At 60.5% G+C, this 55,804-nt stretch carries 55 protein-coding genes and 1 pseudogene (2 of these 56 only partly in view); 27 read left to right on the top strand and 29 right to left on the bottom strand.

The genetic code is table 11. From position 1 onward, the window contains the following. The 3 genes from J5M56_RS03595 to J5M56_RS03585 all read left to right on the top strand — a co-directional run. Positions 1-229, top strand: the 3' portion of a protein-coding gene (locus J5M56_RS03595; RefSeq protein WP_207869762.1) for a cupin. The gene continues 125 nt to the left of window position 1, outside the view; the window shows 229 of its 354 coding nt (coding positions 126-354); its start codon lies beyond the left edge, outside the window; its stop codon occupies positions 227-229. A gap of 212 nt (positions 230-441) precedes the next feature. Continuing rightward, entirely contained in the window at positions 442-2,859 is a 2,418-nt protein-coding gene (locus J5M56_RS03590) for a glucose/quinate/shikimate family membrane-bound PQQ-dependent dehydrogenase (RefSeq protein ID WP_186477821.1), read from the top strand. 128 nt (positions 2,860-2,987) lie between these two features. After that, positions 2,988-4,259 carry a carbohydrate porin gene (locus J5M56_RS03585; protein WP_207869760.1) on the top strand — a complete coding sequence of 424 codons (1,272 nt, stop codon included), beginning with the start codon at positions 2,988-2,990 and terminating at the stop codon, positions 4,257-4,259. Between the two features lie 33 nt (positions 4,260-4,292). Here J5M56_RS03585 and argE read toward each other — a convergent pair whose 3' ends face one another. Next, positions 4,293-5,453 (bottom strand): acetylornithine deacetylase, encoded by a 1,161-nt coding sequence (gene argE / locus J5M56_RS03580; protein WP_207869758.1) that lies wholly within the window; start codon positions 5,451-5,453, stop codon positions 4,293-4,295. Continuing rightward, entirely contained in the window at positions 5,446-6,123 is a 678-nt protein-coding gene (locus J5M56_RS03575; RefSeq protein WP_186477824.1) for a DUF1028 domain-containing protein, read from the bottom strand. Before J5M56_RS03575 ends, argE begins: the two co-directional genes overlap by 8 nt. Before the next feature lie 290 nt (positions 6,124-6,413). On the opposite strand from J5M56_RS03575, the gene J5M56_RS03570 reads away from it, so the two are divergent. After that, a complete protein-coding gene (locus J5M56_RS03570) occupies positions 6,414-7,730 on the top strand; it encodes an NAD(P)/FAD-dependent oxidoreductase (protein WP_207869756.1) in 1,317 nt (438 codons plus the stop codon). Continuing rightward, positions 7,730-8,146, top strand: coding sequence for a RidA family protein (locus tag J5M56_RS03565; protein WP_060477109.1), 417 nt, complete (start codon positions 7,730-7,732; stop codon positions 8,144-8,146). Before J5M56_RS03570 ends, J5M56_RS03565 begins: the two co-directional genes overlap by 1 nt. A gap of 60 nt (positions 8,147-8,206) precedes the next feature. Here the strand turns inward: J5M56_RS03565 and J5M56_RS03560 are convergent, their stop codons facing one another. Continuing rightward, the gene (locus tag J5M56_RS03560; RefSeq protein ID WP_060477108.1) at positions 8,207-9,112 is read right to left on the bottom strand and encodes a LysR family transcriptional regulator; all 906 of its coding nucleotides are present in this window, start codon (positions 9,110-9,112) and stop codon (positions 8,207-8,209) included. A 222-nt stretch (positions 9,113-9,334) separates the two neighbouring features. Here J5M56_RS03560 and J5M56_RS03555 point away from each other — a divergent pair, with 222 nt between their 5' ends. Next, complete coding sequence (locus tag J5M56_RS03555; protein ID WP_186477827.1) at positions 9,335-9,721, top strand: VOC family protein; 387 nt, start codon at positions 9,335-9,337, stop codon at positions 9,719-9,721. 76 nt (positions 9,722-9,797) lie between these two features. Next, entirely contained in the window at positions 9,798-10,367 is a 570-nt protein-coding gene (locus J5M56_RS03550) for a hypothetical protein (RefSeq protein WP_207869754.1), read from the top strand. 55 nt (positions 10,368-10,422) lie between these two features. Here the strand turns inward: J5M56_RS03550 and J5M56_RS03545 are convergent, their stop codons facing one another. The 4 genes from J5M56_RS03545 to J5M56_RS03530 all read right to left on the bottom strand — a co-directional run bounded on the left by J5M56_RS03545 (position 10,423) and on the right by J5M56_RS03530 (position 16,292). Then, entirely contained in the window at positions 10,423-12,096 is a 1,674-nt protein-coding gene (locus J5M56_RS03545; protein ID WP_060477105.1) for an MFS transporter, read from the bottom strand. 187 nt (positions 12,097-12,283) lie between these two features. Then, positions 12,284-12,706, bottom strand: a complete 423-nt coding sequence (locus J5M56_RS03540; RefSeq protein ID WP_186477829.1) for a VOC family protein — start codon at positions 12,704-12,706, stop codon at positions 12,284-12,286. A 75-nt stretch (positions 12,707-12,781) separates the two neighbouring features. Further along, entirely contained in the window at positions 12,782-13,708 is a 927-nt protein-coding gene (locus J5M56_RS03535) for an alpha/beta hydrolase (RefSeq protein WP_207869752.1), read from the bottom strand. A gap of 127 nt (positions 13,709-13,835) precedes the next feature. Continuing rightward, entirely contained in the window at positions 13,836-16,292 is a 2,457-nt protein-coding gene (locus tag J5M56_RS03530; RefSeq protein ID WP_207869750.1) for a UvrD-helicase domain-containing protein, read from the bottom strand. Between the two features lie 174 nt (positions 16,293-16,466). Here J5M56_RS03530 and J5M56_RS03525 point away from each other — a divergent pair, with 174 nt between their 5' ends. Beyond that, entirely contained in the window at positions 16,467-17,165 is a 699-nt protein-coding gene (locus J5M56_RS03525) for a pirin family protein (RefSeq protein WP_186477832.1), read from the top strand. 36 nt (positions 17,166-17,201) lie between these two features. On the opposite strand, the gene pgm is transcribed toward J5M56_RS03525, so the two are convergent. From pgm to J5M56_RS03495, 6 genes are all read right to left on the bottom strand, one after another. Further along, positions 17,202-18,839 (bottom strand): phosphoglucomutase (alpha-D-glucose-1,6-bisphosphate-dependent), encoded by a 1,638-nt coding sequence (gene pgm / locus J5M56_RS03520; protein ID WP_207869748.1) that lies wholly within the window; start codon positions 18,837-18,839, stop codon positions 17,202-17,204. Between the two features lie 85 nt (positions 18,840-18,924). Next, positions 18,925-21,186: an ATP-dependent DNA helicase gene (locus tag J5M56_RS03515; RefSeq protein ID WP_207869746.1), complete on the bottom strand. Its 2,262-nt coding sequence runs from the start codon at positions 21,184-21,186 to the stop codon at positions 18,925-18,927. Beyond that, complete coding sequence (locus tag J5M56_RS03510; RefSeq protein WP_207869744.1) at positions 21,183-22,832, bottom strand: VRR-NUC domain-containing protein; 1,650 nt, start codon at positions 22,830-22,832, stop codon at positions 21,183-21,185. Before J5M56_RS03510 ends, J5M56_RS03515 begins: the two co-directional genes overlap by 4 nt. Positions 22,833-22,918: 86 nt before the next feature. Next, positions 22,919-24,232, bottom strand: coding sequence for a PLP-dependent aminotransferase family protein (locus J5M56_RS03505; protein ID WP_186477836.1), 1,314 nt, complete (start codon positions 24,230-24,232; stop codon positions 22,919-22,921). Further along, complete coding sequence (locus tag J5M56_RS03500) at positions 24,222-25,595, bottom strand: hypothetical protein (RefSeq protein ID WP_207869742.1); 1,374 nt, start codon at positions 25,593-25,595, stop codon at positions 24,222-24,224. Before J5M56_RS03500 ends, J5M56_RS03505 begins: the two co-directional genes overlap by 11 nt. A gap of 459 nt (positions 25,596-26,054) precedes the next feature. Beyond that, on the bottom strand, positions 26,055-27,077 hold the full coding sequence (locus J5M56_RS03495) for a zinc-dependent alcohol dehydrogenase family protein (RefSeq protein WP_060477095.1): 1,023 nt from the start codon (positions 27,075-27,077) through the stop codon (positions 26,055-26,057). Positions 27,078-27,283: 206 nt separating this feature from the next. Here J5M56_RS03495 and J5M56_RS03490 point away from each other — a divergent pair, with 206 nt between their 5' ends. Beyond that, positions 27,284-28,198, top strand: coding sequence for a LysR family transcriptional regulator (locus J5M56_RS03490; RefSeq protein WP_060477094.1), 915 nt, complete (start codon positions 27,284-27,286; stop codon positions 28,196-28,198). A 196-nt stretch (positions 28,199-28,394) separates the two neighbouring features. Here the strand turns inward: J5M56_RS03490 and J5M56_RS03485 are convergent, their stop codons facing one another. Next, positions 28,395-29,108 (bottom strand): aspartate/glutamate racemase family protein, encoded by a 714-nt coding sequence (locus J5M56_RS03485; protein WP_207869740.1) that lies wholly within the window; start codon positions 29,106-29,108, stop codon positions 28,395-28,397. A 77-nt stretch (positions 29,109-29,185) separates the two neighbouring features. Between J5M56_RS03485 and J5M56_RS03480 the strand changes: the two genes are divergently transcribed. Further along, complete coding sequence (locus J5M56_RS03480; protein WP_207869738.1) at positions 29,186-29,968, top strand: helix-turn-helix domain-containing protein; 783 nt, start codon at positions 29,186-29,188, stop codon at positions 29,966-29,968. A 183-nt stretch (positions 29,969-30,151) separates the two neighbouring features. Here the strand turns inward: J5M56_RS03480 and J5M56_RS03475 are convergent, their stop codons facing one another. Then, the gene (locus J5M56_RS03475) at positions 30,152-30,535 is read right to left on the bottom strand and encodes a DUF6508 domain-containing protein (protein WP_207869736.1); all 384 of its coding nucleotides are present in this window, start codon (positions 30,533-30,535) and stop codon (positions 30,152-30,154) included. A 248-nt stretch (positions 30,536-30,783) separates the two neighbouring features. Here J5M56_RS03475 and J5M56_RS03470 point away from each other — a divergent pair, with 248 nt between their 5' ends. Together J5M56_RS03470 and J5M56_RS03465 are read left to right on the top strand one after the other, a co-directional pair. Continuing rightward, positions 30,784-31,416: a TetR/AcrR family transcriptional regulator gene (locus J5M56_RS03470; RefSeq protein ID WP_207869735.1), complete on the top strand. Its 633-nt coding sequence runs from the start codon at positions 30,784-30,786 to the stop codon at positions 31,414-31,416. Between the two features lie 47 nt (positions 31,417-31,463). Next, positions 31,464-32,447 (top strand): MDR family oxidoreductase, encoded by a 984-nt coding sequence (locus tag J5M56_RS03465; protein ID WP_207869733.1) that lies wholly within the window; start codon positions 31,464-31,466, stop codon positions 32,445-32,447. A 55-nt stretch (positions 32,448-32,502) separates the two neighbouring features. Here J5M56_RS03465 and J5M56_RS03460 read toward each other — a convergent pair whose 3' ends face one another. The 4 genes from J5M56_RS03460 to J5M56_RS03445 all read right to left on the bottom strand — a co-directional run bounded on the left by J5M56_RS03460 (position 32,503) and on the right by J5M56_RS03445 (position 35,529). Continuing rightward, a complete protein-coding gene (locus tag J5M56_RS03460) occupies positions 32,503-32,748 on the bottom strand; it encodes a hypothetical protein (protein ID WP_060477089.1) in 246 nt (81 codons plus the stop codon). 183 nt (positions 32,749-32,931) lie between these two features. After that, positions 32,932-33,162, bottom strand: coding sequence for a metallothionein (locus J5M56_RS03455; RefSeq protein ID WP_060477088.1), 231 nt, complete (start codon positions 33,160-33,162; stop codon positions 32,932-32,934). A gap of 142 nt (positions 33,163-33,304) precedes the next feature. Further along, positions 33,305-34,255, bottom strand: coding sequence for a class I SAM-dependent methyltransferase (locus tag J5M56_RS03450; protein WP_207869731.1), 951 nt, complete (start codon positions 34,253-34,255; stop codon positions 33,305-33,307). After that, on the bottom strand, positions 34,255-35,529 hold the full coding sequence (locus tag J5M56_RS03445; protein ID WP_243430512.1) for an iron-containing redox enzyme family protein: 1,275 nt from the start codon (positions 35,527-35,529) through the stop codon (positions 34,255-34,257). Before J5M56_RS03445 ends, J5M56_RS03450 begins: the two co-directional genes overlap by 1 nt. Positions 35,530-35,796: 267 nt before the next feature. Here J5M56_RS03445 and J5M56_RS03440 point away from each other — a divergent pair, with 267 nt between their 5' ends. Beyond that, complete coding sequence (locus J5M56_RS03440; protein WP_186477845.1) at positions 35,797-36,297, top strand: DUF4142 domain-containing protein; 501 nt, start codon at positions 35,797-35,799, stop codon at positions 36,295-36,297. A 36-nt stretch (positions 36,298-36,333) separates the two neighbouring features. On the opposite strand, the gene J5M56_RS03435 is transcribed toward J5M56_RS03440, so the two are convergent. Together J5M56_RS03435 and J5M56_RS03430 are read right to left on the bottom strand one after the other, a co-directional pair. After that, on the bottom strand, positions 36,334-36,852 hold the full coding sequence (locus J5M56_RS03435; protein WP_186477846.1) for an MgtC/SapB family protein: 519 nt from the start codon (positions 36,850-36,852) through the stop codon (positions 36,334-36,336). Positions 36,853-37,005: 153 nt separating this feature from the next. Beyond that, positions 37,006-37,893 (bottom strand): MerR family transcriptional regulator, encoded by an 888-nt coding sequence (locus J5M56_RS03430; RefSeq protein ID WP_186477847.1) that lies wholly within the window; start codon positions 37,891-37,893, stop codon positions 37,006-37,008. A 154-nt stretch (positions 37,894-38,047) separates the two neighbouring features. Here J5M56_RS03430 and J5M56_RS03425 point away from each other — a divergent pair, with 154 nt between their 5' ends. The 7 genes from J5M56_RS03425 (at position 38,048) to J5M56_RS03395 (ending at position 43,553) form a co-directional block, all read left to right on the top strand. Then, positions 38,048-38,494, top strand: coding sequence for a PAS domain S-box protein (locus tag J5M56_RS03425; protein ID WP_186477848.1), 447 nt, complete (start codon positions 38,048-38,050; stop codon positions 38,492-38,494). Positions 38,495-38,596: 102 nt separating this feature from the next. After that, positions 38,597-39,019 carry a nuclear transport factor 2 family protein gene (locus J5M56_RS03420; RefSeq protein ID WP_207869727.1) on the top strand — a complete coding sequence of 141 codons (423 nt, stop codon included), beginning with the start codon at positions 38,597-38,599 and terminating at the stop codon, positions 39,017-39,019. Next, the gene (locus J5M56_RS03415) at positions 39,016-39,768 is read left to right on the top strand and encodes an SDR family NAD(P)-dependent oxidoreductase (RefSeq protein ID WP_207869725.1); all 753 of its coding nucleotides are present in this window, start codon (positions 39,016-39,018) and stop codon (positions 39,766-39,768) included. Before J5M56_RS03420 ends, J5M56_RS03415 begins: the two co-directional genes overlap by 4 nt. A 6-nt stretch (positions 39,769-39,774) precedes the next feature. Next, a complete protein-coding gene (locus tag J5M56_RS03410) occupies positions 39,775-41,022 on the top strand; it encodes an FAD-dependent oxidoreductase (protein WP_207869723.1) in 1,248 nt (415 codons plus the stop codon). After that, entirely contained in the window at positions 41,019-41,828 is an 810-nt protein-coding gene (locus tag J5M56_RS03405; protein WP_207869721.1) for a DUF1365 domain-containing protein, read from the top strand. Before J5M56_RS03410 ends, J5M56_RS03405 begins: the two co-directional genes overlap by 4 nt. Then, positions 41,803-43,065, top strand: coding sequence for a cyclopropane-fatty-acyl-phospholipid synthase family protein (locus J5M56_RS03400; RefSeq protein WP_207869719.1), 1,263 nt, complete (start codon positions 41,803-41,805; stop codon positions 43,063-43,065). Before J5M56_RS03405 ends, J5M56_RS03400 begins: the two co-directional genes overlap by 26 nt. Further along, complete coding sequence (locus tag J5M56_RS03395; RefSeq protein ID WP_207869717.1) at positions 43,062-43,553, top strand: DUF2878 domain-containing protein; 492 nt, start codon at positions 43,062-43,064, stop codon at positions 43,551-43,553. The genes J5M56_RS03400 and J5M56_RS03395 overlap by 4 nt, the downstream gene beginning before the upstream one ends. Here the strand turns inward: J5M56_RS03395 and J5M56_RS03390 are convergent. Genes J5M56_RS03390 through J5M56_RS03370 form a run of 5 tightly spaced genes read right to left on the bottom strand, consistent with a single transcriptional unit; the run spans position 43,518 to position 46,582 of the window. Next, on the bottom strand, positions 43,518-43,673 hold the full coding sequence (locus J5M56_RS03390; RefSeq protein ID WP_081016598.1) for a DUF2256 domain-containing protein: 156 nt from the start codon (positions 43,671-43,673) through the stop codon (positions 43,518-43,520). The genes J5M56_RS03395 and J5M56_RS03390 overlap by 36 nt on opposite strands. Further along, positions 43,670-45,196 (bottom strand): cryptochrome/photolyase family protein, encoded by a 1,527-nt coding sequence (locus J5M56_RS03385; RefSeq protein WP_207870139.1) that lies wholly within the window; start codon positions 45,194-45,196, stop codon positions 43,670-43,672. The genes J5M56_RS03390 and J5M56_RS03385 overlap by 4 nt, the downstream gene beginning before the upstream one ends. Positions 45,197-45,204: 8 nt before the next feature. Further along, entirely contained in the window at positions 45,205-45,510 is a 306-nt protein-coding gene (locus J5M56_RS03380; RefSeq protein ID WP_186477855.1) for a DUF6482 family protein, read from the bottom strand. Continuing rightward, a complete protein-coding gene (locus tag J5M56_RS03375) occupies positions 45,507-46,043 on the bottom strand; it encodes a DUF3833 domain-containing protein (RefSeq protein WP_207869715.1) in 537 nt (178 codons plus the stop codon). The genes J5M56_RS03380 and J5M56_RS03375 overlap by 4 nt, the downstream gene beginning before the upstream one ends. A gap of 2 nt (positions 46,044-46,045) precedes the next feature. Further along, entirely contained in the window at positions 46,046-46,582 is a 537-nt protein-coding gene (locus J5M56_RS03370; RefSeq protein WP_186477857.1) for a chalcone isomerase family protein, read from the bottom strand. Between the two features lie 223 nt (positions 46,583-46,805). Here J5M56_RS03370 and J5M56_RS03365 point away from each other — a divergent pair, with 223 nt between their 5' ends. From J5M56_RS03365 to J5M56_RS03340, 6 genes are all read left to right on the top strand, one after another. Then, on the top strand, positions 46,806-47,393 hold the full coding sequence (locus J5M56_RS03365) for a GNAT family N-acetyltransferase (protein WP_207869713.1): 588 nt from the start codon (positions 46,806-46,808) through the stop codon (positions 47,391-47,393). A 2-nt stretch (positions 47,394-47,395) separates the two neighbouring features. Continuing rightward, positions 47,396-47,755, top strand: coding sequence for a cupin domain-containing protein (locus tag J5M56_RS03360; protein ID WP_207869711.1), 360 nt, complete (start codon positions 47,396-47,398; stop codon positions 47,753-47,755). Positions 47,756-48,025: 270 nt separating this feature from the next. Then, on the top strand, positions 48,026-49,435 hold the full coding sequence (locus J5M56_RS03355) for a circularly permuted type 2 ATP-grasp protein (protein ID WP_060477071.1): 1,410 nt from the start codon (positions 48,026-48,028) through the stop codon (positions 49,433-49,435). Positions 49,436-49,438: 3 nt separating this feature from the next. Continuing rightward, positions 49,439-50,389: an alpha-E domain-containing protein gene (locus J5M56_RS03350; protein ID WP_060477070.1), complete on the top strand. Its 951-nt coding sequence runs from the start codon at positions 49,439-49,441 to the stop codon at positions 50,387-50,389. Then, on the top strand, positions 50,386-51,165 hold the full coding sequence (locus tag J5M56_RS03345) for a transglutaminase family protein (RefSeq protein WP_207869709.1): 780 nt from the start codon (positions 50,386-50,388) through the stop codon (positions 51,163-51,165). The genes J5M56_RS03350 and J5M56_RS03345 overlap by 4 nt, the downstream gene beginning before the upstream one ends. A gap of 42 nt (positions 51,166-51,207) precedes the next feature. After that, positions 51,208-51,930, top strand: a complete 723-nt coding sequence (locus J5M56_RS03340) for a proteasome-type protease (protein ID WP_060477068.1) — start codon at positions 51,208-51,210, stop codon at positions 51,928-51,930. A 97-nt stretch (positions 51,931-52,027) separates the two neighbouring features. Here J5M56_RS03340 and J5M56_RS03335 read toward each other — a convergent pair whose 3' ends face one another. Then, positions 52,028-53,053 carry a methionine synthase gene (locus J5M56_RS03335; protein WP_207869708.1) on the bottom strand — a complete coding sequence of 342 codons (1,026 nt, stop codon included), beginning with the start codon at positions 53,051-53,053 and terminating at the stop codon, positions 52,028-52,030. Positions 53,054-53,078: 25 nt separating this feature from the next. Beyond that, positions 53,079-54,065 (bottom strand): annotated as a pseudogene (locus J5M56_RS03330) (DUF1852 domain-containing protein). A gap of 187 nt (positions 54,066-54,252) precedes the next feature. Here J5M56_RS03330 and J5M56_RS03325 point away from each other — a divergent pair. Then, positions 54,253-55,386: an aminotransferase class V-fold PLP-dependent enzyme gene (locus tag J5M56_RS03325; RefSeq protein WP_186477862.1), complete on the top strand. Its 1,134-nt coding sequence runs from the start codon at positions 54,253-54,255 to the stop codon at positions 55,384-55,386. Between the two features lie 116 nt (positions 55,387-55,502). Here J5M56_RS03325 and J5M56_RS03320 read toward each other — a convergent pair whose 3' ends face one another. Next, positions 55,503-55,804 carry the end of an MFS transporter gene (locus J5M56_RS03320; RefSeq protein WP_207869706.1) on the bottom strand. Its footprint extends 1,111 nt past the window's final position, so the window shows 302 of its 1,413 coding nt (coding positions 1,112-1,413); its start codon lies beyond the right edge, outside the window; it ends in the stop codon at positions 55,503-55,505.

The raw sequence follows: 55,804 nt of genomic DNA, 5'->3' as shown, positions 1-55,804 counted from the left end.
CCCTGCAGGCTTCTGGTATGACCAGGCCGAGGGCGAATGGATTCTACTGCTGACCGGCAGTGCCGGATTGCGTCTAGAGCATGAGGACTATACCCGCTTGCTGGTACCCGGCGACTGTCTGGACATCCCAGCCCACTGCCGGCATCGCGTGGAATGGACAGCGCCAGGGCAACACACTGTGTGGCTTGCGGTGTTTCACGGGATCGACCGCCCATGGCCTAGCCTCTGAACAAGCGAGTGAGAGTACTTCAGGCCACTCGGTTATTTTTAATTGGGATCAAGCGCGCCATTCGGCGGATTTTCGCGACTGATCTAGGCTTTTAGATACATCTGAGCCCGTTAGGCCCTGCGACAATCAGCCTCATAAAATTATGTACCAACTTGTTAATTAGCAAGCTAAGGGCTTAAACTGCGCGCATTCCACCTGCTGAGATCCCTGGCATGAACGAAACATCGCGCGCCTCTGGCGCCTCGAAAATCATCCTGGCCGGCTTGGGCGTGATCGTCGCCCTGCTTGGCCTGCTCCTGGCTGCGGGCGGCGTCAAGCTCGCAGGCTTGGGCGGCTCCTGGTACTTCCTGATTGGCGGCTTGGCCATGGCCATTGCCGGTATTCTGATCGCCCGCCGCAAAGTTGCCGGCGCCTGGCTGTATGCGGCATTTGTGCTAGGTACTGCAATCTGGGCACTGATCGACGCGGGCCTGGTTTTCTGGCCGCTGTTCTCGCGCCTGTTCATGTTCGCCGTGATCGGCCTGGTTGTGGCGTTGGTGTACCCGATGCTGGCCCGCGCCAACGGCGTCGGCGCGGGCCGTGGAGCCTATGGCATCGCTGGGGTGCTGGCAGTCGTGCTGGCAATTGCGGTGGGCAATATGTTCGTCGCCCACCCAAGCGTGGCTCCAACCGGTAAGGGCCCTGGCGTGACGCCAGTTGAAGCCGGCAAAGAGCAGAAGGACTGGGCTCACTACGGCAATACCGAAGGCGGCAGCCGCTTCGCCGCGCTTGACCAGATCAACCGTGACAACGTCAATAAGCTCAAGGTGGCCTGGACCTACCATACCGGTGATGTCGCCATCAGTGACGGCAACGGCGCCGAAGACCAGCTGACCCCGCTGCAGATCGGCAATAAAGTGTTCATCTGCACGCCGCACAACAACCTGATCGCCCTCGACGCCGACACTGGCAAAGAGCTCTGGAAGAACGCGATCAACGCCCAGTCCAAGGTGTGGCAGCGTTGCCGTGGCATGGCTTATTTCGATGCCACCGCCGCGATCGCCCAGCCGACGCAGCCCAATAGTTCGCCGATCGAAGGGGGCAGTGTCCCGGCCGGTGCCAACTGCCAACGTCGCCTGCTGACCAATACTATCGATGGCCGCCTGATTGCCGTGGACGCCGACAACGGCCAGTTCTGCCAGGGCTTCGGCAACAATGGCCAGGTTGACCTCAAGGCCGGCCTGGGTGATGTACCGGACTCGTACTACCAGCTGTCTTCCGCACCGCTGATGGCCGGCACCACTGTGGTGGTTGGCGGCCGGGTTGCCGATAACGTCCAGACCGATATGCCAGGCGGCGTAATTCGTGGCTTCGACGTGATCACCGGGCAAATGCGTTGGGCCTTCGACCCGGGCAACCCACAAGATCGTAAAGCGCCAGAAGGCGACAGCACTTATGTGCGCAGCACGCCGAACAGCTGGGCCCCGATGTCCTACGACCCGGCCATGAACACGGTGTTCCTGCCCATGGGCTCCTCGTCCACCGACATTTATGGCGTTGAGCGCAGCAAGCTGGACCACACCTATGGCGCATCCGTACTGGCCCTGGACGCGACCACGGGCAACCAGAAGTGGGTATTCCAGACCGTTCACAACGACCTGTGGGACTTCGACCTGCCGATGCAACCGAGCCTGATCGACTTCACCAAGGACGACGGCCAGTCCGTGCCTGCAGTGGTGATCGGCACCAAGGCTGGGCAGATCTACGTATTGGATCGTGCCACCGGCAAACCGCTGACCCAAGTCGACGAAGTACCGGTCAAGCCAAGCAACATTCCTAACGAACCCTACTCCCCAACCCAGCCCAAGTCGGTAGGCATGCCGCAAATCGGCGCGCAGACGCTCACCGAATCGGATATGTGGGGCGCTACGCCGTACGACCAACTGCTGTGCCGCATCGACTTCAAGAAGATGCGCTACGACGGCCTGTACACCGCGCCGGGGACTGACCTGTCGCTGAGCTTCCCAGGTTCGCTAGGTGGCATGAACTGGGGCAGCATCTCCACTGACCCGGTGCATGGCTTCATCTTCGTCAATGACATGCGCCTTGGCCTGTGGATCCAGATGATCCCATCGCAAAACAAGGGCGGCGCAGCATCCGGTGGTGAAGCGCTGAACACCGGCATGGGCGCCGTACCGCTCAAGGGCACCCCTTACGCGGTCAACAAAAACCGCTTCCTGTCGATTGCTGGCATTCCTTGCCAGGCGCCGCCATTCGGCACCCTCACCGCTATCGACATGAAGTCGCGTCAGATCGCCTGGCAGGTACCGGTCGGTACCGTGGAAGACACAGGTCCGCTGGGCATCCGCATGCACCTGCCGATCAAGATCGGCCTGCCGACCCTTGGCGGCACCCTGTCGACCCAAGGTGGCCTGGTGTTCATCGCCGGCACTCAGGACTTCTACCTGCGTGCCTACGACAGCAGCAACGGCAAGGAAATCTGGAAAGCCCGCCTGCCTGTTGGCAGCCAGGGCGGCCCGATGACCTACGTTTCGCCGAAAACCGGCAAGCAGTACGTGGTAGTCACCGCTGGCGGTGCGCGCCAATCGACTGATCGTGGCGACTATGTGATTTCTTACGCGCTGCCGTAAGACCCAGTCGCAATGTTCGCGGGTGAGCCCGCTCCCACAGGAACGTCACTGCCCCAAGTTGATGAGGCAGTCCTGAGGGGGGCGGGTTCATCTGCGAATGGCTTTCAAGAACAGCAAGAGACACAGCAATGCCATCCGCAATTCGTATCACCACTCCTGCCCTGCTGCTGGCCTTGGCCAGCACGCCTGCCCTGGCTGACGGCAACCTGCTCCAGCGTAGCACCCTGACCGGAGACTGGGGCGGCCTGCGCCATCAGCTCGAAGAAGATGGCGTCAAGATCACTGGCGATTACAGTGGCGAAACCGCCTACAACGCCCACGGTGGCCTGCACCGTTCGGCGCGGTATTCGCAAAACATCAAACTGGGTGCTCAGTTCGACCTGTCGAAACTGTACGGCCTGGACAACGGCGGCAAAATCCAGCTGACCATCAACGACCGTCGCGGCAACAGCGCCTCCGAGGATCTGGTCGGTAACCGCCTGCCCATTCAGGAAAACTACGGTGGGCTTTACACCCGCCTGACCGAGCTGAGCTACGAACGCACCCTGTTCACGCCGGCCCTCAATATCAAACTCGGCTACATGGCCATGGGCAATGACCTCGGCGGCCTGGACAGCGGCATCCTGTGCAATTTCATGAACGCTGGCTTCTGCGGCCACCCGCTGAACATGTCCGGCGGCAGCGGTTGGGCCAACTACCCCAACGCACACTTGGGTGCGCGAGTGAAATACGACTTTTCGCCGTCCTGGCAACTTCGCGTGGCGGCGTTCAACGTCGACCCGCAAAGCAACGGCAACTCCAGCCGCGCCTGGCACCTGGGGCCCAAGCACACCACTGGCACAGTAGTGCCGGTGGAGCTGGTGTACAAGCTGCAAGGTCAACTGCCGGGCGAGTACAAGCTCGGTTACTACTACGACAGCTCCAACGTCAAACGCATCGACAGTGACAAGGAAGTGGCGGGTCGTGGCGGGCATTACCTGCTGATCGACCAGGCGGTCTGGAATGACGCAGGCTCCCCTGGCCGTAGCCTGCACGCCTTTGGTCAATACTCAGCAGCAAGCGAAGCTGCTTCGCCCTTCACCAAGTGGTATGGCGCAGGCGTTGTGTTGTACAAGCCGTTCGAAGGCCGCCCCCGCGATACCGTGGCATTGGGCTATGGCCGCGCCGTGCCGAACCCGCGCAGCCGCCAAGTGCTCGAAGACGCCGCATTCAATGCCGGGCAACCGTTCCCCAACATCGACAATGCCGAGCAACTGATCGAGCTGAGCTACGGCTACCAGGCAACGCCCTGGCTGAATCTGCGCCCTGATGTGCAATACATCATTGAGCCCGGCGCGTTTTCCGGGAAGGACATCGACAACGCGCTGGTGTTCGGGCTTCAGGTAAAGGCGTCATTCTGAACCACAGGGGCTGCCGGGCAGCCCCGTTGCGCCTTAGCGCTGGCGCAGGTAATCCGCCAGTCTCAGCAGCATGGCGTCACAGCCCTGCAACTGCTCGACGCTGATGAATTCGTCGGGTTTGTGCCCTTGGTCCATGCTGCCCGGCCCACATACCACGGTCGCAACACCGGCCTGGTCGAACAAGCCGCCCTCAGTGCCGAAGGCAACGGTGCCAAAGTCCTGCGAGCCACTGAGCAACGCCAGCAAACGCGCGGCTTCACTGTCAGGGGGCGTGGCCAAGCCAGGGTAGGCGCTTAGCGGTTGCAAGCGGATGGCGCTGGCAGCGCTGATGCTGCGCATGCGCGGCAGCAGCTCGGCCTCGGCATAGGTCTGCAACTGGTCGGCCACCGCCTGTGCCTCGTACCCTGGCAAGGCCCGTACCTCGAAGTCGAATGCACAGGCTTGCGGCACGATGTTCAGCGCCGTGCCCCCTTTGATCACCCCAGTCTGCACAGTAGAAAAAGGCGGGTCGAAACGTGTGTCGTGGTGCGCAGGCAACGCCAAGGCATCGCCGATTTCGCCCAATTTGCCGATCAGTTTGGCGGCATACTCGATGGCATTGACCCCTAAAGGTGCGTAAGCCGAGTGGCACGCTGCGCCCTGGACCTCACAACGCATTGCCAGCTTGCCCTTATGGCCCAGCACAGGCTTGAGTTCGGTAGGCTCACCGATCAGGCACAGGCGTGGCTTGTGCGGGCGCTTTTGCAGCGCGTCGAGCATCGAACGCACGCCCAGGCAGCCGACCTCTTCGTCATAGGAGAACGCCAGGTGAACAGGCATGCGCAGTGGTTGCGCAACAAAAGCCGGCACCGCAGCCAGTACCGAAGCGATGAACCCCTTCATATCAGCCGTACCACGGCCATACAGGCGCCCGTCGCGCTCGGTCAGCGCAAATGGCGGCAGCGTCCAAGCCTGCCCGTCCACCGGCACTACATCGGTGTGACCGGACAGCACAACGCCACCCTGGTCCTGAGGGCCGATGGTGGCAAAGAGGTTCGCCTTGGTGCGCTCAGGGTTATGGAACAACTCGCACACCACTCCATACCCAGCCAGGTAGTCGCGGATGAACTCAATCAGCTCAAGGTTGGAGTCGCGGCTGACAGTGGCAAAGCCCACCAACCGCTCCAGCAAGGCACGGCTGCTGAGCTCATTCATCGCCTGGCACCCCGTAACTTGGGGCTGTCGTCGGGTTCAGCGCGCGGGTAACGTAATCCTGCATTTGCGGCCGATACGCCTGCCACAGGCCATCGAGCGCGCCTATCGGGTCCTGCTCGGCCCAGTCCACACGCAGGTCTACCAGCGGCCAGGTCAACTCACCGGCGATCTTAAGTGCCGCCGAGTGTACGGGGCCCGCTTCACCACCGGCGGCCATCGCTGCATGCATGGCCGCCAGCAGTCGGTCTGCCAAGTGCCCGCCGGCCTGCTCGAAGGCCTGAACCATGGCCTCAATCACTTCGGGCGAAGACAGCAGATTACCCGCCGCTGCGCATTGCTCGCCCGCAACGGCGTTGTGCACACCCAACGCTTGCTTACCCGTGAACAAGGCCACTTGCCCATGACTGTCGATGACCGTGACCTGACGATACTCGCCCCAGCCATTGGCACTTAGTACCCGGTCAAGCGCGGCCGCAGGCGCCAACTGCCCTTGCTCCATGGCGTCGAGGATCTGCGGGCCCAACGCAGGCAATGTGATGTTCTGGGTGGACACCGCACCTACACCTGCGCGCACCCACGGGCAACGGGCACCCACAGCGATACTCGACGAGCTGATGGCGATACCGACCTGGCCGGTCTCCTGGCAACGACCGATGATGGAAAAGGTCATGGTTAAGCTCCTGTTGTTCTGTGCAATGCCAGCATTCTGGGCAGAACCATAAGGCATACGAAACCAACATTTTCCTGCGCCTTGAACAGGAAAAAACTAAGGGCCACAAAGCGGCTGCGAACCACTTGAAACCAACGCCAACGCCATGCAAATCAGGGTCTTCGCCGTTTTATCGGCAAGTCCCAGCTAAATACTATTTTCGCGATTTTTCCGGCATCCCTAGTCTGGCCCCAGGCAACGGCGGTCCTCCAAACCGACCTGACAAAAACCGCCTGACAAAGGGCTCGGACATGACACTGAACAACATCGAAATCGACACGCTCGTGGTAGGCGCCGGCCAGGCCGGCGTAGCAATGAGCGAACACCTGAGCAAGCTCGGTGTGCCGCACTTGGTGCTGGAACGCAACCGTATCGCTCAAGCGTGGCGCACAGGCCGTTGGGATTCACTGGTGGCCAACGGCCCAGTCTGGCACGACCGCTTCCCAGGGCTGGAATTCAACCTTGATGCTGACGCCTTCGCCGGCAAGGACCAGGTTGCCGACTACTTCGAACAGTACGTACGTAAGTACAACCTTCCGGTTCGTACCGGCATCGAAGTGAAGAAGGTGGTTCGCAACGCTGACCGCCCCGGTTTCACCATCGAAACCAGCGAAGGCGTGATCCGCGCCAACCGGGTGGTTGCCGCGACCGGCCCATTCCAGAAACCTGTAATTCCGGCCATCGCGCCGAAAAACGCCAACCTGCACCAGATCCACTCGGCTGCCTATTACAACCCTGAGCAGTTGCCCGAGGGCGGCGTGCTGGTCGTCGGCGCCGGGTCCTCCGGTGTGCAGATCGCAGAAGAGCTGATGCGTGCAGGGCGCAAGGTGTACTTGTCGGTAGGCGCCCACGACCGCCCACCCCGTGCCTACCGCAACCGCGATTTCTGCTGGTGGCTGGGGGTGTTGGGCGAGTGGGACGCTGAAATCGCCAAGCCAGGCCGCGAGCACGTGACCATCGCCGTCAGCGGCGCACGCGGCGGACACACCGTGGACTTTCGCGCTCTCGCTCACCAGGGCATGACCTTGGTTGGCCTGACCCAGTCATTCGAGAACGGCGTGGCACGCTTTCAGGACAACCTTGTCGAGAACATCAACCGCGGTGATGAAAATTACCTGGCCCTGCTGGATGCGGCCGACGCCTATGTAGAGCGTAACGGCCTGGACCTGCCAGAGGAGCCTGAGGCACGCAAGCGCCTCGCCGACCCGGCATGCATGGTCGACCCGCTGCAGCAACTGGACCTGGCCCAGGCTGGCGTCACCAGCATCATCTGGGCGACCGGCTATGGCGTGGACTTCAGCTGGTTGCAGGTCGACACCTTCGACGCCAATGGCAAACCCCAGCACCAGCGCGGCGTAGCCCGCGAGCCTGGCGTGTACTTCCTGGGCCTGCCTTGGCTGTCGCGGCGTGGCTCTTCGTTCATTTGGGGGGTGTGGCACGACGCCAAGCATGTCGCCGGCCACATCGCCACCCAACGCACCTACCTGGCTTACCGTGACCGCGACCAGCGCCAAGCGGATGAGCAAGACAACTCCATCAGCAACGTCAGCACCATCGGAGCCCACTGATGCCTACCCATACTCGCATCCGCATGTTCAACACCAAACAAACCTATCCCAACCAGACCCTGGACAACGACCTGTGCCAGGCCGTGCGGGCTGGTAATACCATTTATGTGCGCGGCCAGGTCGGGACCGACTTCGAAGGTAAACTGGTGGGCCTGGGCGACCCTCGGGCACAGGCCGAACAGGCGATGAAGAACGTCAAACAGTTGCTGGAAGAAGCTGGCTCGGACCTTTCCCACATCGTCAAAACCACTACCTACATCACCGACCCGCGCTTTCGCGAGCCGGTGTACAAGGAAGTCGGCAAATGGCTGAAGGGCGTGTTCCCAATCTCCACCGGGCTGGTGGTAGCCGGCCTGGCCCAGGCCGAATGGCTGATGGAAATCGATGTGATCGCGGTGCTCCCGGATCAACAGTGATCCGGCACCAGCCGTAGGGGCGCATAGCGCCCCACTCGCGGCTTTAGCCGCGAAGCTTGGTCAGAACCTGGCCAGTTCTTCGCGGCAGAATTCGACGAACAGCTGCGCCGGCTTGGTCAATTGCACCCGCTTCAAGTGCGCAGCAGCCAACCCTGACAAGGCCACAGGCTCGGCGATGTCGATCATCGCCAGTTTCTGCCCGTCATAAGTGCACTCGGAGTGTGGTCGTGTGACCAGCAACGAGAATCCAAAGCCCTGCCCCACCATCCCGCGCACCATTTCGATCGACGGCGAACTGAAAACGATGTTCGGCGTCAGCCCCATCTCGTTGAACAAGCTGACGAAGTAGGTCCGGCTTGGCGCCACATCCAGCAAGATCATCGGCTCCGGGCACAGATCGCGCAGCGACACTTGCGTCTGGCCAGCGAAACGGTGCTTCTCAGGCAGCAACACGTACGGCTTTTGCGGCGGCATCAAAGGTTCGGCTTCGATGGTGCCGTCCAGATCATGATCATAAAGAAACGCCAGATCGAACGTCCCTGCGGTCAGGCCCTGGATCAGGTCTTGCTGTTCACCGTCGCGCAGGCGTATGTCCACGCCAGGATAGCGCTCGCGGAATCCTGCGATCAGCCGCGGCAGATACAGTGGCGCCACGGTTTCGAAGCAGCCGATGTCGATCTGCCCGGCTACGGTGTCGTTGTCGGCAAGGGCGTTCTGCTCGAACTCGTGGGCCATTTGCAACAACGACTTGGTCTTGGCGTAAAAACGCTTGCCACTGGGGGTCAGCGAAACGCCCTGGGCATGGTGGCGAATGAACAACTGCACACCGAAGCTTTCTTCCAGGCTCTTGATTGCCGTCGAGATCGACGGCTGGGCGATGTAAAGCTGGCGCGAGGCCTCGGCGACGCTGCCGGCCTCCACGGTGGTGACGAAGTATTTGAGTTGTCGCAGGGTGTAGGAAGCCACAGGCACCTCGTTGACGCCATCGACAGGCGCCTAGGAATTTATTGTCACTTTACCTTGCGGTTTGAATCAGTGGGCCGAGAAGCACCAAGGATTTGCCTATGGCTTGAGCATAATTTGGTGCTGCATGGGCCCACTCGCTTACCAGCAACAACACGCCCTACTGGTGAATTGAGCAGGACCGTCTTTACTGACGATTAACGACCCGCAGTTAGGTATGTGCCTATGAAGATCGTTGTCACCAGCATTCTCGTTGACGACCAGGCCAAAGCTCTGGCTTTCTACCATTACGTTCTCGGTTTCGAACCCAAGCAAGACGTACCCATGGGCCAGCATCGCTGGCTGACGCTGACCTCCCCCAACGACCCCAACGGCGTCGAGCTGCTATTGGAGCCCGATGCACACCCCGCTGCGAAGACCTACAAGCAGGCACTGAAGCAGGACGGCATCGCTGCCACCTCCTTCAGCGTGCGCGATATCCAGGCCGAATACACACGGCTGTGCAAGGCCGGCGTGGCCTTCACTCAGCCGCCCACCGACCTCGGCCCGGTCATCGTCGCAGTGTTCGACGACACCTGTGGCAACCTGATTCAGATCGCCCAGAAACATTGAGTGCCAGCCAATGGCAGCCGACGCTGCCATTGGCTACATTGCAGCTGTGTCCCGTGCGCCACAATAAGGAAAACAGATGCGCCACGAATTCAGCGAAGTGCTCAACGACCTTGTGGATTACTTCTTGCTCGGCGATATCCAACTGCTCGAACGTTTCAAGCGCGAACATCAGCTTCGCGATGACCTGGCCCACGAATTCACCCACAACGACAGCGGCGACAAGGCAGTTGCCGAGGGCGTAGTGATACCGCTGGCGGGCGTCGACAACCTGCCTTACCACATTCTGTTCACCCTCGATAATGCGACACCTGCCCTGCTCGCGCCCGGCAGCCGCCTCAAGCACCGGCGCAACGGTTATGTGCTCCAGGTGCAGAACCGCGCCGTCATGCTCTACACGTGGCGCATTCTGCAGCACTTCACGCCCAAGACCCTGGGTGACCTGATGGCCCGCTACCAGGTGCCGGGGCGGCCGATCATCGAGCTGGACAATGGCTGGTATGACATAGAGGTGCTTGCGGGCGCGATCGTGCGCGACGGCTTGTACGAACCGGCTTTCGAGTTCGTCATGAACAAACGCCCAGGGCGGGCTCAAGCCAAGGACGTGGATACTGGATACGCATTCGGTTTGCGAGGCTACTTCGATTGAACAGGCTTGCCCAGCAGGCCTCATCGCCGGTCAATGACGATGAGGCCTGCCGCGCTCAGCTGATATCCCGGTCCTTGGTTTCTGGCAAGAAGAAGATCCCCAGCACGGCGGTCATCACCGCAATCACGATGGGGTACCACAACCCGTAGTAGATATCACCCGTCGCTGCCACCATAGCGAATGCCACTGTCGGCAGAAAACCGCCGAACCAGCCATTGCCAATATGGTAAGGCAGGGACATCGAGGTGTAGCGAATGCGTGCAGGGAACAACTCCACCAGCCAGGCGGCGATGGGGCCATAGACCATGGTCACGTAGATCACCAGCAGGGTGAGCAACAACAGCACCATCGGATAGTGGATTTTCGCTGGGTCGGCTTTCTCCGGGTAACCTGCCTCTTTCAGCGCAGCACTCATTGTTGCGGTAAAGGCATCACTCTGGGTCTTCAAGTCGGCTGCAGCCAGGCTGCTGCCATCGAAACTTGGGATCACCCGCTCACCGATACGCACCTGCGCCACGCTACCAGGCTCGGCAGCCTGGTTGGTGTAAGGAATCGCTCGTTTGGCCAGCAGGCTCTTGGCGATGTCGCAGGAACTTGCGAATTTGGCCTTGCCTACCGGGTCGAATTGGAATGCGCACTGGCCAGGGTCGGCGACCACCACCACCGGGTTCTGCTCCTGTGCCACGAACACGTCAGGGTTACCGTATTCGGTCAGCGCCTTGAAAATCGGGAAGTAGGTCAGGGCTGCGATGATGCAACCGGCCATGATGATTTTCTTGCGACCGATGCGATCCGACAGGCTGCCGAAGAAAATGAAAAACGGTGTACCGATCAGCAAGGAGCCAGCGATCAACAGGTTGGCGGTCTGTGGGTCGATCTTGAGCATCTGCAACAGGAAGAACAGCGCATAGAACTGCCCGGTGTACCACACCACAGCCTGCCCGGCCGTGCCGCCGAGCAGCGACATGATCACCACTTTGAGGTTGTCCCAACGGGCGAACGACTCGGTCAGCGGCGCTTTGGACGCCTTGCCTTCGGCTTTCATTTTCATGAATACCGGCGACTCATTGAGCTGCATGCGGATGTACACCGAAATTGCCAACAGCAAGATCGAAAGCAGGAACGGCACACGCCATCCCCAGGCTTCGAACACCTCGGTACCCATCAGGGTGCGGCAAGCAAGGATCACCAGCAGCGACAGGAACAAGCCCAGCGTGGCGGTAGTCTGGATCCACGCGGTAAAGAAACCCCGCCGGCCCTTGGGGGCGTGCTCAGCCACGTAGGTGGCGGCGCCGCCGTACTCGCCGCCCAACGCCAGGCCCTGCAAGAGGCGCAGGGTAATCAGAATGACCGGCGCTGCTACGCCAATCGTCGCGTAGCTGGGCAGCAGCCCCACCACTGCGGTCGAAAGGCCCATGATGACGATGGTGATCAGAAACGTGTATTTGCGCCCGATCATGTCGCCCAGCCGGCCAAACACGATTGCGCCGAACGGCCGCACGGCGAAACCTGCGGCAAATGCAAGCAAGGCGAAGATGAACGATGTGGTTTCATTGACGCCAGCGAAGAAGTGCTTGGCGATGATCGCAGCCAGCGAGCCGTATAGGTAGAAGTCGTACCATTCAAATACAGTACCCAGCGAGGACGCGAAGATAACTTTGCGCTCCTCCCTGGTGATACCCCGTTGGGGCGCGCTACTGCCCGAAGATGCGCTGTCGAGAACCGCCATGGGTTGCCTCCGTCGTTTGGTTATCGAAGGCCGGAGTACCTCACACCCATTACACCGTCGCACCCAGGCCCTAGGGCTAGCATTGGTTGCGCGAAGCACGACGAGGACAGCCGCCTCGGATCGCAGCAGGTATCTGAAGCATAATCGGCTTTGCCGCTATGTCCACTTGCCAGTATCGACAGCAGCATTACCCCGCACTACTTGATACAGGCCCCTTGAGCTCGACCTGGTTGCCGTCAGGATCGAAGCAGTACATCGATGGCCCTTCCCCTTCCGCGCCATAGCGGTTTTCGGCCGGTTCAACCCTTACGCCTGCCGCTTGCAGGTAAGCCGTCAGCGCCGGTTCGTCGAAAGGTTCGATACGCAGGCAGAAGTGATGCAGGTTGCGCCCTTGCTCGCCCGGTGCCGGGCCGCCCGGCCGGCCAAGCGGGCCATCGAGGGTGACCAGGTCGATCATCGCCGTGCCGGTGGCCAAATGAACCATGCCCAGGTCCGGGCGCTCACGGCTGACCGAGCAACCCAGCAAATCTCGATAGAAGCCTAAGCTGCGCTGCAGGTCGGCAACCCGCAGCACCAGGTGATCGATGTGCTTGATGGTGAACGGTCGCATGCGATGCCTCCTTTTAGCGTTCCCACGGGCGTTGGCCACCTTAGCCCAGGACTGTCTGGGTTGGCCACCGTGGCGCTATTCATTGACCAGCCGCTGCAGTAGGCCCCCTTCATGGCGGGCGAGGATACGCAGGATCTGGTCGATCAATGCCCGATCTGGCGCCTCCAAATGAAAGTGATGCCCGCCTGGGTGCCAGGACACCTTGGCATGTGCCGGCAGCGCCGCCTGGCGATGCTCGATGCCGGTACCTTTGAACGCGCCTTGCCTGGCAAGCATCAAGTACAACGGGCAGCGGATCTCCCGCAGCAGGTCGCACGCTTCACGCTCGGTCAGCGGCATGGGTTCAGGCAACACCAAACGCGGGTCGTGACGCCAACAGTAACCGTCGGGCAGTTGCAGCAAGTCGCGCAACACCAGTACCCGGGCGGCCTCTGCGCTTAGCTCCCCATCGAGGCGCTTGCGGCTTTGCAGCAACGCCGATTCAAGGTTGTCGAAGCGGCTGGCTTCAGGCTCGGCAAAGCCCTGCAACTGGCTGCGCTGAACCATCCGTTTGAGCCGATAGGCCCGCGCCAGATGCTGCACGCGGTCATGTTCGGCTACGGTAAACGGTGCACCGATACCATCGAGGAAGATCATGCTGGCAATGCCACTGGTCATGGCCGCCAGCAACGAGGCGATACCGGTGCCCATACCATGGGCAAGCACATGAAACTGGGACAGGCCCAGGCTGTCAGTGACTGCCAGCATGTCCTGGGCATGTTCCCAGAGGTAATAGCCGCTGTCATGGCGGCGGTGGTCGGAACGGCCATGGCCGATAAGGTCGGGGGCCACGATGAAGCAGCCATCGAGTAGCGGGCCAAGCCGCTCGAACGATGCAGCGTTGTCGAGCCAGCCATGTAACGCCAGCACCGGAATGCCTTCTTCCGGCCCCCAGGTGCGTACCGCTATTTCAATACCGTCGAGGTCAAGCAGGTGATCCTTGGGACTGCACAGCGAGCGCATCGAAGTTCTCCTTGGCGGATGCCTTTGCCACGGCGTACTTCACCCTCTCGCAGATACCTCGTCCACGCTGGCCCCTCTCCGACCCTGACATGTACGAGACCGACGCAGCCGCAGGCCACCCAAGGCCTCAATGCCCGCGCAGATCTTCAAAGAACGGCTGCCGGCCGTCGACCTGGCACGAGGCCCGTGACGTCGGCGCGGCCTCGCCGTTCGCTGGCTCCACGTACCAGTAGCAGTGCCGAATGGCACGGGTCACCGCGACGTAGGCCAGGCGCTGTATTTCGTCCTTCTGCGCTGTGTCGAAGGGCTGGGTATCGCCCGCCTTGCCCAGGCCTGCCTGACGATAGACCTGGTTTTTGAAGGGAGAGCTGGTCAGGTACTGGCAATCGCCCAGCATGAACACCGCATCGGCCTGCAGGCCTTTGGCACTGTGGTAGGTCAGCTGGCGCAAGCGCCGATGTTCGGCGGGGAGCTGCGTTTCGGCCTGCAGCACAGGTTGCAGGTGTGCGTCCATCAGGCGTTTGTCACTGCCCTTACGGTAAAGCATCATCACCGATTCGCCGCGCTGGTAGTGTTCGATCAGCGTTTGGGCCAGTGCCGGCTCATCGCGTTCGAAAACCCGCACAGGGGCGCCAGGCAAGTCGGCCGCGGGGCCGCTGGCGCGCGCCTTTTTGCCGGCGATAGCCGGCGTACCCTTGACCAAGTGTTCGGCGGCATCGATCACCTGTTGCTGGCAGCGATAATTGTCCACCAGCATCACTCGAGTATTGGCCGGCGACGGGAACGTCTTGGTGAATTCCATGAAGTATTTGGGTGAACTGCCGCGCCAACCATAGATCGACTGCCAGTCATCACCTACGCACATCAACGAAGCATGCTGAGCCTGCCGCCCGGTATGCATCATTGGGCCACGGCGGCGTATTTCGCGCAGGCTTGCGCGCAGCCAACTGACTATCTGCGGCGACACGTCCTGGAACTCGTCGATCATCAAGTGCGCCAGTGGACGCAGCAGCGCATCGGGCAGCAGTTGCAGGTTTTCCGGGTTGTTCTCGCCGAACAAAGCGAACATTCGGTTGTAGGTCATGACCGGTGGCGACTGGTCAAGCAGATGCGCTTCCAAGGCCCTCCAGTACAGTGCCAATGCCTCGAAGAACAGTGCATCGGGGTCGCCAGTGGGGAAACTCATGGCGGCCACGGCCGGGTTGACTTCCAAACCTAGGTTTTCGATGAAGTTGGCCGCACCCACGAACGCATCGAGTAACGGCGCCGCAGCCAGCTCGCCTTTTACTTTGTACTCAAAGCCAGGGCCTGCCACTGCATCGCCAGCCAGTGATGCGGCCAGGCGTTGGGCCATGGCGTAGTTGTCGAGCCAGATCAGCGGTTTGTCGCAAAATGCCTGCAACAAGGTGCGCTTGACCGCCCATTCGGCACGCACCGCCAGTTTGGCGCCGGGGCGTTGATACTGGGCGCTCTCTGCCGGGTCGAAGCCCAGCACCACCCAGGTGTCGGTACCTTCCAGGCGACCGTGGACATGGAACCGACTACCCCGGATCTGAATCGTTTCCCGGCACGGCTCGATGCCTTTGATCGGCCATGCGCCGGCGGCGAACCACAGGTCTTCGATGACGTCGCATAATTCTTCGTCGCGCTGGGCAGCCAGTTGGGTGACCTGCACCCGCTTCTGCACATCCGGGTGGTCTGGGTCCAGCGGTTTGAGCTGCAAAGCTTCATGACGCAAGTTGGCGACGATCTCGGCGAACCGCGGGCTTTGCGCCAGTAGTTGGCTGTAGCACTGGTTGAGCTGTAGCCGCTGGGCATCGTTCAGGCGCAGATCGAACGGATTGCTATCGGCCTCTGCCTCCCGCCCTGCTGGCATTTGGTTGCCCAGGGCTTCGAAGGCACATACTTGGCTGAAGCCTGGCAGGCTGCGTACCAGCGGAAGAATTCGGGAATGAAAGGTACGCACGAGGTCGCGCGCCACTGCCGGTTGCAGGTTGAGCTGCCAGAGCGCAAAAACCTGCACCAGGCGCTTGATGAAATCCTTGCGGGACTCGCGGGTGAAGGTGACCACGGTCATCGCATCCAACTCGTAGCCCAGATACTGGCGCAGTAGCAGGATACGCAACACCAGTGAGGTCGACTTGCCCGCCCCGGCGCCGGCCACCACGCAAGTGGAGGGCGTGTCACTGAAAATCAGCTTCCACTGCGCTGGGCTAGGTTGCGCCTCGGCAGGCAGGCGTTGGGCCACATCAGCTTTGAAACGTTTCTTGAGCTCTGCGCTCAGGGGCAGGCGCCAGTCGTCGAACAGCTTGTCGTCCTGGCCCGGCACGCCTGCATCATCAGGCCTCCAATCGCGTATCACCAGCACCTGGCGGCCGGCTTCATAGCCTTGGGCATGGCCAAGGTGCCAGGACTCACCATGCTGCGCCTTCAAGCGGGTCAGGCCGCGGCCCAGCACGCGTGCCGCCAGGCGGCGAAACCAGGGCAACTGGGCGGTTGGGGTCAGTTCGGCAAGCGGCTGGGGTTGCTCGTGGGCCACGGTCACTCCGTTGTATATCCAATCAGCGCTCCATGTTGGCCGCATCCGCTAGAAATCGCCAGCGAATGCTTGCGCATCAGTGGATTAGGCGATGAATCGCACAAACTACATTTATATTTATATCGATTTATACGATCATATTTAACCGATTATTACGCTTATTTTCGATCTATTTTTACCGCATCATGGCTTCATTCCACCCATTCAAGGAGCTCGACCATGCTGCAACTGCGACCCTTCGAAGGCCTTGGCCATGCCAACCACGGCTGGCTCGACGCCCATCACCATTTCTCGTTCGCCGAATACTACGACCCGGCACGCATGCACTGGGGCAACCTGCGCGTGTGGAATGACGACCTGATCGCCGCCGGCAGTGGCTTTCCGCCCCACCCGCACCGCGATATGGAAATCATCACCTATGTGCGTGAAGGTGCCATTACCCACCAGGACAGCCTGGGCAATAAAGGGCGCACCGAAGCCGGTGACGTGCAGGTGATGAGTGCTGGTAGCGGCATTGTGCACAGCGAATACAACCTGGAGGCCATCGACACGCGCATCTTCCAGATCTGGATCGTGCCAGAAAAAGTAGGTGATGCGCCGTCCTGGGGCACCCGCCCGTTCCCCAAAGGCGAACGTGGGGAAGGCTTCGTGACGCTGGCCAGTGGCCGTGCCGGTGATGAGGACAGCTTGCAGATCCGCACGGACGCACGGCTGGTGGCCGCCACTTTGCAGGCAGGGGAAACCGCCGAGTACCGCTTCGATGCGGGGCGCCGGGGTTACCTGGTACCGGCCAAGGGGCTGGTCGATGTCAATGGGCTGCGGGCCAATGGCCGCGACGGCGTGGCAATCGAAAATGAGGATGTGCTGCGCGTGACGGCCATCGAGGACAGCGAAATCGTCCTGGTCGATGTTGCCTGAGGGATAGGGGCCGCCCTGCGGCCCCGTTCCGCTCAATCAGGCGATGGCCGCGTCCACCAGCACCTGCGCTTCTTGCACCAGGCGCTTGAGGTGGGCCTCGTCGATGAAGCTTTCGGCGTAGATCTTGTAGATTTCTTCCGTACCAGACGGCCGCGCGGCAAACCAGCCATTGGCAGTCATCACCTTCAAGCCACCGATGGCTTGGCCATTGCCTGGCGCGTGGCTGAGAATCTGCACGATAGGTTCACCCGCCAGCTCAGTCGATTTCACCTGCTCTGGTGCCAACTTGCTCAAAGCAGCCTTTTGCCGTGCATCGGCCTTGGCTTCTACGCGGGTAGCGAACGGTTTACCCAGTGTAGCGGTCAGGTCATCGTAGGCCTGGCTTGGCGTGCGCCCTGTGCGGGCAGTCATTTCGGCCGCCAGCAATGCGGGAATCAGGCCATCCTTGTCAGTGGCCCAGACAGTGCCGTCTTTGCGCAGGAACGATGCGCCTGCGCTCTCTTCACCGCCGAAGCCCAACGTGCCCTCGAACAAGCCTTGGGCAAAGAACTTGAAGCCAACGGGTACTTCGTAAAGCTCACGGCCCAACCGTTCAGCAACGCGGTCGATCATGCCGCTGGAAACCACGGTTTTACCCACGCCAGCATCACTGCGCCACTGGGGACGGTGGCGGTACAGGTAATCGATGGCCACCGCCAGATAGTTATTCGGCTGCAGCAGCCCATCAGCCGTGACGATACCGTGACGATCGTGGTCCGGGTCGCAGGAGAAGGCTACGTCGAAACGCTCGCGCAGGCCGATCAGGCCCTGCATGGCGTACGGGGAGGATGGGTCCATGCGGATTTGGCCGTCCCAGTCCACACACATGAAGCGGAAGGTTGGGTCGACCTCGGTGTTTACCACCTCAAGGTTCAACTGATAGCGCTCGGCGATCGCCGACCAGTAGCGCACCCCTGCCCCGCCCAGCGGATCAACGCCCAGGCGCAGGTTGGCGCCACGAATCACGTCGAAATCGATGACATTTTCCAGATCAGCCACATAATTGGCCACGTAGTCATGGCGCTGGGTGGTAGCGGCTTGCAGCGCCTGGGCATGGGCCATGCGCTTGACCCCAACCAGCCCTGCGGCCAGCAGTTCGTTGGCCTTGGCCTCGATCCACTTGGTGACATCGCTGTCGGCCGGGCCACCATTGGGCGGGTTGTATTTAAAGCCGCCGCTTTGCGGTGGGTTGTGCGACGGGGTAATGACGATACCGTCGGCCAGGCCTTGGCTGCGGCCACGGTTGTAGCACAGGATGGCGTGAGACACCGCAGGCGTCGGGGTGTATTCGTCATCCTTGGACAACATTACCTGCACGCCATTGGCCGCCAGCACTTCCAGCGCGCTGGCAGCGGCAGGTGCCGACAGCGCGTGGGTGTCGGCACCGATGAACAGCGGCCCGTCGATGGATTTTTCCTGGCGATACAGGCAAATGGCCTGGGTGATGGCCAGCACATGGTGCTCGTTGAAGCTCAGGTCGAACGAGCTACCCCGGTGCCCCGAGGTGCCGAAGGCCACGCGCTGGGCCGCCACGCTGGCGTCCGGGCGCCCGGTGTAGTAAGCGGTGAGCAGGCGGGGGATATCGACCAGCACGCTGGCCGGAGCCGGCTTGCCTGCCAAAGGACTGAGCGTCATGCAAAAACCTCGAGATCAACGAATGTTGGTGTTGGAACACGCAGTGTACTGGGAGTTGCACTGCCATGCGACGGTGCGCTGAGCATTAGTTACCGGCCACTTGCCACCATCCAGGGAACATCTGTTGTACCAAAGGCTCGGCAAAGCGCTCGTCGATCAACACCAGCACGCCACGGTCGTCATCCCCGCGAATGACCCGCCCGGCGGCCTGGATCACCTTGCGCACTCCGGGATACAAATAGGCGTAGTCGAAACCAGCACCGAACTGCCGGCCCAGACGCTGCTTGAACTGCTCATTGATCGGGTTCACCTGGGGCAGGCCGAGGGTCGCGACGAATGCCCCAATCAGTCGCGTACCGGGCAAGTCGATGCCCTCGCCGAATGCCCCACCCAGCACCGCAAAGCCAACCCCCTGCCCGTCTGCCACGAAGCGATCGAGGAACGCCTGACGCGCAGCTTCGTCCATGCCGGGGGCCTGAGCCCAGGAAGGGATGCCGGGATGTTGCTGGGCAAGTAGGCTAGCCACCTGCTGCAGGTACTCGAAACTGCTGAAGAACGCCAGGTAATTGCCTGGCTGACGTTGATACTGCTCGGCAATCAGTTGAGTGATTGGCGCCAGTGAGGCCTGGCGCTCGCGGTACCGGGTCGATACGTGGCTGGCAATGTGCACTTGAAGTTGTTCGGCGCGAAACGGTGCCGCAACCTCCAGCCAGGCGGTATCCACCGGCATGCCGAGCAAGTCGGTGTAGAAACGCCGCGGGCTCAAAGTCGCCGAAAACAGCGTGACACTGCGCGCTGCTTGCATGCGCGGGGCAAGCAGCCGCGCTGGCGTTACATTGCGTAAGCACACACTGGCCAAGCGACGCCTGCGTGGGCCTTCACGCAGGCTGACGTCGAACAGGAAATGCTCATCGAATAACTCGGCTACCCGGCTGAACTGCAGCGCCTGGTAAAAGAACTGCAACACCTGCACATCCACTTCGGCGGGCTTTTCGTTGAGGCGCTCCTGAATCAGCCCGATGCATTGCTGCAGTGCACGCAGAAACTGCTCGGGCAACTGCTCACTGGCCTGATAGGGGGCCTGCTGGGTTTTGAACAGCGCGTTCCACTGACGGTTCAGCCGGTCCAGGGCGCTCCCCAGGCCGGCAGGTTTGGCTTGGCGCAACGCAAGCAACTGGCCTTGATCAAGGGTGGCGCTGTACATGCCGCGCCCGCGCTCGACTAGGTTGTGCGCTTCGTCTACCAACACGGCCACACGCCACTGGTTGAGCTGAGTCAGGCCGAACAACAAGGCATGGGCATCGAAGTAATAGTTGTAGTCGGCGACCACCACGTCCACCCAGCGGGCCATTTCCTGGCCCAGGTAATATGGACAAACCTGATGCGCCAATGCCACGTCGCGCAGCCCGGCACGGTCAAGCATGGGCCGCGATGCCGCCGCCTGGCGCGCAGCGGGCAAACGATCATAAAAGCCTTGTGCCAGCGGACAGGAGTCGCCATGACAGGCCTTGTCCGGGTGTTCGCAGGCCTTGTCGCGGGCTACCAGCTCCAGGGTACGCAAAGCCGGTTGCGGGTTAGCCGCACTGATCTGGCTCAGTGCATCGAGCGCCAGCGCCCGGCCTGGGGTCTTGGCGGTTAGAAAAAACACTTTGTCCAATTGCTGGGGAACCACGGCCTTGAGCAGTGGAAACAAGGTGCCCAGTGTCTTGCCGATGCCGGTACTGGCCTGGGCCATCAGGCAACGCCCGGTGCTGACTGCTTTGTATAACGTTTCAGCCAGTTGACGCTGCCCTTGCCGAAACTGCGGGTAAGGAAAGCTCAAAGCCTGCAAGCCCAGGTTGCGCTGGGCCAGGCGTTGCTGCTGGGCCTGCGCCCATGCCAGAAAGCGTTGGCACTGGGTTTCGAAGAAGCGCTGCAACGCATCTGCAGGGTAGTGCTCGCTGATCAACGTCTGGCTGGCGTTGTCGACATCCAGGTACACCAACGCCACCTCGACGCTTGCCAATTGTCGCGCCTGACACAGCAGCCAGGCATAGACCTTGGCCTGGGCCCAATGCAGTTGGCGGTGATTGGCCGGCTGGCGTGCCAGATCACCGCGGTAGGTCTTGATCTCCTCAAGGCGATTGGCGACCGGGTCGTAGCCATCGGCACGCCCGCGAACCTGCAAACCCTGATACTCACCCGCCAATGTGATCTCAGACTCATACCCCGCAGTTCGCGTGGCCACTACCCGGCGATGCCCCTCCATACCTTCTTGAGCAGTGGGTGAAGGGGTGAAGCGCAGGTCAAGATCGCCCACCTTGGCGCTGAACTCACATAACGCCCGCACCGCCACGCGATAACTCACGCGGACTCGCTCCAGCGCACATGGCAGACCGCTACCGGCAGAGCATGTTCAGCGCAAAACTCCAGCCAGCGCAGCTGGTTGTCCTGCAGGCGGTCACCGGGGCCCTTGACCTCCACCATCAGGTAGCGCTGCTGCTCAGGCCAGAACTGAATCAGGTCCGGCATACCGGTGCGATTGTTACGAATATCCTGCAGCAGGCGCAGGAAACAGTGTTTCAAGTGCGAGGGCGGCACACAGGCCAAGGCCTGATCGAGCAACTGGCTGCTGAGCATGGACCAGAATACGAACGGTGACTGCAAGCCGTGCTTGGAGGCAAAGCAATCGAGGATGGCAAGCCGGTGGGATTTATCGTCCAGGCGCCCCAGGCAGGCTGCCAACTGTGCTGCGCGCCGCTGCTGGAAATCACTGTCATGTAGATCCTGGGGGGCCGCCTGAAACGGATTGAAGAAGGCCCCAGGCACTGGGGCGAATATAGCCTCCCAGCACAACAGCCCGAATAAGCTATTGAATAGGGTGTTTTCAACATAGTGCACGTGCCCCCCGGCTTGTTCCAGGTGCTGGCGCACGGCCTCCTCCACCCCCAGCGCTGCCTGCTCGCGAGGCAGTTCAAGCTCGATCAGCTCGAGCCGGCGCCGCTGGCGGCGTGGCTGCGGCGGGCCGCCAAGTTTGCGAGCCAGCCGCGGCAGCATGCGCTGCAGTGCCTGCACCTCCAGTGGGTTGGCCGGCGCGGCGGCCATTTGCTGAGCCAGGCTGTAAGCCTGCTCCCAGCGTTCGCTGCGCTCGCATACACGAACCTGGCGGATACGCGCTTGCGTATGGCTGCTGCGGGCATACACCGCCAATGCCTGATCCCAGTCACCCAGGCGCTCGCACTGCTGGCCAACGGCGTACAGCAGCCGGCTGTAGCGCCGCGCCAGCCACGGGTTGTCAAAGGCCTGATCAGCCAGGGCCGCCAGCACCGAAGCGGGCGCCTCACCCAGTTCCAGGCGCTCGCCACACTGATGCAACACCATGGCCTGGTCAACTTCACTGCGCCGATGCAAAGCCCGGGAATCGGGAGTGAAAGCCACTTGCTCGAAACGCACAAGCCCAAGGTCGGCCAGCACGAATTCCGACCAGTCTTGATAGAGATTGCCGAAAAACAGCAAACGTATTCGGTCGCACAGTGGCTGCAGGCACCATTGCACGATTCCAACCGGCGCCTGGCTGAACCACTCCTGCAACGGTCGCGGTGTCAGCCCCATGGGCAGCAACTGTGCGAACAGGTCGTTTTTGGCTGCCCGCGGTCGAGCTAGCAGACCGGCGAAACCAACGGCCAGCTCGTCCTTGCGCAGCAACGCGAACAGCTGCTCGAGGCTCAAGGCTTCTGGCTCACGCACCCAGCCCAGCGCCAGAAGCGGCTGCAAGGCGCAGGCGGTGTCACCGATTTCGGCATAGTCCAACCGGTCGCAGCGAAACAGCTCGCCCTTGCGCATGACCATGCGCACCATTAGGGCCTGGGCTGGCTGCGCCAAGGTGGCAAAGGACTGGATGAACGCGAGCTCCTGCTCATCCAGCAGGTCGGCATAGCGTGACTCGACCCACAGCAGCACCTGGCGAAAGTTATGCAGGTAATAAAGCGGGTCATCTACAGAATGGGCAATCACAAGACGGGGGTCGGGCAGCTAGAGTGAGCACTGTTTATACATACAGATCACTGCGCTAAGCAAGCACCCGGGGGCTTTGTGCCGGCCTACCGACGAACGGTGTCGTCCGTCGTGGCGCGGATCAGGCTCTGCAAGGCCGCCACCAGCCCATCAGGTTGGCCGCCCAGCCACCTGAGCATTCGAAACTGCCGATAGCCACCCCGCAGGCTGAATTGCTCACCAGCCACCACCTGCAGGGCCGAGTCAGCGCTCGCCGCCGCGCTGGATGGGCACATCTTGGCCGATGGGATACGTACCCAGAGGGCGTATCCGCCCTGGGGCATGTCGAAATCCACCGAGGTGCCCATCACCACCCGAAGGTGCTGGCACAGTTGCTCCATCTGCCCTTGCAGCGCTACCCGCGTTCTGGCCAGATGTTCGTCGATTTCGCCGGAGTAAATCATCTGCGCCACCGCTTGCTGGCGCATCGGAGCCAACTGGAACGCTCGCTGGCTGAATGCCTCTGCCACAGCGTCGTGGCGCCCAAGCAGGTAGGCGTAAGGTGCTTCAGCGCCAACGGCGGCCTCTAGCGATCCCAGCACCAACAGCCACTGGGGGTCTACCAAGTCTCGTAACCGTGAGCACGGTGGCTGGCTGAAGCACAGCTCGCTGTCCACATCGTTCTCCAGCAACCAGACGGGGTGATCTGCCAGCAGATCTGCGATCTGCTGCTGAGCGTGCAGGGGCATCAAGCGCCCCGTCGGCAAACTCAGGCACGAAGGCATGAGCACCATGCGCACCGGCTCGCATCGGAGCAGCCTGGCCAGGCTTTGGAGATCGATACTGCCACTACTGTCCAGGGGTACCTCGAGCACCCGCACCTGGCAGTTGTGTAACGCGCGCAGGATGCGCCAGCAGCACGGTGAGGCCACCACCACGGTGCTGCCACGCAAGGCCAAGGCCTGAAGAAGAATTTCCATGACCCCTTGTACATCCGGGCCCAAGTGCACATCTTCGCCACGCCAGTACTGAAGAGAGGACTGGGTGTAACGCTGGGCCAGAGCCTCACGCAAGCGTGGCGCCCCTAGTAAGCGCACCGGCCGCCCCCGCTGGCGCCCCAGACGCCGCTCATGGGCGAACAGCGCACGCTCCAGCAAAGGTTGCGCAGGCAGCGTTTGGCTTACATCGGCTCGGCCGTTCAGCCAACCCACTTGGGCGAAGTAGCCGGACCTGGCCCTCGATTGCACACGCCCTTCATGCTCGAGCAGGCTATAGGCCGCCTGCACGGTGGCCAACGACACCCGCATGCGCTGGGACAACGCCCTGAGCGAGGGCAAGCGTTGTTGCCCGCCGCGCTCGGCCTCTTCGATCAAACCGACCAGGTAGCGATACACTGCCTGATAGGCGAACTCACGCTCCATCTGGCTGCGCCTTGCGCTGAGCGGTGCCGACAAAGCGTAGTTGCACATCACGGCGGGCGAGGTTGGTCAGCAACTGGCGGAACCCCTGCCCCAGCCTGCCTTTGTAAACCATGCGCAACTTCGCCAAGGGTAGGCCGCTGGTATTGACGATCCAGTCTTTCACGGCATCAGGGCAAGGTTTACCTTGCAAGGCTCGGTGCAGGTAGGGCAAGGCCACCAGCATGTCGGCATGGCAACATTGCAGAAACCGCTCCAGCCCCACGCCTTGATTGGTAAACGGCCGGTACAACATGCAGGCGAGCTGGGTCTGTTCAAGCCCATAGGCGCTGGCCAAGCGCACCGGCTGGGACACCTGAGGCTCGCTGGTCGTATCTGCCTCGACCAGGCGCAAGTGGTGCCCAGTTGCGCCAGGCGCGTTGCAGCGCCCCTGCATCTCCAACAGCTGCGCCATTGCCAATGGGTCGACATAGGCCGCCAGCGGCTGGCCTTCGCGTTCTGCCTGGAAATGCCAGCCCAGCACTCGGTCGAGGTCGCCGTCACCGAGCAACTGCGCCAGCAGATCGTCAATCATGAGCACATGCAGCGGCAGGCTTCGATCAGGGGGACTGGCCGGGGGGTCGATTACCCCGCCCGGTGTTCCAGCCACTGCATGCAGCTGACCTAACCACCTGGCCAGGCTGTCCAGGCACTGGTGCAGTGAATTGGGGCTGTCCAGCCCTGCCCGGCGCAGGCTGCGCCGAGCCCAGGCGGCAAACCGTCGGCGCTGGCTGGCGGGCATGGCCGTTACCAGCGCATCGGCGCCCGGATACGCAGTCAGTGCCAAGCGCACTGCGTCGGCCAACTCCAGATGCGTGCGGCTGCCCAGCAGTGCTTCGGGCCGAGCATCGACGAGGTGGCCGAACAGCAACAAGGCTTCACGGGACAAGGGCAAATGCCGCGCCGTGAGCTCAGTTTGGCAACAAAATGGCCCTACAGTCGCACCCTCGACCATCTGCAATTGCACCCGCGGATCATCATGCATGAACAACGCGTTGAAGGTCCGCTCATGCTGCTGCAACAGCGCGCTGCTGTTCTGAGGCAAACAGGTGACCAGTACCCGTAACTTGAAGGTCACCGGTGCGCGCAGGGCGATGCTCAACTGCGCGGCGCGCAGTACCGCCAACAACCTTGCGCTCTGACGGTCTGCCCCATGCACCACCAATAGCCGGAACGTACCGATGTACTCAGGGCCGCCAGCAATGACCAGCAAGCGCTGGATCAACAACTGCAGCGATGCTCGCTGCCCCTGGGACATATGAGCCAACAAGCGCTCAAGCACTTGTTGGTAGATGTAATGCATAGCTTGGTCGTGAACGATGCTCACAGCGTTACCCCACAACTTCGATCAACGATACGACGCACCTTCCGAGCAGCGGCGCGACGAACTAATCTAACGAAACTTCCTACAAATGAATAAGAAACTTGGAAGTTGCAATTCGCTGTCGCCACACCATCGAAAAAAACGAGTGCACCCTGAGGCTGATCACCGCTTCGAACCGCGCATTTCGGCGCCTGCCCTTGATCACAACACGCTCCTTGCGCCAACTATCAATACGCCATTATCGAACGTTGCTTAAGGATTAAAAGATACAGATCTTAGTGAAAAAACCATTCAGAAATCCGTTAACCCTTATTACGCACAATAGGCCAGGGCTGCCCAGCTAAACTAAAATGTGCGGCAACATTGCCTTACAAATATAAGACTGACGCGCAGCTAGTTTTAACTAGGCCAGATGCAAAAAAACCGGGCATTCACCCGGTTCGTATCAATAGCGAAAAGCCTTCAGTGAGGCGCTAAATCAAGCACCACTCTTCCGCCGCAAGGGCACTGGTCCATGTAGCGGTGAGCCTCGACCACCTCGGCAAATGGATAGACCTTGATGATCTGCGGCGTCAGCAATTGGTCAGCGGTGAACTGGTTGATGTCGCGCAGCGCCCGTTGCAACGCCACTTGATCCTGGCTGATGCCCAACTCCGGCTTGCCGGTGAAGTTACCGATACAGTGCACATAGAACTGGATGTTTTTCTGGAAGGCTGCGCACGCCGGGAATGGCGTCTGGTTGCCGCCCTGCAGGCCGTAAAGTACCAGGCTGCCACGCGGCGCCAACACATCACCGAGCAGCGACATCTGCGGCCCGCCCATACCATCGAGCACCATGTCCACGCCACGACCATCGGTATATTTGCCGATTTGCATCAACAAGTCCTGCTCTTCCGTGACGATCACCTTCTCAGCACCCAGACCCAGCAAGTACTCACGCTGCTCGGGGTCCTTGGTGGCGGCGAACACCTTCAGGCCCAGCGCCTTACCCAGTTGCACGAAAGCCGGCCCAGCACAGTGGCTGGCGTCAGTGACCAGGGCGGTTTGGCCCGCCTTGGCTCGGGCCAGGTCAACGTAGGCGAAATAAGCGATCAGCAGCGGCGTGTAATGCACGCTGGCCTCGATCGGCGTGAGGATATCCGGGTAGCGAGTGATGGCCGTACGGGGCAAAACGATGACGTCCCCATACACCGGGTGCTCGTTGGCGCTAGTGGCCGGGAAGCTGGCTACCCGGTCGCCCAAGGCGATATCGTCGACGCCCTCACCCACCGCTGTGACAACACCAGCCATCTCGTGGCCGATGCCAGCCGGCAGGCGCGCTTGGGATGGCGCCAGGTTCTGCCGCCAGAGCACGTCATACCAGCTTACCCCGATCGCCTCGACACGGATCTGCACCTCGCCAAAAGCAGGTGACGGTTCGGCCTGCTCTTCGCAGCGCAGCACATCGGCAGCGCCGAACTTGTGGAAACGGACCATGCGGGACATCGCATACCTCGCCTGTGTGAATCTCGTATTACCACGGACTTTATCCGGGCTTTTGCCGTTAGACCATCAGCGGCTATTAATAGTCGACATGCCTGTCATCGATTGGGCACCTGACTTTCCTACACATTGGCCCCCGGAAATCGGTGCAGGGTAACAGCCTTTGGCCTTAATATTCACCCCTGCCCCACTGCAAGCGAAGCGCACCGATGAATCGAAACGACCTGCGTCGCGTAGACCTCAACCTGCTGATCGTGTTCGAAACCCTGATGCACGAGCGTAGCGTGACCCGTGCAGCCGAAAAGTTGTTTCTCGGCCAACCGGCGATCAGCGCAGCCTTGTCGCGTCTGCGCAACCTGTTCGATGACCCGTTGTTCGTGCGTACCGGTCGCAGCATGGAACCGTCGGCACGGGCCAATGAAATATTCGCCCTGTTGTCGCCAGCACTGGACTCGATCTCCACCGCCGTCAGCCGCGCCGCCGAGTTCGACCCGGCCACCAGCAACGCGGTGTTTCGCATCGGCCTATCGGACGACGCCGAGTTCGCATTGCTGCCCCAGTTACTAAAGCGCGTACGCGCCGAGGCCCCGGGTATCGTGCTGGTGGTGCGCCGGGTCAACTACCTGCTGATGCCGACCTTGCTGGCCTCGGGCGAAATCTCTGTGGGTGTGAGTTACACCAGTGAACTGCCCGCCAATGCCAAGCGCAAGGTCTTGCGCCGCAGCAAGCCCAAGCTGCTGCGTGCCGACAGCGTGCCAGGCAGCATTACGCTGGACGATTTCTGCGCCCGCCCCCATGCATTGGTGTCGTTTGCCGGTGACCTGTCAGGCTTCATTGACGAGGCATTGGATGAAATCGATCGCAAACGCCATGTGGTCCTGGCAGTGCCTCAGTTCAACGGCTTGGGCAGTTTGCTAGCAGGCACCGATATCCTCGCCACGGTGCCAGATTACACCGCCGATGCCCTGACCGCGGCAGGTGGGCTGCGCGCGGAGGATCTTCCGATCGACGTACGCTCGTTCGAGCTGCACATGGCCTGGCGAGGCGCGCAGGACAATGACCCGGCCGAGCGCTGGTTGCGCTCGCGGATACAGATGTTCTTCGGCGACCCTGACAGTCTTTAGGTTTCGTCGGCCAGGCTGTTTAGTCGATCATTTCTGCCTTTCCACAATCCATGTACCTCACTCACTTCCAGTGAATTGTTACATTGGGGGCACATCTGAGGGCATGATTTCGAAGGTTTGAATCGCCGCTCGTTCCTTACACCCCGCCCAGACGCCGCAAAGATACAGATTTGAACTCATGGTCACCTCAGCGATATCAACATTGGTCGCCTTGCAAATCACTGGCCAAAGCAAAGGCCACTGCTGCCTGGGCATGCAATTGAGTGGTATCGAACAAGGCCAGTGCGCTGTGCTCAGGTTTGATCAACAGCCCTATCTCGGTACATCCCAGAATAATGGCTTGCGCACCGCGGGCTGCCAGCGAATCGATGACCTGCTGATACAACAACCGCGACGTGTCGTTTATAACGCCAATGCACAATTCGTCGTAGATGATGCGGTGAACGACTGCGCGGGCCTCGGCATCTGGCACCAGGACCTTCAAGCCCATCGCTTTCAATCGGTCTTTGAGAAAGTCTTGTTCCATTGTGAACGACGTACCTAACAAACCTACCGTCGTCACGCCGGCCGCCAACGCAGCCTTCGCGGTGGGATCGGCGATGTGCAGAAAGGGAATATTGAGGGCGTGTTGAATCTGCTCGGCGACCTTGTGCATCGTGTTGGTACACAGAACCACGCAATCCGCGCCGCCAGATTCGAGCCTTCGCGCCGCATCCGCTAAAATCGCGCCGGCATCCGACCAACGCCCCAGATGCTGCGCTTGCTCAATGGGGCCGAAATCGACACTGTACATCAGCAATTGCGCGGAGCGCAGCGGGCCTAACTGGGTTCTGACTTGCTGGTTGATAAGCCGGTAGTATTCGATACTGGATTCCCAGCTCATGCCACCGATAAGGCCAATAGTGCGCATGCGATGCTCCAAAAATGATGAATGAGTGCGAAAAAGCTTCCCATCGAACAAGCGACGTATCTATCAGGAAATTTCATATGCTGAGCCGGGACATATTAGGCGGTGCGGTCTGCGTCCAGCTCTTGCCACGTGCAGCTTACAGCGCCCATGACCCTGCACAGTGGCATACCTTGGGTGTCTCGCTGGAGCGGCAGAAAGGCATACATGCCATCAATTCGGATCGCCGGGTCGATTTCGACACCCTCCCCGGCGTGCTGGCGCAAACCCCCATCGGGGTCGACGTGTTTTCCGAGTCCATGGGCGGGGGCGAATACCTGGTCCTGCGTATGGACCGTTACTTCGCCGATCAACACCTGCCGGCGCTGGACCAGCGCATTGAGTCGGCAGGTCATGCCGGGGCTCTTCGCGTAGCGCAACAGATACGCCGTGCGCTACTTGCGCCGCAAGTCGATCATCTGGCCCTGGAGCAGAGAGTGCTGTCACTGGTAGAGCTGGCCAAACCTGCTCAAGATCGTGCGCAACGCCTCAAATCCAATGCCCTCAAACCGGTGCTGGATCAAATTACCGAGCTATATCAGCAGCCTCTGACACTTGAGCAAATGGCCGAAACCTATGGCTGCAACGCGCTACGTTTGCTGCGTGATTTCACCCGCGCGGTGGGCACCACACCCCATGCCTACCTGGTCGAAATCAGGCTCCAGGCCGCCAGGCATTTGATTGAAACGACTGATCTTACATTGGCGATCATTGCCCTGGAGGCCGGGTTCGCTCACCAATCCCACATGGGCAGCGCTTTCCGTCAGCATCTGGGTATCACGCCGAGCACCTACCGCCGCAGAACAGCTTCGTCACGTAGATGACCTGACTACAGGCCTGATCCAAACGACTCTGGGTGCGCGAAGCGCTCATTGCAGGCGACTGGCATCCAGTCTTTCGAAGATGTCAGATAATGAGGCTCGAAATACCTCGATACGTCGCTCGTAAGCCACCCTGCGCCATGAACTGACGTTTCCGAGTACACCAATCAGTGCGTACTGGCGCTGTCAGCGGCACTCAGGCAGCGTTGGACGCAACTGAGCGAGACGCTCAAGCAGGCGCTGTACGAAACCCTGGGTGATCATCGCCCCCCAGTGCCCATCACAAAATCGCTCGCCCCTCACGCAGTAAGTGATCAAGCTCTGCAACTGCTCAAGACTTGCCTGTTCGATGGCCTCAGGCTCCCTGACTAAGCTGTCGGCGGTAGGACGGTAGTCGAGCGCGACCCAGCATTCCTTGCTCGCCTCTTGGTAGAACTCCTCGACTACCCTGGCGTATATCGGCCAAGGGTGTCCGTCTTTGAAGCTGTAGGCCTCTATGGCCGTCCCCCCTGGGTAGAGCAACGGCAGAAAGTGCAATAAGGCGTCGATATCGGCCTGAGTGGGAAGCATCACAACATCCTTTTCATCGGTCAGGGCCCCATCCTTGCACGATGAGCGTGGCTGATAACAGCTCAAAGCTCGCCCGTGGCTGTGAAAAGCTAGATGAACGGAGTTGTCAGCACATGCAACGCCCTTTGCTGACTTGAGTGAGCGCCAATTCTAGGGTGGTGACGCTTTTTCATGACGCATCCAGCACGTGGCTCATCGAGAATCGATCAGCAGTTGACATTAGAGACGATCAGTCTAAATTAGACCGCATGACTACCTCCAAGCCAACCCCACGCCGAGGCCGCCCACCCAAAGTCGCACGGGAACATGGCGAAACCCACGAGTTGCTGCTGCACTGCGGCATGGAAATCCTCACCGAACAAGGTTTCGCCGCCACTGGTATCGAGGCCGTACTCAAGCGCGTGCAGGTGCCCAAAGGCTCTTTCTACCACTACTTCGAAAGTAAGGAAGCCTTTGGCCAGGCGGTACTGCAGCGCTATGCCGATTACTTCGCGCGAAAGCTCGAACGCAACTTCGCTGATAAAACCGCATCCCCTCTGCAACGGCTGGGCAACTTTGTTGAGGAGGCAAAAGCGGGGATGGCACGCTACCAGTTCCGAAGAGGCTGCCTGGTCGGCAACCTCGGCCAAGAGGTCCTGGTGCTCCCGGACAGCTTCCGCGAACAGTTGGAGTTGACCCTGCAGGATTGGGAGCAGCGCCTGGCAACATGCCTGGAGGAAGCGGTCAAGCTGGGAGAGGTAGCTGGCGGACAAGACTGCAAGGCCCTCGCCGCTTATTTCTGGGTAGGTTGGGAGGGCGCAGTGCTGCGTGCACGGCTGACCCAGACTGTCCGCCCGCTGGACATTTTCTATCGAGGGTTTCTGAACGGAATCACTCGCTGATTCCTTTCGGTCTATTTAAAGACAACCAGTCTAAATAAGGACGAATCATGTTCAACGCCATTTTGATCGAGAAGCAGGATGATCAGCACACTGCGCGAGTCAGCGAACTGCCAGAGGATCAACTGCCGACCGGTAACGTCACCGTCAAGGTGGCCTACAGCACCTTGAACTACAAAGACGCGCTCGCAATCACTGGCAAAGGCCCAGTCGTGCGTCAATTTCCGATGGTGCCAGGCATCGATCTTGCCGGCACTGTCGAGGCCAGTGACGATCCTCGCTATCAGCCTGGCGATCGTGTGCTGCTCAATGGCTGGGGTGTTGGTGAGGGGCATTGGGGAGGGCTTGCTCAGAAGGCTCGGGTCAACGCCGACTGGCTCATTCCCCATCCCGAAGGGCTGAACGAGCGTCAATCGATGGCCATCGGCACAGCGGGGTACACCGCCATGCTCTGCCTGATGGCCTTTGAACGCCATGGGCTCGAACCCAGCGCTGGGCCGGTGCTGGTCACCGGTGCCAGCGGCGGCGTGGGCAGTTTCGCCATCAGCCTTCTGGCACGCGCTGGCTATACCGTGACCGCCGCCACGGGCAAGTCCAGTGAGCACGAGTACCTGAAAAGCCTGGGTGCGACGACCATCATCGACCGCGGGGAACTGTCAGCGCCAGGGCGGCCGCTGGCAAAAGAAAAATGGGCAGCCGTCGTGGACTCGGTCGGCAGCCACACGCTGGTCAATGCCTGCGCAAGCACGATGTCCGAAGGCTTGGTAGCGGCTTGCGGCTTGGCTCAAGGTATGGACTTCCCGGCTACCGTCGCACCCTTCATCCTCAGAGGGGTGAGCCTGCTCGGGATCAACAGCGTAACGCAGCCTTATGAACGGCGTATCGAAGCCTGGCAGAGACTGTCTACCCAACTCAACCTCGACGATTTAGCCTTCATGACCAAAGAGGTCACTTTGCAAAAGTCGCTGGCAGCTGCCTCGCAGCTCATGCAAGGGCAGATTCGTGGCCGGTTGATCGTTGATGTGAACAGCTAGGAATCGCCAGGGTCATCTGGTCGACTAGCGCTAGAGCTTGGCGGGCGTTATGGGATCACCTGCGAGCAGCAACGGCCAATATCGCCTGCCCATGGTCGATTACCGGCACCGGCATATGTTCGCGTCGGCTGGTCAACCAGGCTCGCATGCGCTCGGTATCGAAAATCTGGCCTTCGTCCATCATCAACAGAATGAGGGCCTGGGAGACGCGGTAGCAGCCACACAACGAACAGCGCCGCTCCTCCCAACCGATGATGGATTCGATAGTCTCAGCTTGGCCCGCACAAATCAGGCAACTCATGGAAGCCCCCTTATTCTTGTATCGTAGGCTGGATGCGATTTTCGTCAGGATGCAATGATCAACTATGGCTATATGAGCATTGTGTGAAGCCGATAATTCCGTCCCCAGTACATCTATCGCAGGGTGAGGCAAAGCTGCCTCGCCCCTTGCGATAACGGCCGCTGGGTCGAGGCGAGGCTGGCGTTATGGAGAGATGGGGTCACTGGCCGGAAAGGTTTCATCCAAGGCACTGTCGACGGTATTTTCGTCGGGCTGAGTCAGCTCGCCACAGTTACAGCCGGCCATGCGGCACGGTTCACCCTGATGGTGGCCGGTTGCGCAGGCCTCGCAGCAGTAGGCTTTATCACCCTGAACCATGGCATTGGCGTCCACAGTGCAAGAACAATGGTTGCACGAACAACGTTGCTCATTCATCACGGCCTTCTCCACAAGTCGTCAGCCTGAACTGCAGGCCACCTAGGCTTCGAGGGCGCTCAGCAACGCGTTGCTTTATTCGATCGTTAAACTTGCCGACAAATGGCGGCATTGGCTTGGCACCAAGCGCTCGGGACTACGATCAGTTCAGGCGAGTGACGGTCAGCGCTGTTACAGCGATGCGCTCCACGCGTTCGTAGCCTGGTTCGAGCAACTGCTCGCCAAACACGTCCGGGTCCAGCTCTTGGTAAGTCCAACCCAATTCAGGCCCAGCAAGAATCGGACGTATGGCTTCCTGGAACGCATCACGCCCATCAACGATAGCGACACCGGTATACAGCAACAACGTGCCACCTACTTTCAGACGCTCACAAGCCTGCTCGACAATTCGCAATGACAGCTCGGCGCCCAGCGCGGCGCCGCCATGGCGGTAAGCGCGGTGCTCGGCGTCAAGCATATAGGGTGGGTTCGCGACGATCAGGTCGAACAGCCCGGTCACTTCATCGAAAAGATCGCTGCGCGACACGGTGATGTTGCTTACCCCCGCCAGGGCCGCATTCACGGCCGTATACCGCAGCGCTTTGGGATTGATATCCACCGCACTGACCTGCGCATGGGGCGCGGCGCGGGCGATCAGCAATGCCCCAACCCCACTGCCGCAACCCATGTCCAGCGCATGCTGCACCGGCTCGGGCCGGCTGCGAAGATGATCTTGTATGCACTGGGCAAAGCGGTAGCTGTCTGGCCCGAAGAAGACCGCGTCGTGACTGTCGGTGGGCCAGGCTGAATGCACCAACAGCATTTCATCCAGGCTGGACCAACGTACCGTGCTGCGCCACAGGGCCCCCTGGGCGTCCAATACGCCTGCCACACGCAGTTGCTCCAGCTCGTCGGCGCTGATCAGCTGCGAGGCGAACGGACGGCTCCATCCGAATACATCACGCATTGTCTGCGCGCGTTGCGAACCTTCACGCGCATTGACCCTAGCCTGCGTAGCGGGCGTCACGCAGATGAATCGATAACCATCGGCCTTGAGCCGTTTTCCGAGCTGCAGCAACGCCTCGTCGGCATGTGCCTGAGTCGAATCGAGCATCACAGGAGCCCCCCGTGCATCAAGCCGGTTGCCTGTATGAACGCGCGCGTGGCATTGAGCCCCTGCTGGCTTGCGTGCCGGTTGCCGGCCATTGCCTGTATCAACGTATCCACATCCGTAGTGCGTGGAAAGATTGGCGCCTGGGTCTGCAGCTGCAAAGCGCGCTCCCATTGCCCTGGCGGCACTCTGCGCACTGCCGGGCGCTGCCAGGTGCCGGCGATCCAGTCATACCACAGCTGTTTTTCGTAGGCGTCGAACACGCCGAACATAGGTGCTGTAGGCCCTTCGATGACAGACCAGAACCGGCTTTCTTTCGGATCGGCGTTGCGCCTGACCCAGCCCTGATCTTCAAGCGCCTGCACGAACGCAGGCATCGAGCCAGGCTCGGCAAGCCATTCATTAATCGTGCGCCCGCTCAGCCGGCAGCGATCCGAATGCATGCACTGCCCATAGAGCCCTTTGCGCTCCAGGGCTTCGAACAACTCGGTCTGCAAGTCGAAAGAGGCGACCATCGAGGGCGTATCGTCACCCAGGTCGTTCAGGCGATATCCGTGGCGCACACGCTCGTAGAACGCCGGCCCCTCATCCTGGGCCAGGTCGGCGAAGCTGGACAGGGCCAGATTCGCATGGCCACTGGCAGCGTTGTCGATGGTCACGTGTAGCTGGAAGTAGTGCGCATCGATGCCCAACTCGGCCAGCTCATGGGTGGTGATCAGCAAGTGCAGCGGCGGTTGCTCATAGCCTAAGTTGTAGCCGATCACCTCTGGCAAGAACCGCTCACAGTGCTGCCCCAATGCCAGTTGCAGGGCGCCCTGCAGGTAACGTGCAGGTTCGAGCGGCGGCGACTGACGGCAGCCAAGACGGCTCAGCAGACGCTGAAAGATCAACACGTGATTGCAATGCGGGTCGCCATCACCAAGTTCCTCGAGGAACGTGCGGATCAAGCCGTGAAAGCGAGGGTCTTGCCAATGCCACAACATGCCGTGCAGCCAGGCGCCGTCCACTGCCTTGGTCGGTGCGACCTGATGCAAAAACCAAAGCGCGTGGGCACGGTTGGTGAAGTAGCGTCGAGGCGCACCCTCGCGGCGCTGCTGAAGATACAAGGCATGTTCATTGGCAACGCGTCGAGTGTGCTCATCAGCCCACTGCGGCAATCTCCGAGGATCGTCTGGCAGGTCATCGGGCAATACGCGTGCATGGCGCAATTGCTCGTCCAGCCATGTCTCGGTGTTTGCTTGGGGACCTTGGAGCAGGGCTTTGTAGCGGCTTTCCAGCCCTTCGCCGGCCTCGAACGTTCTGGGTGTGAAGTGAGCTTGGGTCGTGGCCACGTGCGTTCTCGTTTTTTTTGTAAGACATGAACAAACGAGTGGGCCACCCACCAGGAATTCGTTTCAATTTCAGGTTGACGGATGAATGGCAACTTGGCTGCAGCGGGTCGTGCGCAGAAGCCCCACTGCGTGAAAAAAACTAAACCTTCTGACGCGCAGCGGCTCAACCAATTGCGACATAGAGGTCGCCCCCATAAAACAAAGGAGTCAGAGATGAACAAGCCATTCTGGAAAATCGCCGGCGTCACCCTGCTGATGGGTCTCGCTTCACTTCAGGTCCAAGCGGCATCGTCCAATGACTTCGTCGACGCCGCGACCGAAGCGGGTATCGCAGAGGTGGTCACTGGCAAGCTGGCACTGGAAAAAAGCCAGAACGCAGACATCAAACAGTTCGCACAGCAAATGGTCACCGACCACACCAAGGCCAATCAGCAGCTGGGCGAAATTGCGCGCAAGCTCGACATTAGCGTCCCCGACGAGGCGGCGCTGACCGACAAGGTCAAGAAAATGATCCTGGAATGGCGCGAGGAGTCCTTCGACCGCTCGTACGTCAACAACCAGGTCGACGCACACGAGAAAGCCGTGGAGCTGTTCAAGAAAGAGGCGTCGTCCTCCGACAAACCAGAGCTCAAGGCATTTGCCAGCGAAACGCTGCCAACTCTTGAAGATCACCTGAAGCAGGCCAAAGCGCTGCAGGCTACTCACGCCAAATAACTTGCAAGGCTCAAGCCCTGGGAGTCGTAATACCCCTCAGGGTTTTCGGGTCTGCTCTTCTTCCCGTTTGTCTTCAGCCTGGCCCTCGGCCTTGTCCACCAGCAATGGCATGGTTCCAAGTACCAACAGGGCCAGCACCGTACTGACCAGTGCAGTGGCCTCGCGCCCCATACCGGCTGCGGTGCCGATCGCCGCTGTCATCCATAACCCGGCGGCTGTGGTCAGCCCCTTGACATGGCTGGTGTCCTGACCATTTCCTTTGAGAATGGTACCCGCCCCCAGAAACCCGATACCGGCCACGATACCTTGGATCACGCGGCTCAATGCCTGCTCATCGGCTCCAGCCATGCTCGGCGCCAGCACGAAAAGTGCCGCACCCAGGCTTACCAGCATATGTGTCCTTACCCCCGCGGATTTACCCTTGTGCTCGCGCTCAAAACCCAACACAGCGCCTAATACGGCAGCCATCAGCAGACGTACCACTATCCGCAAGATTTCGCGCCCATCACCAATATCGGCGAACTCGGCCAGAATCGTTTCCCAAATCATATCCATTGCCAGCATCCAGCTTGATCGAGCGCTGAACCTGGCGGGGCTGCAGGCAGGCTCGAGACTTATAGGAGTGAAGAGCGGTCTATCAGAACTGTTTCTGCTGCGATGACGATTCAAAACTGCCAGGGGTGCAACATTACTGCACCAAGGCTCCCATCAAATATCCAGTGCACCTGCGATAAGGGCGCTGAGCTTATCTGCGACATCGCCACTGGCCGCGTCCAGCAGGCATATCGGTACGCCTTCCAAAGCCGATTGTGTGCCTAACGCCCCCTCGGCAAGCAGCGCCAGCGGGCAGTCCACCTCCATCTGCACGCAACGCAGCGCTTTGGCCAAGGCCGTGTTGATCGGCCCCTGCAGCGCGATCACAAGAGCCGCGGGCTGCATGGAAGCACAGACCAATGGCAACTCCTCCAGTGGCTGCCCGCAACCAAGCACCTCAATGCGTTGACGCTCGCCACTGAGCAGCAGGCCGTGACACAAGAGCTGTAATTCGGCTTGCCCTGCCGTACCTGCCAGCAGCACGCGCGGGGCCTGCACCTGGTTCATCTGCAAGCGCATCAGTAAGCGAGCACGCAAGAACGAATCGAGAAACAGCCATTGGCTACGCTGCCCTGACGCAGCACCCGACGCCAGTTCGTACCAGACCGGCATCAGTACCTCGCGCAGCACGCAGGCCTTGGGTAACAACGTAAACAGTTGCCCATGGATCGCTTCGAGCGCTTGCCCATCGAAGGCCGCACAGGCCCGCAGCACGGCGCAACGCCATTGGTCGAACGGCGAGTGCTGCTGAAAGTGGACTTCGGGTTGGTTCGCGAGCCTGTCACCGACCTTACTGATCGGCAAGCCGTTGGCTGTCCAACGCAGGATGTCGCGGATACGCTGCACATCGCCTGGCGTGTACAAACGGTGGCCGCCTTCTGTGCGTTGCGGGCTTATCAACCCGTGCCGGCGCTCCCAGGCGCGCAAGGTGACCGGGTTGATGCCGGTCAGGCTGACCACATCGCGCATGGGAAGCAAATCGGGTTGAGGGGAGTCAGTCATAACTAAAAGTTGTCCGAGTAATGGCGCATTCTAAACTGATATGCACCTTCTGCGGCGAGCCCGCTTGCTTCATCATGCACTCAACAGCGCCAAAGCTTGCTGCACTCCAGCCTGAGCGCACCGAACACATACGAATTGCCTGTAGGTGGGCCTAATGATCAACGCAAAACTCCTGCAACTGATGGTCGAACACTCCAACGACGGCATCGTCGTCGCCGAGCAGGAGGGCAACGACAGCATACTCATTTACGTGAACCCTGCGTTCGAGCGACTGACCGGCTACAGCTCGGAAGATATTCTTTATCAGGACTGTCGCTTTCTGCAGGGTGAGTATCACGCCCAGGCGGGTGTTGGGATCATCCGCGACGCGATCCGCGAAGGCCGCCCTAGCCGCCAGGTCCTGCGCAATTACCGTAAAGACGGCAGCCTGTTCTGGAACGAACTTTCCGTGACACCCGTGCGCAATGAAGCGGACCAGCTAACCTACTACATCGGCATTCAACGCGATGTCACCGCACAGGTTAGCGCCGAGGAGAAGGTTCGCGAACTTGAAGCAGAAGTGGCCCAGCTGCGTGAGCAACTGGCTTTGACGCAGCGGTGAAGTAAATCTATACAAGACGGCAGCTATGTATAGATTATTTCGCCTGCTTCGGCTATACCTGTACAACAAATCCTTTTTGTACAGGATTGCCAGGAGCCAAGCATGTCAGTGTATCTACAGGACTTCGCCAAGCGCTTCGCCCGCCTTCAGGGCGACAACCTTGATGCGCTGAGCGAGCTGTATAGCGAGGACATCACCTTTCGCGACCCGCTGCACCACATACAGGGGCTCCCTGCCCTACGCGCCTACTTTCAGCAGCTGTACGCCAATGCCAGCGATATTAGCTATGAATTCACCGGTGCCGATGAAGTCGGCCCGGGACAAGGCTATCTGCGTTGGACCCTGCATTTTAGACATCCGCGCCTGGCCCATGGCCGGCCGATCACCCTGCAGGGCTGCAGCTTCTTGCAGTGGCGCGACCGTGTGCATGCCCATCAGGACTATTTCGACGCGGGCGCCCTGCTATACGAACATATTCCGCTCATGGGCAGCGCCATCCGCTGGCTCAAAGGCAGGTTGGCATGAGCCGCTGCTGGTTGACCGGTGCGAGCAGCGGTATAGGCGCCGAGCTGGCACGCATTCTTCTTGAACAAGGCCATCAGGTTGCATTGGGCGGGCGCCATGCACAACGCCTCGCGCCGCTGGCTGAGCGCTTCCCAGGGCAAGTTCTGCTAGCCATCGGCGAAGTGGACGATCCCCAACATGCTCCCGAGGCCGCAGCGCTGATCGAGCGCAGCTGGGGCGGGCTGGACTGCGTCATTCTTAACGCCGGCACGTGCGAATACCTTGAGCCTGGCCATTTCGATCCAGCGTTGGTCGAACGCGTCATGCGAACCAATTTGATGGGCGTCAGCTATTGCCTGGCAGCAGCCCTGCCCTTGCTTCGTGTCGGCAAGCGGCCCCATTTGGTCGTGATGGGCAGCTCTGTGACCTGGTTGGCCCTGCCCCGCGCAGGCGCGTACGGTGCATCCAAGGCTGCGGTGCGCTACTTGGTGGAGTCGCAGCGGATCGACCTGGCGCGTGAGGGCATCGCGGTCACCTTGGTCAGCCCAGGCTTCGTCGACACCCCCCTGACCCGCCGCAACGATTTCCCCATGCCGCAACTGTGGACGGCCCAGCGCGCCGCGCAATATATCGCCAAGCGCATGCCCGGCCAGCCGCTGGAAATCAACTTCCCGGTAGTTTTCACCTGGGTATTGCGCCTACTTGGAGCGTTACCCGTACGTCTGCGTCTGGCACTGGGCCAACGCCTGGCCCGTCATGAACAGGAATGATGATCCATGCGCATAGCAATCATCGGCAGCGGCATTTCCGGCCTGACCTGCGCCCACCTACTGTCGCGCAAACATGAGGTCACCGTCTTCGAGGCCGAGCAGTGGGTCGGTGGCCACACACACACGTTGGATGTGACCTACCACGGCCAGCGTTATGCGATAGATACAGGGTTCATCGTATTCAACGACTGGACCTACCCCAATTTCATCCGTTTGCTGGACCAACTGGGGGTGGCTTCGCAGCCCACCGAAATGAGTTTTTCCGTGCACGACCCGGCCACGGGCCTTGAGTACAACGGCCACGACCTGAACACGCTGTTCGCGCAACGGCGCAACTTGGTGTCTCCTGGTTTCTGGGGCATGATCAGGGACATTCTGCGCTTCAACCGCCAGGCATTGGCCGACCTGGACAGCGGTCGCATCGACAGCAACACCACGCTGGGCAGCTACCTGCAGGCCGAGCACTACGGGCAACGTTTCATCGACCACTACATCGTGCCAATGGGCTCGGCGATCTGGTCGATGTCGCGCGCCGACATGTTGCAGTTTCCCTTGGCATTCTTCGTGCGCTTCTGCCGCAATCATGGCTTGCTGTCCGTCAATCAACGCCCCCAATGGCGCGTCATCACCGGTGGCTCAAGCAGCTATATCGAGCCGCTGTGCCAACCCTTCGCCGACACCCTCAGGCTCAACTGCAAGGTTCACAACGTAGAGCGCGATGAAGGGGGGGTTACTCTGGTGAGCGCCGCAGGAACCGAGCGTTTCGATAATGTCGTTTTTGCCTGCCACAGTGATCAGGCCCTGAGCTTGTTGAACAAGCCAAGCCCAGAGGAGCGCGCCGTGCTTGGAGCCATTGGCTATGCCAGCAATGATGTGGTGCTGCACACCGATACCAGGCTGTTACCCCGTCGCAGGCGTGCCTGGGCCAGTTGGAACTACCGCCTCGGCGGCCCAGCCCAGGCGCCAGCGGCGCTGACCTACAACATGAACATTCTGCAGGGCCTGGAGGCACCCGCCACGTTTTGCGTAAGCCTCAACCAGACCGCGCTGATCGACCCGATGCAGGTGATCGCCAGGTTTCAATACGCTCACCCTCAATACAGCCTCGCAGCGTCGGCTGCTCAGGCGCAGCACGAGCTTTTGCAGGGCCAGCAGCACAGCTACTTCTGTGGCGCTTACTGGGGTAACGGCTTTCATGAGGACGGAGTGGTCAGCGCCTTGAAGGTGGCCGCCCACTTCGACGTGCGACTGTGAACAGCAGCCTGTGCCATGGCTGGGTCAGCCACCGTCGCCTGACGCCTCGGGCTCATGCTTTTGCTTATCGCATCGGCATGTTCTACCTGGACCTGGACGAGCAAGCCTGGCTCAAAAGCCTTTCACGCTGGCTGGGGCACTGGCGCTTCGCACCGCTGTGCTGGCGCGAAACCGACTATCTGCCGGGCAGCACCCGGCGCGGTGAATCACTGGCCGATGCCGCTCGCTCACTGGTCGAGCAGGCCACCGGCCAGAGACCCCTTGGGCCGGTGCGGCTGCTGACGCAGCTGCGGTGCTGGGGGTTGTCGTTCAACCCTGTGAGTTTCTACTTCTGCCATGACCACGAAGGCGTACTGGCGGCCATCCTGATGGAAGTACGCAACACGCCCTGGCGCGAACGCTTTCACTACGTGCTACCGGTGCAGGGCAACCTCACCAGGCCGTTCAGCGTGGCCAAGGCATTCCACGTATCGCCGTTCATGGGCTTGAACATGGACTATCACCTGCGCTTCTCACTGAGCGCGGACCACATTCGTATCCACATGCAAAATTGGCAAGACGGCCTGCAAGTCTTTGCAGCCGATCTTGCTCTGCATCGCCATCCCCTGAACAGGCGTTCGCTGCGCCGCTACGTGATGACGTTCCCATGGATGAGCTTGCGCACTGTTTCGGCCATCTACTGGCAAGCGCTGCGCCTGTTGCTCAAACGTACCCCTGTACATGACCACACCCTCAGCCAGGGCGACCTGGCCCTAGGCCAACCGTTCGAGGACCCCGAAAATGCCAAATCCCACCCTGAGTGTTAGCAAGTTCGTAGGCCTTGGCCCCTTGCTTGGCGGGCTGGCACGCAGTGCCGTACTTGCCCAACTGGGCAAGTTGCGCCATGGCCACCTACGCCTGCTTAGCCATGGCCAGCAATGGAGTTTCGGTGATCCTGCCAGCCCGTTGCAGGCAGAGGTGGAGATCCTCGATGACGCCACCTGGAGCCTGGTCGCCGGCAATGGTTCGATCGGTGCTGGGGAAGCCTACATTCACGGCTATTGGCGCAGCCCTGACCTGGCACGGGTGACGCGCCTGTTCGTCGCCAACCTAGAGGTGTTGGATGCGCTCGAGGGCGGCCTGGCCCGCCTGGCGCGCCCGGCCCTGCGGATGCTGCACAGGCTAAACCGTAACAGCCGCCGCGGGGCGCGGCGCAACATTCTGGCCCACTACGACCTGGGCAATGCCCTTTTCGAACGGCTGCTGGACCCTACCATGATGTACTCGGCAGCCCAATTCGAGTACCCGGAGCAGGAACTGGAGCAGGCTCAGTTGCATAAACTCGAGCGGATCTGCCAGAAACTCGAGCTCTGCCCAGATGATCACCTGCTTGAGATCGGCACTGGCTGGGGCAGCCTGGCCATCCATGCGGCCACGCATTACGGCTGCCGGGTCACCACCACGACGCTTTCCGAGGCCCAGTACAGCCATACCGTGGCGCGGGTTCAGGCCTTGGGCCTGGAGCAGCGCATCAGTGTGTTGCGCGAAGACTACCGCGACCTGCAAGGTCGCTTCGACAAGCTGGTTTCGATCGAAATGATCGAGGCCGTCGGTCATCGCTACTTGCCGGTGTATTTTCGCCAGTGCGCCTCGCTGCTCAAGCCTGATGGCCTGATGCTGCTGCAGGCGATCACCATTCGCGATCAACGCTACGCCCAAGCCCGCCGCTCGGTCGACTTCATCCAGCGTTACATCTTCCCAGGCGGCGCTTTGCCTTCGCTGAGCGTGATGCTCGATACCGCCAGCCGGCACACGGCGCTGAACCTGCTGCACATGGAGGACTTCGGCCCAGACTATGCGCTGACCCTCCAGCACTGGCGGGACAACTTGCGCCAGGCGCGCCCAGCGCTGGCAGAGCTTGGCTACGACGACACCTTCCAGCGCCTGTGGGAGTTCTACCTGTGCTACTGCCAGGGCGGCTTCGAGGAGCGCGCCATCGGCGTTGCTCACCTGCTCTTTGCCCCGCCCCTGGCACGTCGCGCGCCCCTGCCGGCAAGCGCATGACACACACTGGCAGAGTGCTTGCCAACGCCCTGTGGCTACAGGCTGGCTGGTGGCTGTGCGTACTGGGCGCACAACGCCCCTGCCTGTTGCTGCTGCTGATCCCGGGCTTGGCATTGCATCTGTGCCTGACCCCGGACACTCAGGGCGAAATCAAGGCCATGCTGCGTGTGACCTTGGCGGGGTGTTTACTCGATAGCGTACTGGGGGCGGCTGGCGTATTCGCGTTCGATACTGTCCCACTACCGCTATGGCTTGCGCTGATGTGGCTGGTGCTGGCCAGCGGCATGCGTCATAGCCTGGCATGGCTGAGCCGTAAATGGGGGATAGCAGCCCTGCTGGGCGCCGCAGGTGCGCCCCCGGCATACGTGGCTGGCGCCAGGCTAGCCGGGGTTGAACTGCCCTTGGGCGAGATCACCACTTGGCTCTTGCTGGCGCCGATCTGGGCCGCAGCCCTACCCCTGCTCCTGCGCCTTGCAACGTGGCGCTGAGCGGCGGCATCGCTCCGAGCAGTAGCGCACTTGCTCCCAACAGCGTGCCCAGCGCTTGCGCCAGTTGAACGGCCGGCCACAGACCACACAGACTTTGCTCGGCAACAAGCTCTTTTTCATATCGCCTGCCCCGCATCCAGTTGGGCCAACAGTGACTGCCCACGCTGCCACACGGCATCACGCCGGCTGGTAGACATGCCATCGAGGCTGCGATAAACCAGCGCCAACCTAGGGTTGGCCGACAGCACCGGCCGATGGCGAATGAGAAAATGCCAGTACAGGGCATTGAAGGGGCAGGCATCCTCCTCGGCCACATGATCGACCCGGTAGCTGCATTGCTGGCAATGGTCAGACATGCGTTGAATATATCGCCCGCTTGCGCAGTAGGGCTTTGAGCCCAGGTAACCACCATCGGCATGCAACACCATGCCCAGCGTGTTGGGTAGCTCGACCCAGTCGAAGGCGTCCATGTAGACGGCCAGGTACCATTCACAGATCGCACTCGGCACGATCCCGGCCAGCAAGGCGAAGTTACCGGTAACCATCAAGCGCTGAATATGGTGGGCGTAGGCCAACCGCAGGGTCTGCCCAATCGCTTGTGCCATGCAGCGCATGCGGGTCTGCCCGGTCCAGTAGAACTCCGGCAAAGCGCGGTCGTTACCCAGGTAGTTGAGTTCGGCGTACTCAGGCATACGCAGCCAGTAAACGCCATGCACATACTCGCGCCAACCAATCAGCTGACGGATGAACCCTTCAGCTGCGTTAAGCGGTACGCGCCGCTCGCGCCATGCCCGGTCGACGTCCTCGCACAGGCTGCGCACATCGAGCAGGCCCAGGTTGAGCGCTGCGCTGATGCGTGCATGGAACAGATAGGGGTCACCTTCAGCCATGGCATCCTGGTAGTCACCAAACGCCGCCAGACCGAATTGCAGAAAGTGTTCCCAGAGTTGCTGAGCTTGGGCGTGGGTAACGGGGTAGTCGAAGCCTTCGACGGCTCCGTAGTGGTCGCTGAAATGCAACCGCACCAAGCTGACGACTGCTACGGTGATCTCATCCTGCGGGAAATGCGCAGGAAACGGCCCATGCAAATGGCCGGGCAGGCGCTTGCGGTTCTGGCTGTCGAAGTTCCAGGCACCGCCTGCCGGGCTGCCGTCCAATTCCATCAACAGGCCGGTACGCTTGCGCATACCGCGGTAGAAGTGCTCCATACGCAGCTGGCGACGCTCGCTGGCCCAGCGCGCAAAAGCTTCCCTGGAGCACATGAAGCGCGTATCGCGGTGCCACACCAACGGCAAACCGGCATCTCGTAGCGCCTGCTCCAAGCGCCACTCGCCGCACTCGGTGAGATGAATATCAGTCGCCCCCAGCGCTTTGCGCCAACGCTGCAGCTCGCCAACGATGCTGCCGCTGTTGTCGGCGGCATCGAGCTCGACATAGTGCACCTGCCACCCGCGTTCGCGCAGTGCCTGGGCAAAGTGGCGCATGGCGCTGAATATGAGCACAATCTTCAGGGGATGATGGGGCACATAGCGGGCCTCCCCCTGCACCTCCGCCATCAGTATGGCGTCGGTGGCCGGGTCGAGCGCCTGCAGACTTGCCAGGTCGAAAGACAGCTGATCACCCAACACAAGGCCCAGGCGCACCGCTTGGGCTACCACTGGCTGTCGAGCGAAAAAGGTATGCGAAGCGGCGCAATGGGGCCGTCGCGCTGCCCGCACATTTCATCGTGGACCGCATGTTGTACCAGCATGCAGGGCACCGGTGGAACGTCGGCGAGCAACTGACGCAACTCGGTCGTGGAGCGCAAACGAATAGGCTGGTCATCCTCATCGGCCAAAGTCACTGGGCCTTCTGTGGTCAAAGCTCTGAGAATATAGAACCCACCTTCGAGCGACAGCAGTTCCAGCTCTTTCGCTTCACCGCTGGTTACCATTTGGATCAGTGTGGTCAAGTTCATGGAGTAGCCTCGGGCATGCGGCGGAAGGAGAGAGTGATCTGGCCGATCTCGACACCGAGCTTGGTCATGCTCGACCGGTTGATCAGGGTGTCCTCATCCATCAAATACATCCAATCGTCCAGATCAACCTGCCAGTGCCGCCCGTCAACCGGCAGGTCCAGCGTGTATCGCCAACGCAGTGCATTACCCGCCACTTCGCCCTGCGCCTGGCCAATCACATCGCCAGCCGTGCCCCGCCAGCGGTTTGGACCTTCGGGCACCAATGTCCAGACGCGCTGTTGGCGGGTGCCGTCGCTGTACACGAAACGTTCGTCCAGGATCAGCCGCTCGCCCTCGCGACGGCTATCGATGCGCACGTGAAAGCGCTTGACCACTTCGCCTGATCGCTTCTGGAACATGCCCCAGGCCTGTACGGGCCGCGAGAAGAACGCAGCCAAGTCAAATTTTGGTTGCTCCTGGGCATAACGCTCTACCCCCACATTGCCGCAACTGCCTAGCAGCAGGCAGCAGACAAGTAGCATCGCTCTAGACATATTCACGTTCCTCGCTCGTTGCCTGCCAGCCCAAGTAGGCGCTGACGCAGTTGTGTGTCCCTGGCGCCGGGTGCCAGCCATATTGCAAAGAAAGCTCTGGCGAAATACGGGTCCGCAATCTCGCGGCTTAGTTGGCCATTGATGTAAAACCGACAACCGACCTCTGGGATATAGACCCCGGTAATGCGCATACCAGGTTCTACGTCAGCGAATGCTTGCCCTAGGGCCTTGCCCCAATCATCGCTTTGCTGGGCAGTCAGGGTGCCAGCGCTCAAACGGCGCATCTCTTGGAGGCTGGCTTTGACCAAGGTGTCTTTCGAGAGCGCTCGGTGGTAAAGCAGGTCGAGCGCAAATGGCTGATTCCAGTCATGGACAGGGCCTGCAGCCCACAGTTGGGCTGTATAAAGGCTCAAGCCAAACCAGGTGAACTCCCCAGAGCCAATCCGCTGCGCGCCAGGCAAGTCCGAGCGCCAGTCGCCCACCGCAGAAAATGCAGCAAGCAGCAACAACAGGCAGTTCCAACGAATAGGGCGGGCCATGCTGACCTCGGTCACGTTCAAATCTTGTACAAATATAGCACCATGTATAGGTTTTGCTCGAATAACGTATAGTTTTTTTCAGTTATCGACCCAAGCCAAGGTCGCATCCCAAGCTAGGGATGTCGCCTCCAGCACCGCCTGTAGCAATCCAAACGCCTACCCTTGCCCTAGCCAACGCCCAGCGGCTGGTCATCAACTTTCTAACCCCGTGGAGTCGTGAACAATGCCGATAGGCTTCAGGCCTGCCCAGGCCTCGGACGCGCAAGACATTGCGCGTTTTTTCCAACTCACATCCGAGGGCATGGCCGATTACATCTGGAGCACGCTCGCAGCCCCTGGAGAATCATTGCTCAGTGTCGGTACCGCTCGCTATGCCAGAGACCATGGTGACTTCTCCTTCAAAAATTGCCTGATGGCCACCGACGAGGAGCGCGTGGTCGGCATGATGCACAGCTACCCGTTGTACGCCACGGCTGGCAGGCCGAGCGAAACCGACCCTGTGCTTGCCCCCTATGCCGACATGGAGGTCCCCAACACGTTGTACATCTCCAGCCTGGCACTGGATGAGGGGTGGCGAAACCGGGGGCTGGGGCTTGAGTTTCTGCGCCACGCCCAGCAGCGCGCTGACAATGCGGGCCTCGATGGCCTGTGCCTGATCGATTACCAAGCCAATCACGGCGCCCGCCGCTTCTATGAACGCCACGGCTTTAGAATCGTGAAAACCTGCCAGATCGTGGCCCATCCGATGCTGCGAGTCACCGGTGACGCCTACTTGATGTATCGCCCCACTGAAAATGTGCTCGGGAAATGACCATGAACAAGCAACTGACTGTATTCCGCGAACTGGATGTTGAACCGCTGCGCGACCTGCCATTCTTCGAAGCCGTTGTGGAAGGTGACCCGCACACGCTGACTACCAAGCACTATCACGACGAGCAGCAAGGCCGTATCAGCGGCGAATGGGAAGCCAGCGTCGGGGCATGGCGCATTGACTACAAGGTTTGGGAGTTCTGCCATGTGCTAAGTGGCTGCTGCATCATCGAACTTGAGGGTTGCTCGACAGTCAGGTTGAGCGCTGGCGACACGTTCATCATCGAGCCAGGCGCCAAAGGTAAATGGACAGTGGTGGAAAACATGAAAAAGAACTTTGTCATTCTGCTGCCTGCCGGCTAACCCGCGCGCTTGAAGGCAGCTCCGGTGGCAGGGGTGGGGCGCGCCACGGGCACCAACTTGGTTCATAACCTAGAGCCACCTGCCCCATGCACCCTTTTGATGCAGGTCACTGGCTGCACCCCAGGGGCGGCCGGAGGATAAAAAGCATAAATTTCAGCAAGTTATCCTCGGCATCCGCGCCTGGAGGGCTGCGCCGGGGTTTGGGCACTTTCATTGCAATGAAGCCTTGCATGCACAACGCACTGCCAGCAATGGTTGCAAGGAGTGGCTATGTCCCGGGCCTTTTTCAATGAGATGTATGAACCCAACGGCAATTGCCGCCCGCATTATCAGGAGTTCGCTCGCTGGTTGGCCAACACCCCGCTGGAGCTACTGGAGCAACGTCGACGCGAAGCCGACCTGCTGTTTCACCGCGCCGGCATCACCTTCACCCTCTATGGCGACAAGGAAGACACCGAACGCCTGATTCCCTTCGATATCATCCCCCGCAGCATCCGCGCCAGCGAGTGGCGCACGGTCGAACGTGGCTGCATCCAGCGGGTGCAGGCGCTGAACCTGTTCCTGCAAGACATCTACCACGACCAGCGCATCCTCAAGGAAGGCATCATTGCGCCTGAGCAAGTGCTGGCCAATGAGGGCTATCAGATCGCTATGCAGGGCCTGGACCTGCACCGCGGGCTGTATGCCCATATCGCCGGCGTCGATCTGGTGCGCGATGGCGATGGCAGCTACTTCGTGCTGGAAGACAACCTGCGCACGCCCAGCGGCGTCAGCTACATGCTCGAAGACCGCAAGATGATGATGCGTTTGTTCCCCGAGTTATTCGCCGCTCAACGTATCGCCCCCATCGATCACTACCCCAACCTGCTGCTCGATACACTCAAAAGCGCCAGCCCTCTGGATAACCCAACCGCCGTGCTGCTGACCCCAGGACGCTTCAACAGCGCCTACTTCGAGCACGCCTTCCTGGCACGGGAAATGGGCATTGAACTGGTGGAGGGTGCTGACCTGTTCATCCGTGATGAGCATGTCTACATGCGCACTACCGCAGGCCCTCAGCAGGTGGATGTGATCTATCGACGGCTGGACGACGGTTACCTGGACCCACTGTCGTTCAACCCCGACTCGATGCTCGGGGTGCCAGGGCTGATCTCGGTGTACCGCGCCGGCAACGTGGTGCTGGCCAATGCGGTGGGCACCGGGGTGGCTGATGACAAGTCGATCTACCCCTATGTCGATGAGATGATCCGCTTCTATCTGAGCGAGGAACCGATCCTCAACAACGTGCCGACCTGGCAGTGCCGGCGCCCTGCCGACCTGTCCCATGTACTTGCGCACCTGCCGGAGTTGGTGGTCAAGGAAACCCAAGGCTCCGGCGGCTACGGCATGTTGGTCGGGCCAGCTTCGACCAAGGCGCAGATCGAGGACTTCCGTGCCCGCATCAAAGCTCGCCCGCATGCCTACATCGCCCAGCCCACGCTGTGCCTGTCCACCTGCCCGACCTTCGTCGACAGCGGCATCGCACCGCGCCATATCGACCTGCGCCCGTTCGTGCTGTCGGGCAGCGAAACCCGCTTGGTGCCCGGTGGCCTTACCCGCGTGGCCCTGCAGGAAGGCTCGCTGGTGGTCAACTCGTCGCAGGGCGGCGGCACCAAGGACACCTGGGTGGTGGAGGACTGAACCATGCTTTCAAGAACCGCTTCCGACCTCTACTGGATGTCGCGCTACCTGGAGCGCGCGGAAAACCTCGCGCGTATGCTGGAGGTCAGCTATTCGCTGTCGCTGATGCCCCAGGCCGGGCGCAGTGACGGCCATGCGGAGCTGGCCATGTCGCTGCTGGCCTCCGGCACGCTGGATGACTACCGCCGCAGGCACGCCGAGCTCGATACCGAACGGATGCTGCACTTCTTCGCCCTGGATGCGACCAACCCCAGCAGCATCTATTGCTGCCTGCAGGCGGCCCGAACCAACGCCCACGCTGTGCGCGGGCGTATCACCGCCGACATGTGGGAGAACATCAACGCCACCTGGATCGAAATGCGCAAGATCGCCAGCAATGGCCTGGGCCGCTACGGCATCAGCCAGTTCTGCGACTGGGTCAAGGAACGCTCGCACCTGTTCCGTGGAGCGACCTCGGGCACCATCATGCGCAACGATGCCTATAGCTTCATCCGCCTGGGCACCTTCCTTGAGCGAGCCGACAACACGCTGCGCCTGCTCGATGCTCGCTATGAAATGTTCGGCGAAGCCTCCGAAGAGGTCAGTGATGATTCGGCCCGTGGCTACTACCAGTGGAGTGCACTGCTCCGCGCGCTGACCTCCTATGAAGCCTTCAACGAGCTCTACCGCGCAGCCCCCAGCGCCCGGCCAGTGTCTGAGCTGCTGCTGCTGCGGGTGGACGTACCCCGTTCCCTGCATGCCTGCATCGATGAGCTGGATCAGATCCTTGGCAGCCTGCCCGGCAGTACCGGGCGCGCGGCACAACGCATGGCTGCCGAGCTCAACGCGCGCCTGCGTTACACCGCTATCGACGAAGTCCTCGAGGCCGGGCTGCACCCGTGGCTGACCGACTTCCTCGGGCGCATCAACCAACTGGGCCAGGCGGTCCATCGCTCCTATCTGGAGGTTGTATGAAACTGTCCATTCGCCATGACACCACCTACAGCTACGCAAGCGATGTGTGTAACAGCATCCAGTTCCTGCGCCTGACGCCTCGCAGCAGTGGCCGCCAGCGTATTGATCAATGGCAACTGGACCTGCCCTGCAAAGTGCGGGCTCAGGTCGATCCTTATGGCAACATCCTCCATGTGTTGACCTTGGACAAGCCCCACGGCCACCTGGCCCTGACCGCCAGCGGCCAGGTAGAAATCGACCCGGCGTGCGAGCACGAGGCCGGTGAACATTCACCCCTGCCGTTCCTGCGCGGCAGCCATCTAACCGAAGCCGACGACACCCTCAAGGCCTTCGCCAGCCGCCACTGCGGTGAACACCGCGACCGAGCCGCGCTGACTGCGCTAATGCAGGGCCTGGCCGAGCACATGCCGTATTCCCCTGGCGCTACCTCGGTAGGGACCACAGCCATCGAAGCATTCAAGGGCGCTGCCGGGGTTTGCCAGGACCACACCCACGCCTTCCTCGCTTGCGCACGCAGCCTGGGCATCCCGGCGCGCTATGTCTCCGGCTACCTGTGCACCGAGGATGAACAACACCTGGCCAGCCATGCCTGGGCCGAAGCCTGGGTCAACGGCGCCTGGTACAGCTTCGACATCACCAACCGCCTCACCCGGCCTGAACGCCACTTGAAGCTGGCGGTAGGCCTGGATTACCTCGATGCCTGCCCGGTCAGGGGCGTGCGCCGGGGTGGCGGTGTCGAATCGATGCAAGCCAGCGTCCATGTGCACCGCCAGTAACTGGCGCAGCCTGCGCTCACAACGATTTCCAAGGAACTGCCCATGACATACTGCGTTGCCATGCACCTGGCGGACGGGCTCGTTTTCATCAGCGACTCGCGCACCAATGCGGGGATCGACCAGATCTCGACCTTCGCCAAATTGTTCGTTTTCAGCCTGCCCGGCGAGCGTCTGATCGTCCTGCAAACGGCAGGCAATCTGGCGACCTCGCAGTCGGTGGTGAACCTGCTGCGTCAACGAACCCAGGGGCCTGGCCCCCACCTGCTGAACGTCGACACCCTGTATGACGCCACGGTGCTGGTGGCCGACACCCTGCGCGAGGTCGTCAGCCGCGACCGCTGCAAGCTGACGGCCGGCATCGACCTGACCAGTTCATTCATCGTCGGCGGGCAAATTGCCGGCAGCCCAATGGCGATCTACAACGTCTACGCCCAGGGCAATTTCTTCCAGGCAACGACCGACACCCCGTTCCTGCAACTGGGCGAAAGCAAATACGGGCGGCCCATTCTGGACCGTAACCTCACCTACCAGACGCCGCTTGACGAAGCGCTGCGCTGCGGGCTGATCTCGTTCGACTCGACCATCCGCAGCAATTTGTCGGTGGGTATGCCATTGGACATGTTGGTGTACCACAAGGACAGCCTCGAAGCCCCCGCCCGTCAGCGTATCACCAGCGACGACGCCTACTACGTGCAGATTCGCCGGCAATGGAGCGATGGCCTGAAACGGTTGCTGGCAGAGTTGCCTGCCCCTCCCTACAGCTGAGGCCAACTGCGATAGCGCTGCCAGCAACCCATCGAGGATGATGCCCCGCCAGCACGCCGGGGTGGCGCACCGTGTTGACGGCAGCGCTTGTTCGACTTTACGTGAGTTCGCTTCGCACTATCGCAGCGCCTGCGCTCAGCGCATGCAGCTTGCCGCTGGCCACTTGGCGCGGCAGCGGGGCCATGCCGCAGTTGGTACACGGGTAAAGTTTATCGGCGTCTACGAACTGCAGCGCCTTGCGCAGGGTATTGGCGACCTCTTCTGGTGTTTCGATTGCGTGGTTGGCCACGTCGATGGCACCGACCATCACCTTTTTGCCGCGGATAAGTTCGAGCAGCTCCATCGGCACATGGGAGTTGTGGCACTCCAGTGAAATGATGTCCAGGCTGGACTCGCGCAGTTTGGGGAAGGCTTGCTCATATTGGCGCCATTGGTCACCCAAGGTCTTTTTCCAGTCGGTGTTGGCCTTGATGCCATAGCCATAGCAGATATGCACGGCCGTTTCGCATTTCAGGCCTTCAACCGCCCTTTCAAGGGCGGCCACACCCCAGTCGTTGACCTCATCGAAAAACACATTGAATGCCGGCTCGTCGAACTGAATGATGTCCACCCCTGCGGCCTCCAACTCTCGGGCTTCCTGATTGAGGATACCGGCGAATTCCCAGGCCAGTTGCTCGCGGCTCTGGTAATGGCTGTCGTAGAGGGTATCGATCATGGTCATCGGGCCCGGCAGTGCCCATTTGATCGGCTGGGCGGTCAACCGCCTCAAGAACTTGGCATCTTCGACGAACACCGGCTGCTTCCGAGCGACAGCACCTACCACGGTGGGCACGCTGGCGTCATAGCGATCGCGGATCCTGACCGTCTGACGCTTGGCAAAGTCCACGCCGCTCAGGTGTTCGATGAAGGTGGTCACAAAGTGTTGGCGGGTCTGCTCGCCGTCACTGACGATATCGATACCGGCATGCTGTTGCGCATGCAGGGCAAGGCACAGCGCATCGCGTTTGCCTTCGGCCAAATGTTCATCGTGCAGCTTCCAGGGTGACCACAGTGTTTCTGGCTGCGCCAGCCAGGCAGGCTTGGGCAAACTGCCGGCTGTCGAGGTGGGTAACAGTCTGTGCATATCGGACTCCTTAAAGGCGGGTGACTCAGCTGATGCATTGAGCGCACCACTGCTCCAGCAGCACGCGGTAAGGCTTGATGAAATGCTCTTCGGCGAACTGGCCTTGCTCGATGGCCAACCGGGCTCGCTCCTCGCGGTCGTAGACGATGCGAGTCAGTGAGTAATCCTGGTGCTGCAAGCTGGGGCGGTAAGTTTTACCGGCTGCGGCATTCGCATTGTAAATCTCCGGCCGGTAGATCTTCTGGAAGGACTCCATGGTGCTGATGGTGCCGATCAACTCCAAGTTGCTGAAGTCGCTCAGCAGGTCACCGGCAAAATAGAACGCCAAGGGCGCCACGCTATTGGGCGGCATAAAGTAACGTACCTTCAAACCCATTTTTCCGAAGTATTCATCTGTCAATGAATATTCATCCTAGCGGTATTCAACGCCCAGCACAGGGTGCTGATTTTCCGTTCGATGATAAGTTCTACTGCTGGAAACGCTCAGGCAAATCACCGGCCGCTTGGCAAAATGTTCTCGATAAGCCAACGAACTGACAAATGACTTGAAGAGGGCACCGTGTAATGCCCCGAAGTGCTCGGGTGTGGTGAAGACTGCTTGATCTTTATTGTGCGCCTGCAATACGACACTGAAATCGTAATCACGCAGATACGAGGAAAAGTTATTGCCGACGATGCCCTCCAAGCGCCGGCCAGTAGCCCGATCATGGAGGGTGGTTTGCAGCAGTTCAAGCAAGGGCAGCCTTTGGCTTGAATGCTCGGCATCAACATTGATCTCGGCTGAAACGATATCCAGCTCAACGCTGTAGCGATCCCCACGGGGATTATCCCAGTGCGCCAGCTCATTGAATCGATTATTGATCATCGTCAACGTATTGCGCAGATTTTCCTGACGGTGCTCGCCCCTGGCCAAGTTGGCGAAGTTGGTGGTGATCCGCGTGGTTTCAGCCGGGCGATAATGCTCGTTGAAACCGACGCGTTTTATGGAGAAGGTAAAGTTTGGGCGCGTCATGGGCTGACCGTCTCATTTGCATGTTCAATGATTTCCAATTGCTGGGCATTCTAAGTTGCAGCGCTTAGCCAGTTGAACTGAATTGATTTCACCGGCTCTTTAGTCAGGCTCATGAAGGCGTGGGCACCGCTGCCGCCGCGCACGGCAGTCGTCTATGCTGAATCTTCTCTGCCAAAGGAATCATTCCATGTCCAAGCTTTATCCCAGCGTCGACCCGCAAGGGCTGGTCGAGTACTCGGTCGTTTACACCGACCGATCGCTCAACCATATGTCGCAGGCTTTTCAGGGGGTGATGCAAAACATTTCCAGCACCCTGAAGCAGGTCTACAACGCCCAGGCCGTTGCTCTGGTGCCAGGCAGCGGTACATTCGGCATGGAGGCGGTGGCGCGGCAATTTGCCAGTGGCGCCCGATGCCTGGTAATACGCAACGGCTGGTTCAGTTATCGCTGGAGCCAGATTCTGGAAATGGGCAACATCGCGGCGGCAACTTCGGTGCTCAAAGCCCGGCCAGTTGATGCTGGACGCCAAGCGGCTTACACCCCTGCTCCCCTGGATGAAGTGCTGGCGGCCATCGAGGCGCACAAACCTCAGATCGTTTTCGCCCCGCACGTCGAAACCTCCGCCGGGATCATTCTGCCCGATGACTATCTACGGGCGGTGGGCGACGCCGTGCACAAGGTTGGCGGCCTGTTCGTGCTGGACTGCATCGCCTCGGGCGCACTGTGGGTCGATATGCAGGCCTGCGCAGTGGACCTGCTGATCAGCGCACCGCAAAAGGGCTGGAGCGCTTCCCCTTGCTGCGCCATGGTGATGCTCAGTGCGCTGGCTGTCGAACGCATCGAACACACCCAAAGCAGCAGCTTTGCCTGCGACTTGAAGAAGTGGCTGCAGATCATGCAAGCCTACGAACAGGGTGGACATGCCTACCACGCCACCATGCCCAGCGACGCGCTTGCCCGGTTCAACGATGTGATGAAGGAGATGCAAGCCTACGGCTTCGAGAAACTGCGCGCCCAGCAGCAGGCACTCGGCGACCGGGTTCGCGCCATGTTGGCCAGCAAAGGCATCAGGAGCGTGGCAGCGCCCGGCTTCCAGGCCCCTGGTGTGGTGGTGAGTTATACCGATGATGCCGACATCAAAAACGGCAAGAAATTTGCCGATCAAGGCCTGCAGATTGCTGCCGGAGTCCCCTTGCAATGTGACGAGCCGGCGGACTTCCAGACGTTCCGCATCGGTTTGTTCGGGCTCGAAAAACTGTACAACATCGAGCGCACGGTCAGCATTCTGGAGCAGGCGCTGAATGAAGTGATGCCCCGTTGAACGCTCGCTGGGTCACACGCAATCAACGTATATTCAGCCAGTGATCCAGCCACAGCTGGCCCGAACCTTGGGCGATCAGCAGCACAAGCAAGCCGGCCCATGTGGGGTGCGTGCCTTTAAGTACGCAGAACCTCGGCGCCGGCATTGCCTGGCAGGCGCGCGGTATCGACCAGCGCGATACCAGCGATCAGCGCCACACCCAGCAATGCCCAATGAAAATCGGTGACGCTCATGCTGCCCTCAGCGCCACGCAGCAGCATAGATAGCCTCAACAACAACGCCACCACGGCGACACCCAAGGCCATTGCCAGCTGGAAGAACATGCTGAACAAGGTCGATGCCTCGGCCATCAGCGGCTTGGGCACCTCGGCAAAACCTACGGCGTTGTAGGCGGTGAACTGCATCGAGCGCGACAGCC

The sequence above is a fragment of the Pseudomonas sp. 51_B genome, assembly GCF_017491595.1.
Classification (GTDB): Bacteria; Pseudomonadota; Gammaproteobacteria; order Pseudomonadales; family Pseudomonadaceae; genus Aquipseudomonas; species Aquipseudomonas promysalinigenes.
Note: the sequence above shows the minus strand (reverse complement) of the source record. Positions and strands in the feature narration are given on the sequence as shown.

Bases quoted from the DNA above. Each gene is read 5' to 3' on its own strand.
- J5M56_RS03570 (WP_207869756.1), top strand. From the start codon at position 6,414: ATGACACTGAACAACATCGAAATCGACACGCTCGTGGTAGGCGCCGGC.
- J5M56_RS03495 (WP_060477095.1), bottom strand. From the start codon at position 27,077: ATGTCCCGCATGGTCCGTTTCCACAAGTTCGGCGCTGCCGATGTGCTG.
- J5M56_RS03430 (WP_186477847.1), bottom strand. From the start codon at position 37,893: ATGACTGACTCCCCTCAACCCGATTTGCTTCCCATGCGCGATGTGGTC.
- J5M56_RS03400 (WP_207869719.1), top strand. From the start codon at position 41,803: ATGCCAAATCCCACCCTGAGTGTTAGCAAGTTCGTAGGCCTTGGCCCC.
- pgm (WP_207869748.1), bottom strand. From the start codon at position 18,839: ATGACGCTCAGTCCTTTGGCAGGCAAGCCGGCTCCGGCCAGCGTGCTG.
- J5M56_RS03465 (WP_207869733.1), top strand. From the start codon at position 31,464: ATGTTCAACGCCATTTTGATCGAGAAGCAGGATGATCAGCACACTGCG.
- J5M56_RS03370 (WP_186477857.1), bottom strand. From the start codon at position 46,582: ATGGCCCGCCCTATTCGTTGGAACTGCCTGTTGTTGCTGCTTGCTGCA.
- J5M56_RS03410 (WP_207869723.1), top strand. From the start codon at position 39,775: ATGCGCATAGCAATCATCGGCAGCGGCATTTCCGGCCTGACCTGCGCC.
- J5M56_RS03425 (WP_186477848.1), top strand. From the start codon at position 38,048: ATGATCAACGCAAAACTCCTGCAACTGATGGTCGAACACTCCAACGAC.
- J5M56_RS03325 (WP_186477862.1), top strand. From the start codon at position 54,253: ATGTCCAAGCTTTATCCCAGCGTCGACCCGCAAGGGCTGGTCGAGTAC.
- J5M56_RS03380 (WP_186477855.1), bottom strand. From the start codon at position 45,510: ATGAACTTGACCACACTGATCCAAATGGTAACCAGCGGTGAAGCGAAA.
- J5M56_RS03360 (WP_207869711.1), top strand. From the start codon at position 47,396: ATGAACAAGCAACTGACTGTATTCCGCGAACTGGATGTTGAACCGCTG.
- J5M56_RS03365 (WP_207869713.1), top strand. From the start codon at position 46,806: ATGCCGATAGGCTTCAGGCCTGCCCAGGCCTCGGACGCGCAAGACATT.
- argE (WP_207869758.1), bottom strand. From the start codon at position 5,453: ATGAATGAGCTCAGCAGCCGTGCCTTGCTGGAGCGGTTGGTGGGCTTT.
- J5M56_RS03555 (WP_186477827.1), top strand. From the start codon at position 9,335: ATGAAGATCGTTGTCACCAGCATTCTCGTTGACGACCAGGCCAAAGCT.
- J5M56_RS03415 (WP_207869725.1), top strand. From the start codon at position 39,016: ATGAGCCGCTGCTGGTTGACCGGTGCGAGCAGCGGTATAGGCGCCGAG.
- J5M56_RS03345 (WP_207869709.1), top strand. From the start codon at position 50,386: ATGAAACTGTCCATTCGCCATGACACCACCTACAGCTACGCAAGCGAT.
- J5M56_RS03490 (WP_060477094.1), top strand. From the start codon at position 27,284: ATGAATCGAAACGACCTGCGTCGCGTAGACCTCAACCTGCTGATCGTG.
- J5M56_RS03390 (WP_081016598.1), bottom strand. From the start codon at position 43,673: ATGAAAAAGAGCTTGTTGCCGAGCAAAGTCTGTGTGGTCTGTGGCCGG.
- J5M56_RS03535 (WP_207869752.1), bottom strand. From the start codon at position 13,708: ATGCGCTCGCTGTGCAGTCCCAAGGATCACCTGCTTGACCTCGACGGT.
- J5M56_RS03375 (WP_207869715.1), bottom strand. From the start codon at position 46,043: ATGTCTAGAGCGATGCTACTTGTCTGCTGCCTGCTGCTAGGCAGTTGC.
- J5M56_RS03395 (WP_207869717.1), top strand. From the start codon at position 43,062: ATGACACACACTGGCAGAGTGCTTGCCAACGCCCTGTGGCTACAGGCT.
- J5M56_RS03480 (WP_207869738.1), top strand. From the start codon at position 29,186: ATGCTGAGCCGGGACATATTAGGCGGTGCGGTCTGCGTCCAGCTCTTG.
- J5M56_RS03545 (WP_060477105.1), bottom strand. From the start codon at position 12,096: ATGGCGGTTCTCGACAGCGCATCTTCGGGCAGTAGCGCGCCCCAACGG.
- J5M56_RS03525 (WP_186477832.1), top strand. From the start codon at position 16,467: ATGCTGCAACTGCGACCCTTCGAAGGCCTTGGCCATGCCAACCACGGC.
- J5M56_RS03350 (WP_060477070.1), top strand. From the start codon at position 49,439: ATGCTTTCAAGAACCGCTTCCGACCTCTACTGGATGTCGCGCTACCTG.
- J5M56_RS03550 (WP_207869754.1), top strand. From the start codon at position 9,798: ATGCGCCACGAATTCAGCGAAGTGCTCAACGACCTTGTGGATTACTTC.
- J5M56_RS03450 (WP_207869731.1), bottom strand. From the start codon at position 34,255: ATGCTCGATTCGACTCAGGCACATGCCGACGAGGCGTTGCTGCAGCTC.
- J5M56_RS03455 (WP_060477088.1), bottom strand. From the start codon at position 33,162: ATGAATGAGCAACGTTGTTCGTGCAACCATTGTTCTTGCACTGTGGAC.
- J5M56_RS03470 (WP_207869735.1), top strand. From the start codon at position 30,784: ATGACTACCTCCAAGCCAACCCCACGCCGAGGCCGCCCACCCAAAGTC.
- J5M56_RS03435 (WP_186477846.1), bottom strand. From the start codon at position 36,852: ATGGATATGATTTGGGAAACGATTCTGGCCGAGTTCGCCGATATTGGT.
- J5M56_RS03565 (WP_060477109.1), top strand. From the start codon at position 7,730: ATGCCTACCCATACTCGCATCCGCATGTTCAACACCAAACAAACCTAT.
- J5M56_RS03540 (WP_186477829.1), bottom strand. From the start codon at position 12,706: ATGCGACCGTTCACCATCAAGCACATCGATCACCTGGTGCTGCGGGTT.
- J5M56_RS03460 (WP_060477089.1), bottom strand. From the start codon at position 32,748: ATGAGTTGCCTGATTTGTGCGGGCCAAGCTGAGACTATCGAATCCATC.
- J5M56_RS03590 (WP_186477821.1), top strand. From the start codon at position 442: ATGAACGAAACATCGCGCGCCTCTGGCGCCTCGAAAATCATCCTGGCC.
- J5M56_RS03475 (WP_207869736.1), bottom strand. From the start codon at position 30,535: ATGCTTCCCACTCAGGCCGATATCGACGCCTTATTGCACTTTCTGCCG.
- J5M56_RS03575 (WP_186477824.1), bottom strand. From the start codon at position 6,123: ATGACCTTTTCCATCATCGGTCGTTGCCAGGAGACCGGCCAGGTCGGT.
- J5M56_RS03440 (WP_186477845.1), top strand. From the start codon at position 35,797: ATGAACAAGCCATTCTGGAAAATCGCCGGCGTCACCCTGCTGATGGGT.
- J5M56_RS03485 (WP_207869740.1), bottom strand. From the start codon at position 29,108: ATGCGCACTATTGGCCTTATCGGTGGCATGAGCTGGGAATCCAGTATC.
- J5M56_RS03420 (WP_207869727.1), top strand. From the start codon at position 38,597: ATGTCAGTGTATCTACAGGACTTCGCCAAGCGCTTCGCCCGCCTTCAG.
- J5M56_RS03355 (WP_060477071.1), top strand. From the start codon at position 48,026: ATGTCCCGGGCCTTTTTCAATGAGATGTATGAACCCAACGGCAATTGC.
- J5M56_RS03340 (WP_060477068.1), top strand. From the start codon at position 51,208: ATGACATACTGCGTTGCCATGCACCTGGCGGACGGGCTCGTTTTCATC.
- J5M56_RS03335 (WP_207869708.1), bottom strand. From the start codon at position 53,053: ATGCACAGACTGTTACCCACCTCGACAGCCGGCAGTTTGCCCAAGCCT.
- J5M56_RS03505 (WP_186477836.1), bottom strand. From the start codon at position 24,232: ATGGAGCGTGAGTTCGCCTATCAGGCAGTGTATCGCTACCTGGTCGGT.
- J5M56_RS03530 (WP_207869750.1), bottom strand. From the start codon at position 16,292: ATGCGGCCAACATGGAGCGCTGATTGGATATACAACGGAGTGACCGTG.
- J5M56_RS03585 (WP_207869760.1), top strand. From the start codon at position 2,988: ATGCCATCCGCAATTCGTATCACCACTCCTGCCCTGCTGCTGGCCTTG.